Source organism: Microbacterium sp. AG790 (assembly GCF_003634765.1).
Lineage (GTDB): Bacteria > Actinomycetota > Actinomycetes > Actinomycetales > Microbacteriaceae > Microbacterium.
On sequence record NZ_RBWZ01000001.1, the window covers coordinates 1 to 55,609 of the forward strand.

Annotated in this window: 53 protein-coding genes; 35 read left to right on the top strand and 18 right to left on the bottom strand. The window is 70.4% G+C overall.

Annotated features, from left to right (window positions below; genetic code table 11):
- Positions 1-51 precede the first annotated feature (51 nt).
- Entirely contained in the window at positions 52-948 is an 897-nt protein-coding gene (locus DEU37_RS00005; RefSeq protein WP_147424835.1) for a hypothetical protein, read from the bottom strand.
- Positions 949-1,077: 129 nt separating this feature from the next.
- Here DEU37_RS00005 and DEU37_RS14950 point away from each other — a divergent pair, with 129 nt between their 5' ends.
- Entirely contained in the window at positions 1,078-1,875 is a 798-nt protein-coding gene (locus tag DEU37_RS14950; protein ID WP_259457071.1) for a G5 domain-containing protein, read from the top strand.
- A 113-nt stretch (positions 1,876-1,988) separates the two neighbouring features.
- Here DEU37_RS14950 and DEU37_RS00020 read toward each other — a convergent pair whose 3' ends face one another.
- The gene (locus tag DEU37_RS00020; RefSeq protein WP_121188696.1) at positions 1,989-2,297 is read right to left on the bottom strand and encodes a helix-turn-helix transcriptional regulator; all 309 of its coding nucleotides are present in this window, start codon (positions 2,295-2,297) and stop codon (positions 1,989-1,991) included.
- 289 nt (positions 2,298-2,586) lie between these two features.
- Here DEU37_RS00020 and DEU37_RS00025 point away from each other — a divergent pair, with 289 nt between their 5' ends.
- The gene (locus DEU37_RS00025; protein WP_121188697.1) at positions 2,587-3,897 is read left to right on the top strand and encodes an HNH endonuclease signature motif containing protein; all 1,311 of its coding nucleotides are present in this window, start codon (positions 2,587-2,589) and stop codon (positions 3,895-3,897) included.
- A 43-nt stretch (positions 3,898-3,940) separates the two neighbouring features.
- Here DEU37_RS00025 and DEU37_RS00030 read toward each other — a convergent pair whose 3' ends face one another.
- A complete protein-coding gene (locus tag DEU37_RS00030) occupies positions 3,941-4,345 on the bottom strand; it encodes a DUF4406 domain-containing protein (RefSeq protein ID WP_259457072.1) in 405 nt (134 codons plus the stop codon).
- Between the two features lie 46 nt (positions 4,346-4,391).
- Here DEU37_RS00030 and DEU37_RS00035 point away from each other — a divergent pair, with 46 nt between their 5' ends.
- Positions 4,392-5,147 carry a DeoR/GlpR family DNA-binding transcription regulator gene (locus DEU37_RS00035; protein ID WP_121188698.1) on the top strand — a complete coding sequence of 252 codons (756 nt, stop codon included), beginning with the start codon at positions 4,392-4,394 and terminating at the stop codon, positions 5,145-5,147.
- Between the two features lies 1 nt (position 5,148).
- Here DEU37_RS00035 and DEU37_RS00040 read toward each other — a convergent pair whose 3' ends face one another.
- Positions 5,149-6,249 carry a HAMP domain-containing sensor histidine kinase gene (locus tag DEU37_RS00040; RefSeq protein WP_259457073.1) on the bottom strand — a complete coding sequence of 367 codons (1,101 nt, stop codon included), beginning with the start codon at positions 6,247-6,249 and terminating at the stop codon, positions 5,149-5,151.
- Between the two features lie 229 nt (positions 6,250-6,478).
- Here DEU37_RS00040 and DEU37_RS00045 point away from each other — a divergent pair, with 229 nt between their 5' ends.
- Positions 6,479-7,201, top strand: coding sequence for a response regulator transcription factor (locus DEU37_RS00045; RefSeq protein ID WP_121188699.1), 723 nt, complete (start codon positions 6,479-6,481; stop codon positions 7,199-7,201).
- Entirely contained in the window at positions 7,198-8,409 is a 1,212-nt protein-coding gene (locus DEU37_RS00050) for a sensor histidine kinase (RefSeq protein WP_121188700.1), read from the top strand. The genes DEU37_RS00045 and DEU37_RS00050 overlap by 4 nt, the downstream gene beginning before the upstream one ends.
- On the opposite strand, the gene DEU37_RS00055 is transcribed toward DEU37_RS00050, so the two are convergent.
- On the bottom strand, positions 8,315-9,184 hold the full coding sequence (locus DEU37_RS00055) for a CPBP family intramembrane glutamic endopeptidase (RefSeq protein ID WP_121188701.1): 870 nt from the start codon (positions 9,182-9,184) through the stop codon (positions 8,315-8,317). The two genes, DEU37_RS00050 and DEU37_RS00055, sit on opposite strands and share 95 nt — an antisense overlap.
- 327 nt (positions 9,185-9,511) lie before the next feature.
- Here DEU37_RS00055 and DEU37_RS00060 point away from each other — a divergent pair, with 327 nt between their 5' ends.
- Both DEU37_RS00060 and DEU37_RS00065 read left to right on the top strand, forming a co-directional pair.
- Entirely contained in the window at positions 9,512-9,769 is a 258-nt protein-coding gene (locus DEU37_RS00060) for a hypothetical protein (RefSeq protein ID WP_121188702.1), read from the top strand.
- A 32-nt stretch (positions 9,770-9,801) separates the two neighbouring features.
- A complete protein-coding gene (locus DEU37_RS00065; protein WP_259457074.1) occupies positions 9,802-10,461 on the top strand; it encodes a response regulator transcription factor in 660 nt (219 codons plus the stop codon).
- 152 nt (positions 10,462-10,613) lie between these two features.
- Here DEU37_RS00065 and DEU37_RS00070 read toward each other — a convergent pair whose 3' ends face one another.
- Positions 10,614-11,093: a VanZ family protein gene (locus DEU37_RS00070; RefSeq protein WP_121188704.1), complete on the bottom strand. Its 480-nt coding sequence runs from the start codon at positions 11,091-11,093 to the stop codon at positions 10,614-10,616.
- Positions 11,094-11,229: 136 nt separating this feature from the next.
- On the opposite strand from DEU37_RS00070, the gene DEU37_RS00075 reads away from it, so the two are divergent.
- From DEU37_RS00075 to glmM, 5 genes are all read left to right on the top strand, one after another.
- Positions 11,230-12,927 (top strand): ATPase, encoded by a 1,698-nt coding sequence (locus tag DEU37_RS00075; RefSeq protein ID WP_259457075.1) that lies wholly within the window; start codon positions 11,230-11,232, stop codon positions 12,925-12,927.
- Positions 12,928-13,054: 127 nt separating this feature from the next.
- Positions 13,055-13,993, top strand: a complete 939-nt coding sequence (locus DEU37_RS00080; RefSeq protein ID WP_121188706.1) for a UTP--glucose-1-phosphate uridylyltransferase — start codon at positions 13,055-13,057, stop codon at positions 13,991-13,993.
- A gap of 391 nt (positions 13,994-14,384) precedes the next feature.
- On the top strand, positions 14,385-14,831 hold the full coding sequence (rplM, locus tag DEU37_RS00085; protein ID WP_005050409.1) for a 50S ribosomal protein L13: 447 nt from the start codon (positions 14,385-14,387) through the stop codon (positions 14,829-14,831).
- Between the two features lie 27 nt (positions 14,832-14,858).
- The gene (rpsI, locus tag DEU37_RS00090; protein ID WP_005050408.1) at positions 14,859-15,356 is read left to right on the top strand and encodes a 30S ribosomal protein S9; all 498 of its coding nucleotides are present in this window, start codon (positions 14,859-14,861) and stop codon (positions 15,354-15,356) included.
- Positions 15,357-15,362: 6 nt separating this feature from the next.
- Complete coding sequence (gene glmM, locus DEU37_RS00095) at positions 15,363-16,706, top strand: phosphoglucosamine mutase (RefSeq protein WP_121188707.1); 1,344 nt, start codon at positions 15,363-15,365, stop codon at positions 16,704-16,706.
- A gap of 231 nt (positions 16,707-16,937) precedes the next feature.
- Here the strand turns inward: glmM and DEU37_RS00100 are convergent, their stop codons facing one another.
- On the bottom strand, positions 16,938-17,879 hold the full coding sequence (locus DEU37_RS00100) for a Ppx/GppA phosphatase family protein (protein WP_121188708.1): 942 nt from the start codon (positions 17,877-17,879) through the stop codon (positions 16,938-16,940).
- 33 nt (positions 17,880-17,912) lie between these two features.
- Between DEU37_RS00100 and coaA the strand changes: the two genes are divergently transcribed.
- The 9 genes from coaA (at position 17,913) to DEU37_RS00145 (ending at position 25,877) form a co-directional block, all read left to right on the top strand.
- Complete coding sequence (coaA, locus tag DEU37_RS00105; RefSeq protein WP_121188709.1) at positions 17,913-18,857, top strand: type I pantothenate kinase; 945 nt, start codon at positions 17,913-17,915, stop codon at positions 18,855-18,857.
- Positions 18,858-18,927: 70 nt separating this feature from the next.
- The gene (glmS, locus tag DEU37_RS00110; protein WP_121188710.1) at positions 18,928-20,799 is read left to right on the top strand and encodes a glutamine--fructose-6-phosphate transaminase (isomerizing); all 1,872 of its coding nucleotides are present in this window, start codon (positions 18,928-18,930) and stop codon (positions 20,797-20,799) included.
- A gap of 217 nt (positions 20,800-21,016) precedes the next feature.
- Entirely contained in the window at positions 21,017-21,379 is a 363-nt protein-coding gene (locus DEU37_RS00115) for a holo-ACP synthase (RefSeq protein WP_121188768.1), read from the top strand.
- Entirely contained in the window at positions 21,376-22,500 is a 1,125-nt protein-coding gene (alr, locus tag DEU37_RS00120; RefSeq protein ID WP_121188711.1) for an alanine racemase, read from the top strand. Before DEU37_RS00115 ends, alr begins: the two co-directional genes overlap by 4 nt.
- A 93-nt stretch (positions 22,501-22,593) precedes the next feature.
- Positions 22,594-23,097, top strand: a complete 504-nt coding sequence (gene tsaE, locus DEU37_RS00125; protein ID WP_005050398.1) for a tRNA (adenosine(37)-N6)-threonylcarbamoyltransferase complex ATPase subunit type 1 TsaE — start codon at positions 22,594-22,596, stop codon at positions 23,095-23,097.
- Between the two features lie 38 nt (positions 23,098-23,135).
- Positions 23,136-23,828, top strand: coding sequence for a tRNA (adenosine(37)-N6)-threonylcarbamoyltransferase complex dimerization subunit type 1 TsaB (gene tsaB, locus DEU37_RS00130; RefSeq protein WP_259457076.1), 693 nt, complete (start codon positions 23,136-23,138; stop codon positions 23,826-23,828).
- Positions 23,825-24,322, top strand: coding sequence for a ribosomal protein S18-alanine N-acetyltransferase (rimI, locus tag DEU37_RS00135; RefSeq protein WP_121188713.1), 498 nt, complete (start codon positions 23,825-23,827; stop codon positions 24,320-24,322). The genes tsaB and rimI overlap by 4 nt, the downstream gene beginning before the upstream one ends.
- Positions 24,319-25,386: a tRNA (adenosine(37)-N6)-threonylcarbamoyltransferase complex transferase subunit TsaD gene (gene tsaD / locus DEU37_RS00140; protein WP_061682908.1), complete on the top strand. Its 1,068-nt coding sequence runs from the start codon at positions 24,319-24,321 to the stop codon at positions 25,384-25,386. Before rimI ends, tsaD begins: the two co-directional genes overlap by 4 nt.
- A complete protein-coding gene (locus tag DEU37_RS00145; protein WP_121188714.1) occupies positions 25,383-25,877 on the top strand; it encodes a hypothetical protein in 495 nt (164 codons plus the stop codon). The genes tsaD and DEU37_RS00145 overlap by 4 nt, the downstream gene beginning before the upstream one ends.
- A gap of 29 nt (positions 25,878-25,906) precedes the next feature.
- On the opposite strand, the gene DEU37_RS00150 is transcribed toward DEU37_RS00145, so the two are convergent.
- Both DEU37_RS00150 and DEU37_RS00155 read right to left on the bottom strand, forming a co-directional pair.
- The gene (locus DEU37_RS00150) at positions 25,907-27,100 is read right to left on the bottom strand and encodes a class I SAM-dependent methyltransferase (RefSeq protein ID WP_121188715.1); all 1,194 of its coding nucleotides are present in this window, start codon (positions 27,098-27,100) and stop codon (positions 25,907-25,909) included.
- A 23-nt stretch (positions 27,101-27,123) separates the two neighbouring features.
- A complete protein-coding gene (locus DEU37_RS00155; protein WP_259457077.1) occupies positions 27,124-28,236 on the bottom strand; it encodes a PHB depolymerase family esterase in 1,113 nt (370 codons plus the stop codon).
- Positions 28,237-28,655: 419 nt separating this feature from the next.
- Between DEU37_RS00155 and groES the strand changes: the two genes are divergently transcribed.
- The 3 genes from groES to DEU37_RS00170 all read left to right on the top strand — a co-directional run bounded on the left by groES (position 28,656) and on the right by DEU37_RS00170 (position 31,530).
- On the top strand, positions 28,656-28,952 hold the full coding sequence (gene groES, locus DEU37_RS00160; protein WP_005050391.1) for a co-chaperone GroES: 297 nt from the start codon (positions 28,656-28,658) through the stop codon (positions 28,950-28,952).
- 140 nt (positions 28,953-29,092) lie between these two features.
- Positions 29,093-30,025, top strand: coding sequence for an EamA family transporter RarD (gene rarD / locus DEU37_RS00165; RefSeq protein WP_121188716.1), 933 nt, complete (start codon positions 29,093-29,095; stop codon positions 30,023-30,025).
- Positions 30,026-30,195: 170 nt separating this feature from the next.
- Positions 30,196-31,530 carry an ABC transporter substrate-binding protein gene (locus DEU37_RS00170; RefSeq protein ID WP_121188717.1) on the top strand — a complete coding sequence of 445 codons (1,335 nt, stop codon included), beginning with the start codon at positions 30,196-30,198 and terminating at the stop codon, positions 31,528-31,530.
- A 279-nt stretch (positions 31,531-31,809) separates the two neighbouring features.
- Here the strand turns inward: DEU37_RS00170 and DEU37_RS00175 are convergent, their stop codons facing one another.
- Genes DEU37_RS00175 through DEU37_RS00190 form a run of 4 tightly spaced genes read right to left on the bottom strand, consistent with a single transcriptional unit; the run spans position 31,810 to position 35,944 of the window.
- A complete protein-coding gene (locus tag DEU37_RS00175; protein WP_005050387.1) occupies positions 31,810-32,595 on the bottom strand; it encodes an ABC transporter ATP-binding protein in 786 nt (261 codons plus the stop codon).
- Positions 32,592-33,605 (bottom strand): ABC transporter ATP-binding protein, encoded by a 1,014-nt coding sequence (locus DEU37_RS00180; protein ID WP_121188718.1) that lies wholly within the window; start codon positions 33,603-33,605, stop codon positions 32,592-32,594. The genes DEU37_RS00175 and DEU37_RS00180 overlap by 4 nt, the downstream gene beginning before the upstream one ends.
- Positions 33,598-34,593, bottom strand: a complete 996-nt coding sequence (locus tag DEU37_RS00185) for a branched-chain amino acid ABC transporter permease (protein ID WP_005050383.1) — start codon at positions 34,591-34,593, stop codon at positions 33,598-33,600. Before DEU37_RS00185 ends, DEU37_RS00180 begins: the two co-directional genes overlap by 8 nt.
- A 10-nt stretch (positions 34,594-34,603) precedes the next feature.
- Positions 34,604-35,944 carry a branched-chain amino acid ABC transporter permease gene (locus DEU37_RS00190; protein WP_121188719.1) on the bottom strand — a complete coding sequence of 447 codons (1,341 nt, stop codon included), beginning with the start codon at positions 35,942-35,944 and terminating at the stop codon, positions 34,604-34,606.
- A 360-nt stretch (positions 35,945-36,304) separates the two neighbouring features.
- On the opposite strand from DEU37_RS00190, the gene guaB reads away from it, so the two are divergent.
- From guaB to DEU37_RS00205, 3 genes are all read left to right on the top strand, one after another.
- A complete protein-coding gene (guaB, locus tag DEU37_RS00195; RefSeq protein ID WP_121188720.1) occupies positions 36,305-37,807 on the top strand; it encodes an IMP dehydrogenase in 1,503 nt (500 codons plus the stop codon).
- Between the two features lie 237 nt (positions 37,808-38,044).
- Positions 38,045-38,890 carry an endonuclease domain-containing protein gene (locus DEU37_RS00200; protein ID WP_121188721.1) on the top strand — a complete coding sequence of 282 codons (846 nt, stop codon included), beginning with the start codon at positions 38,045-38,047 and terminating at the stop codon, positions 38,888-38,890.
- A 245-nt stretch (positions 38,891-39,135) separates the two neighbouring features.
- Positions 39,136-40,824 (top strand): ABC-F family ATP-binding cassette domain-containing protein, encoded by a 1,689-nt coding sequence (locus tag DEU37_RS00205; protein ID WP_121188722.1) that lies wholly within the window; start codon positions 39,136-39,138, stop codon positions 40,822-40,824.
- Between the two features lie 33 nt (positions 40,825-40,857).
- Here DEU37_RS00205 and DEU37_RS00210 read toward each other — a convergent pair whose 3' ends face one another.
- On the bottom strand, positions 40,858-41,970 hold the full coding sequence (locus DEU37_RS00210; protein ID WP_121188723.1) for an FAD-dependent oxidoreductase: 1,113 nt from the start codon (positions 41,968-41,970) through the stop codon (positions 40,858-40,860).
- Positions 41,971-42,056: 86 nt separating this feature from the next.
- Between DEU37_RS00210 and DEU37_RS00215 the strand changes: the two genes are divergently transcribed.
- From DEU37_RS00215 to guaA, 4 genes are read left to right on the top strand one after another with little or no spacing between them, the layout of a single operon-like run.
- Complete coding sequence (locus tag DEU37_RS00215) at positions 42,057-43,178, top strand: GuaB3 family IMP dehydrogenase-related protein (protein WP_121188724.1); 1,122 nt, start codon at positions 42,057-42,059, stop codon at positions 43,176-43,178.
- Positions 43,175-43,999 (top strand): SURF1 family protein, encoded by an 825-nt coding sequence (locus DEU37_RS00220; RefSeq protein WP_121188725.1) that lies wholly within the window; start codon positions 43,175-43,177, stop codon positions 43,997-43,999. The genes DEU37_RS00215 and DEU37_RS00220 overlap by 4 nt, the downstream gene beginning before the upstream one ends.
- A gap of 10 nt (positions 44,000-44,009) precedes the next feature.
- Positions 44,010-44,480, top strand: coding sequence for a DUF3817 domain-containing protein (locus DEU37_RS00225; protein ID WP_005050375.1), 471 nt, complete (start codon positions 44,010-44,012; stop codon positions 44,478-44,480).
- Entirely contained in the window at positions 44,477-46,060 is a 1,584-nt protein-coding gene (gene guaA / locus DEU37_RS00230) for a glutamine-hydrolyzing GMP synthase (RefSeq protein ID WP_121188726.1), read from the top strand. The genes DEU37_RS00225 and guaA overlap by 4 nt, the downstream gene beginning before the upstream one ends.
- 295 nt (positions 46,061-46,355) lie before the next feature.
- Here the strand turns inward: guaA and DEU37_RS00235 are convergent, their stop codons facing one another.
- Complete coding sequence (locus DEU37_RS00235; RefSeq protein WP_121188727.1) at positions 46,356-47,282, bottom strand: Bax inhibitor-1/YccA family protein; 927 nt, start codon at positions 47,280-47,282, stop codon at positions 46,356-46,358.
- Between the two features lie 152 nt (positions 47,283-47,434).
- Between DEU37_RS00235 and DEU37_RS00240 the strand changes: the two genes are divergently transcribed.
- From DEU37_RS00240 to DEU37_RS00255, 4 genes are all read left to right on the top strand, one after another.
- Positions 47,435-48,427 carry a glycerophosphodiester phosphodiesterase family protein gene (locus DEU37_RS00240; protein ID WP_121188728.1) on the top strand — a complete coding sequence of 331 codons (993 nt, stop codon included), beginning with the start codon at positions 47,435-47,437 and terminating at the stop codon, positions 48,425-48,427.
- Between the two features lie 76 nt (positions 48,428-48,503).
- Positions 48,504-49,436: an ABC transporter ATP-binding protein gene (locus DEU37_RS00245; RefSeq protein ID WP_121188729.1), complete on the top strand. Its 933-nt coding sequence runs from the start codon at positions 48,504-48,506 to the stop codon at positions 49,434-49,436.
- Complete coding sequence (locus DEU37_RS00250) at positions 49,433-50,518, top strand: ABC transporter permease (protein WP_121188730.1); 1,086 nt, start codon at positions 49,433-49,435, stop codon at positions 50,516-50,518. The genes DEU37_RS00245 and DEU37_RS00250 overlap by 4 nt, the downstream gene beginning before the upstream one ends.
- Before the next feature lie 128 nt (positions 50,519-50,646).
- A complete protein-coding gene (locus tag DEU37_RS00255; RefSeq protein ID WP_121188731.1) occupies positions 50,647-53,769 on the top strand; it encodes a S8 family serine peptidase in 3,123 nt (1,040 codons plus the stop codon).
- Positions 53,770-53,852: 83 nt separating this feature from the next.
- Here the strand turns inward: DEU37_RS00255 and DEU37_RS00260 are convergent, their stop codons facing one another.
- The 3 genes from DEU37_RS00260 to DEU37_RS00270 form a co-directional block, all read right to left on the bottom strand.
- Entirely contained in the window at positions 53,853-54,269 is a 417-nt protein-coding gene (locus tag DEU37_RS00260) for a hypothetical protein (RefSeq protein ID WP_121188732.1), read from the bottom strand.
- Positions 54,270-54,409: 140 nt separating this feature from the next.
- On the bottom strand, positions 54,410-54,991 hold the full coding sequence (locus tag DEU37_RS00265) for a hypothetical protein (protein WP_121188733.1): 582 nt from the start codon (positions 54,989-54,991) through the stop codon (positions 54,410-54,412).
- The gene (locus DEU37_RS00270) at positions 54,988-55,569 is read right to left on the bottom strand and encodes a helix-turn-helix transcriptional regulator (protein WP_183043543.1); all 582 of its coding nucleotides are present in this window, start codon (positions 55,567-55,569) and stop codon (positions 54,988-54,990) included. Before DEU37_RS00270 ends, DEU37_RS00265 begins: the two co-directional genes overlap by 4 nt.
- Positions 55,570-55,609: the final 40 nt, after the last annotated feature.

Consider the following 55,609-nt stretch of genomic DNA (forward strand, 5'->3'; position numbering starts at 1 on the left):
GGAACTCCGGCGGGTGGGCAGCAGGCATCTCACGGACTCCTTCCGAGACGATCATCGCCTCAAAGTTGGTGTCCGGAAAACCGGGTCAGGCTCCCCGACGAGTGTGGACAGCGTGAGCCAAATCCAGGCCGCACTCGCTAACGCAAACCCGACGAAGCGCAGAAGAGCCCGAAACGCCCCCTGATCGAGATGCCGACCGTATTGCGCGAGGTATATGCCAGCCCAGCTGACGACCGACCTCATCGCCACAGTGACGCCGATGGCCACCGTAACCGACGAGTGATATCCGGCAAGCTCGAGTACGTAGCCGAGCGCGATCGACGGAGTCAGTGTGGTTACACAGACGCGGAGGATGAGCTGCAGCCGCGCGTGCCCCAACGATGGCACCGGGACTCGGTTGGTGCGTTGCAGGCGGCGCTGTGCAACGTATTGCGCCGCTTCGACTGATGCCTTCTGCTGGCGCGCGTCGGTGACCCACGATGTCCCGGCGCCGAAGGCAAAAGTGACCGTGAGCCCGAGGATCGAGATGATCGCCGCTGCATCGCCGGCGTAATCGAGCCGGGTGAAGGTTGACGGCATCGCGAGCGCCGCGAATGTGACGGCCACGAGGCACGCGACCACCGCGATGGTGGAGAATCTACGCTCGTTCTGAATATGGGTGTCCACGTCGATACGTCTTCTATCCATCAACGCGTATGTGAGGCCAAGCACGAGAACGCTGCTGGCGATGAACGCCAAAGTCGGGATGCTCGTCGCTCGAAAGCTCTGGCTGACGGTGAGGAAGTTCCTCAGCGCCCCTTCCAGGTCATGTGTCTGTAGAGCAGGCGCGAAAACGAGCATCGAGCCGGCTAATGCAAATAGGAGCCCGGCCGCGAGCACTCCCATTGCCTCGCGTAGTCGGGAGGTCGCGATTCCGGGGATATAGGAAAGTGCTGATTCGCGCTGCATCCTCGCACCCTATGGGGATGCTCGGACATCGCCAGCGGCGCTGAAAGAGGCGATCGATTATTCACGGTACCGCTCCCATTGCCGTGATCACGGGGTGGGAGTACGTTCTGATCGAGCTGGGGAGAGTCGATGACGAACGTGCAACCGGGGTGGTATCCCGACCCGAACAAGGCGAACACGGTCCGGTGGTGGGACGGCACGGCGTGGACCGCGCACGTCGCCGAGAAGACCGGGGCGGCGGGATCCGCAGGCCCCGTGGCGACCGCGGCGAAGGCTCCGCGGCGCGGCCTGTCGCGCCGCACGAGCATCATCGTGGGTGCAGCGGCGGTGCTGGGGATCGCGCTGGTCGGGGGAGCGGTCAACGCGGCCACGCTCGCCGCGCGCTCTGTGGCCGAACAGAACGGTCCGGTCGCGTTCGTCGCGACGACCGGGACGGCAACGGCATCCACCCCCACCCGCACGCCCACGCCGACGCACACGCCGGTCATCACCACCCGCGACGAGGCCGTCACCGAACCCGTGCCGTTCGAGCGCACGTCGGTGGATGACTCCACGATGCCGCAGGGGCAGACGGCCGTCACGACCGCGGGACAGAACGGCGAACGCACACGCACCTACCGCGTCACCCTCACCGACGGAAAGGAGACGAAGCGCGAACTCGTCTCCGACGCCGTGACCGTGCCGCCCGTCACCGAGGTCACCTCCGTCGGCACGTACGTGGAGCCGGCCGCCCCGCCGCCTCCCGCGGCGGCGCCCGGCGACTGCGACCCGAACTACGCCGACGCCTGCGTGCCCATCGCCAGCGACGTGGACTGCGCGGGCGGCAAGGGCAACGGCCCGGCCTACTTCGACGGGGTTGCCCGCGTCGTCGGACGTGACATCTACAAGCTCGACGGCGACGGAGACGGCTGGGCCTGCAACGGCTGACGCGTCGCGCCCCTCTGGGGTGGCGCCTCCGCAGGGCTCGCGGGTGGCGATGACAGACCTCGAGTGCGGCGCTGCGCTCCCGCGCTCAGGCGCCGGCGCGCGAGGGGCGCGTATCAGGGACGGAACCTCTCGCCCCAGTCGTGGAGTACCTCTCGCATGAACGCGTCGTTGAGCGTGTAGATGCGCTCTCGCCCCTGAAGGCCGACGCTGATCAGGCCGGCTTCCTCGAGCTGGCGGAGGTGCCGGCTGGTGGTCTGCCAGCTGTTGTCCATGCGTCCGGCGATCTTGCCGGAGGTCTGCGATCCGCCGTTCGCCCGCAGAGTCACGAGAATCGCGCGGCGCGTTCGGTGCGCCAGTGCGGCGAAGACCGCGTCGAGACGGTCGAGGTCGGCCAGGCCCGGGATCTGCTCAGGCGTCTGCATGTACCGCCACCGGCACGAACTCGTCGAAAACGAGGCCACGATCCACGGTTGCGGGCGTGTGAGGCTCGACGAGCGCCGCGAGCCTCGTCCAGATCAGGATCAGGTCGGGGTGTTCGTGCGCAGGGCCCATCACCCCGGGCATCCACTTCGCAAGCTCGATGTAGCGCAGCGGCGTGGACGTGGAGCGGAACAGCTGCGGTGCTGAGGTCGTGGCATCCGCGATCTGACGTGATCCGTTGCCTCACTCGCCATTCGAACAAATGTCCGAAGGTGTCGCTACACTTGAGGCATGGAAGAGATCACGCCGATGAGCGAAGACAGCGACCAGCTGTCGGCGCTCGCGGCTCTCGTCGCCGACACCGAGACGGTGCTGGCGGCGGTCTCGGCGGCGCAGGTGGCTGAGGTGAAGCTGCTGGCGCGAGCCGCTCAACTCGCCGAGCGTCAGGCTGCCACTCAGCGGGGTTCGGTGCGCGTGCACGACATGGCCCTGCGCTCGATCGCCGCCGAACTCGGGGGAGTGATGCGAGTGACCGACCGCACCGTGCAGCAGCGCATCGGCGAGGCGCGTGAGCTCGTCGAGAGCTACCCCGCCACCCTCGACGCCTGGGAGACCGGGCGCCTCACTCGCGCTCACGTACGGGTGATCATGGATGCCGGGGCGCCCGTCCCCGCCGATCGCCGGGCCGCGTTCGAGGCGGAGGCGATCCGGCTGTGCGCCGGCGACACGCCCAACCGCGTGCGTTCTGCGGTCGAGATCCTCGCCGAACGCTGCGCCGAGCGCTCGTTCACCGAACGCCACGCAGAAGCGAGCCGCGGCCGGCGCGTGCGCGTGGTGCCGGGTGCCCAGGGCATGTCCGACCTCATCGCGACGGTCCCGACCGTCATCGCGGAGGGCGTCATGGATCGTCTCACACAGCAGGCGACGGTCATCATCGATGCGCGCACCCCCGACGACGACGACCCGCGCACGACCGATCAGGTGCGTGCCGACGTGCTCAGCGACCTGCTCCTGACGGGCGCGCCGGCGCTCGATCCGACCGCCTTCGGCGACGCGCCGGGAACGCTCGGCGCCATCCGCGCCCAGGTGCAGGTCATCGTGCCCGCCCTCACCCTGCTCGGCGCCGACGACGGCCCGGTCGACCTGGTCGGGCGCGCACCCATCGACGCCGACACCGCGCGGTGCCTCGCTGCCGAGACCCACTCCCTCGCACGCGTGCTCACCGATCCCGTCGACGGAACCGTGATCGCGGTCGACCGGTACCGCACCGCAGGGCCGCAGCGGCGATTCCTGCGCGCCCGCGACCAGCACTGCCGTTTTCCCGGATGCCGCCGCGCGGCCATTCGCTGCGAGATCGACCACACCATCGACCACGCCCAGGGCGGACCGACCGCCCTCTGGAACCTCGCCCACCTGTGCCAGCGACATCATTCGATGAAGCAGTTCACCGCCTGGACGGTGCGACAACACCCCGGGGGAGTCCTGGAGTGGACCTCGCCGACCGGTCGCCTCTACCGCGAAGACGCACCCATCCCACCGGTCACGTTCGTCATGAGTCCGGCGCCACCGCCGGCGATGGCCGATTCCGCACCGCCATTCTGATCCGCGCGCGCCTGTCCGGCGCTCCCGGCGTGAGCCGGTCGCCTCAGGAGCGCGGCCCGGCCACCTCCGACGAACCCGACGCCGTCACGCCCGGCACATCCTCGAGGGCGTAATACACCGGCAGTCCGCGCGCCTCGGCGATCGCGACATCCTGATCCGCACCGCGCGACTCTCCCGGCAGACGCAGCACCGCGTCGCAGCGCTGCAACAGCCGCTCCGCCGTCGGATACATCACCTCCGCGGCCAGCGGATCGGTCGGGCCCGTCGCCCCCGCACTCTCGAGCACCGGAAGCGCCACCCACTCGCCGATCATGGGCACATGGCCGGCCTGGAACAGCGGCCACGCCGCCGTCTCCAGCCGCTTCAGGTTCTGCGCCATCAGCGCGGGGTCGCCATCGGTGCCAGACGCGTAGGGGCCGGCGATCAAGATCATCATGGAAGTACTCATGTCGGCTACACTACGACATAACGTGCAAAAACAAGAAAGAACGTGAATGCTCGCCGCCGCTCGCAAAGACCTCCTCCTCGACCGCCTCCGCCGAGATGGCCGCATCGTCGCCAAAGAGATCGCCGCCGAACTCGGCCTGTCCGAAGACAGCATCCGTCGCGACCTCCGCGACCTCGATGCCGCCGGCCTCGCCGTGCGCGTCTACGGCGGCGCCCTGCCCGCCTCACCCGCCGTCGTCGACTACGCCGCCCGCACCGCCGTCGCCCCCGACAGCAAACGCCGTGTCGCCGCCGTCGCGGCATCGCTCATCGAGCCCGGTGCCACCGTCATCCTCGACGGCGGCACGACGAGTCTCGCCCTCGTCGACGCGCTCTCGCGCACCCAACCCGGCACGATCATCACCCACAGCCCCACGATCGCCGCCGCCCTCCTCGACCACGCCGTCGACGTCTTCCTCGTCGGCGGACAGCTCTTCAAACACTCCGCCGTCGCCTGCGGAGCCGCTGCCGTCGAAGCCGCCGGCCGCATCAGCGCCGACCTCTTCTTCTTGGGCGTCACCGGCATCCATCCCACCGCCGGCCTCACCACCGGCGACGCCGACGAAGCCGCCATGAAACGCGCGCTCGCCGCCCGCGCCGCCGACACCTACGTGCTCGGCAGCGACGAGAAGATCGGCACCGCCTCTCGTTACGGCGTGCTCGCCCTCGACGCCGTCACCGCGGTCATCGCCGACGTCGCCGATGCCGACCCGACCGCGCGCGAGCTCACCGCCCAGGGCGTCACCCTGCTTCACACGCGCTGACTCAGACGGCGATCATCACGAGGCTCGCGATCGTGCCGACCGGATGATCCGGCCGCACCGACAGCGTCGCCTGATTCGCCCGCACCGCATGGCGGGGCGCGAACGCCGGGTCTCGCGTCGTCGGGCGGTGATCGTCGGCGCCCACGAGATGCGCCAGCTGGCGCCGTCGCTCGTCGTCGCTCGTGTGCACGCCGTCGTCGGCCACCGACACCGTCGTGCGGTGATGATCGCGATGCGCCCGCACCACGATCCTGCCCGCCGTCCGGCAGCGAACGATGGCGTACGACAGCAGGTCGGCGAGCACCTGACGCAGCTCCGTCTGTTCGAAGCGCGCGCTGCCGCAGCCCTCATCGATCACCTGCAGCGTCACGCCCCGCGCCGCCGCGACGCCGAAGAACACGCCGCACACATCCGACAGCGCAGCCGACACCTCGCTCGGGGGGATCGAGCGCGCGGTGTCTTCCCGTGCCGTTCGGAACAGGTCATCGACCATGTCGACCAGCTGCTCCGTCGCCCGGCTCAGCCGTCCGCCGATCTCGCCGGCTCGGCTGTGCGATTCCAGAAGCTCGGCATAGCCCGCCACCGTCGTCAGATGCCCGCGCAGACGGTGCGCCGCATCGCGGAGGAAGTCATCACGAATCCGTGACGCCTCGAACACGGTCGTCATGTCCCGCGCCACGATCACGGCGCCGCGCCGGGCCCCGCGCCGATCCCGGAACGGGCGAGCAGTGATCGACATCGCGCGCTGCTCCACCCCCTCGCCCACCCACGTCGTGTACGGAATCGGATTGCCTTTCGACGCCACCTCACGCAGGAGCTGCGGCCCCAGCGCGATGGGCGTGACCCGATCGGCGTGGAAGAAACGCAGGTCGCGGTACTCCGCGCCGGCGCTCAGCTTCTCGGGCAGACCGGCCCGTGCGAACGCCTCGCGCGCCGGATCGTTCAGGCTCAGGGGGATGCCGCGCTCATCGGTCACGATCACCGCTTCGCCGACCATTTCGTTCAGCGTCGACAGGACGAGCGGTCCGTCCTCGCAGGCACGGCGTGAACGGCGGCCCCAGCCGCGCGCCGCCGATCCGGTTCTCCTACTCGCCATGCTCATGGGTCCTCGTTCCGTGCCCGCCACGGTGTGCTGCCCCCTCGACGGTTCTAGCAGACGGCGTCGCCGGCGCCCGAGCGCATCGGTGGCCACGGTAGGTGGAACCACCGACCCGTTGTGCGCTCCGGTGCGTGAAGTTGCCGTCTTCATCGTCATTTGCGAACGGCGAGTCTGACAAGTGCGTGAAGATAGTCGTCGGCGGGGGGCCACTCGACAGGAGAACGCACATGCCATGCCCGTGCCCCCGATCGCTCCGCGCCCACCCGACCCCGCGATCGTGACAGGGCAGCTCCCCATCCTCGACGTCATGATCGTCGAGGATCAGCCCCTCTTCCGCGAGATGCTCGCCGTGCTGCTGGCCGACCAGAACGGTTTGCGGGTCTGCGCCGTCGCCTCAACGACCGAGAGCGCCCGCAACGTCGACGTGCGCACTCTCGACGTCGCCCTGGTCGACCTTCGCCTGCCCGACGGCGACGGCATCCGGCTCGGCAGGGAACTCCGGCTGCGTCGCCCGGGTCTCGGCATCCTCGTGCTCTCCGCCTCCGACTCGATCAGCACCCTCCTCGACGTCCCCGGCAGCGAGGCCGCCGGATGGGGCTTCCTCTCCAAGAACTCCTCGCTGTCGGCATCCGCGCTCGTCTACGCCATCCGCGCCGTCGCCGCGGGGCGCACCGTCATCGACCCGGCCATCCGGGCCCAGCGCGAGATCCGCCGCAACAGCCCGTTCACCCGGCTCAGCCGGCGACAGCGCGAAGTCGTCGCTCTCGTCGCCGACGGCTTGACCAACGCGGCGATCGCCGACCGACTGGGAATCTCTCCCCGCTCCGTCGACGCGCACCTCAACGCGGCCTACGGCCTGCTGGGCATCCCGGCCAGCCGTGAGCGCAACCCGCGCGTCGAAGCCGTACGCAGCTACCTGCAGCACACCACGTCGTCCTGGACCTCGGCGGGATGACCCGGTCGCGCCCCTCGCGCGACTCCCGCGCGGATGCCGGGACCGACCATCGGATCGTGCTGGTCGCGACCGCGGCCGCCACGCTCGCGGTCACGATCTACACCAGCCTGCAGGCGTGCCTGCTCAACGGCTGCACCGCCGCCCAAGGTGTCGGTGTCGAGGTCTGGGCCGCGGTGGGCGCGGCCGTCGTCGCGCCCGTCGTCATGCTCTCCGCCGTCCACGTCCTGCGGCCCGAGCGCTACCGCTACCTCGCGCGGTTCCTGTCCGTCGTGGCGATCGCGGTCGGCGCGGCGCTCACACTCGCAGCCGCTCGAGCGGCGCTCGCGGCGCTTCTCGCCCCGGATGCCGTCGCGCCGGCCCGCATCGGCGAGTACATCAGCGCCACGGTGGCGGCGGCGTGCGCAGTGGGCCTCGGCCTCGTGCAGGTGGACGTGGCCCGCCGCATTCGCCACGCCGAACGGGAGCAGTCGATCGCCCAGGCCCGGGCCGCCGGCCTGGTCGCCGAACTGCAGGAGGAGGAACTGCGCCTGCGCTACGAGCTCGCCGAGACGATCCACGGCAGCGTGCAGGGCACCTTCGTCGTCATGGAGGCGCGACTGCGGCATCTGGCACTGTCGACGCAGCACGCCGATGCGGGCATCGCCGGCGAGCTTCACGCCGTCGCGGCGCAACTCGAACGGCTGCGCGAGAACGAACTGCGTGCCCTCAGCGGACGGCTCTACCCCGTCGACCTCGAGCGCGGGCTTGCATCGGCCGTTCGCGCGCTCGTCGTGCGCCTTCCGCCGTCGGTGGCCGTCACGGCGCCCGATGATGCCGTCTTCGCCGCTTTCGAGGGTCGCCTCTCCCACGAAGCGCGCGTTCTCGTGGTGCGTGTCATCGAGGACGCCCTCTCCAACGCACTGCGCCACGGTTCCGCCGACCACGTCATCATCACGGCGCGCGAGAGCGGCAGCACCCTGCACGTCGTGGTCAGCAACAACGGCTCAGCGCCCCCGGCGACACCGTCGCTGTCGGGGCTGGCGCGCCTCCGGCGACGCGCGCAGGTCCTCGGGGGAGAGCTGGTGCTCGAGCCGCTCCACGGGGGACGTTCGCCCACGGGAGCCCGCTTGACGCTCACCCTCCCGACGCTGAGCCTGGAAGATGCCCGGAGGGCCGCGGCATCCGCCGGCGCCACAGCAGCACCGCGCACACCGCCCCCTGCACCATGACGACGGCGCTGATCGTCGACGCGATCACCCCCGCAGACTGATCCGCCGCGGTCAGCAGATCGAAGCCGGCGTGCCAGAGCACCACGGGCACGATGCTCCACCCTGCGCCGGCCGTCATCCACGACAACACGAACGATCCGAGCACGAGGGCCAGCATCCACCCGACGATGCCCGCGCCCATCGCCTGATACGTCGGATTGAAGAAGAACGCCGGAGCGTGCCACCCTATCCAGACCGCGGCGACCAGCACCGACGCCCAGAACACCGATACGCGCTCCGCGAGCACGGGAAGCAGCCATCCGCGCCACCCGGCCTCCTCGCCGAGGCCGAACGTCGCCGCCCACACCAGCGCGACCAGCGGCCAGGGCAGGCCCGGCAGTTTGCCGGTGGTGCCGAAGGCGGCCGGGGCGGGCCAGCCGCCGGCGGCGAACGCGGCGGTGAAGAAGGCGATCAGGTAGTACAGCGCCGGCATCCCCAGGGCGGCGAACCACCAGAAGCCGCGGAACCGCAGCCGCAGGATGCGTCGTGACCACCTCGCCACGGCCGCCGGCCCCGCCGCGAACCAGGTCGCCGCTACGGCTCCGACCGCCGGTCCCGCCGACGCGACGAAGAAGGTGGCCGGCACGGTGTCGAGCGTGCCCGACGGCCCCGTGCGTGCGTCGATGAGAAGCGGCAGCCACATCGCCCAGGTGACGGCGAAGGTGACGACCAGGAACACCGCCACGGTGCCGCGCCGCGCGGGCGCCGCGATCCCCGCCGGTGCGTACGCGCTCATGCCGTCGAGTCAACTCCGCCCCCCCGCTGCGCAGCCAGCGGGGGAGGCCGTGACAATCTGCCGACGCGGGAACGCTCCCACCGCGACGGGCCGACCCTTGGTCGTCTGTCGGTCTACGTGCTTTCACGTAAAACTCTCGTGAAATCGCGGATATCGGACGATGCGCTCTTTCGTGCTGCGACACAATGATGCTGCGCCCGGTCTTGGGGCCGGCGCGACCCATCCGTTTCTGGGAACGGAGCACTTTCTGCAGCGCTGCGCCTCCCCTCACAGGATGCGCTGGGCCTGCGGTGAGCGGGGTCGGATCCTGGGGAAAGAGGAGTGACGATGAGTCGAGCCGGCGACGCTCGGATTGTGGAGATCTACGTCAACGCCCACTGGCAGCCGGCGCCTTCCCGCCGTTACCTCGACCCGCCCACGGCCCGCCAGCTGCGCGCCGAGGGCATCACGATGGTGCGCGTCGCTCCCAGCTTCTGGAGCCGCATCACCGGCCGTGCTGCCGGGCTCGCCGGCCGTGACATCTCCGTCGCCCGGTACCTCGCGACCACCACACACCGCGGCGGCGACGCCACCACCCGGGTGTGATCGAACGGCCGCGCTGCGTGCGCGTCCTCGTCGTGGAAGGGCAACCCCTCCTTCGCGATCTGCTCGCACGCCTCATCGATCAGCAGCCGGGCATGCGTGCCGTCGCACTCTGCGACTCCGCTCGCACCGCCATCGAGGCGACCGAACGCGCGATCGACGTGGCCCTCATCGGTCCGCACGTCCTCGGCGTGGGCGGCGTCCCGCTCGGTGAAGCTCTGCGTGCCCGCTCGAGCCGGCTCGGCATCGTCGTGCTGGCGGCGCCCGAGTCGCGCGATCGTCTGCGTCACGCGCCGGCGCAAGAGGTTGCAGGTTGGGCCGTGCTCTCCAAGAACCTGTCGTTGACAGCCCCCGCTCTCGTCTACGCCCTCAGGTCGGTCGCCGCCGGGCGTAGCGTGCTCGACCCCGCCATCCGAGCGGAGAGCGTCGAATGGCGCGAGAGTCCCCTCTGCCGCCTCAGCGCTCGTCAGCGAGAGGTGCTCGCCCTCGTCGCCGAGGGACTCAGCAACACGGCGATCGCCGAGCGGCTCGGCCTCTCGCCGCGCTCGGTCGAAGCGCACTTGCGGGCGGCGTACGCCGTGCTCGGCGTGGGGTCCGACTCCGCGCGCAACGCCCGCGTGGATGCCGTGCGCGCGTATCTCGCACACGGGGGATCGGAGCCCGCGATCGCGGTGGGTGAGATTCCTCTCATCTAGCCCCACGAGGCGCCTCCGGTGGTCGATGATGGGCATGCCCCATCCCCATGCGGTGACGAACCCCAGATGTCATCGCGGGAAGGCGGTCGCCCTGCCCCTGCCGGGGGGCTGGCGCGGGGCGACCGCATCCCTCCTTCGGGCAGGCGGAGCGCTTACGTCGTCGGACGGTCCGTCCGCGACCGCGCGAGCGTCTCCGCGAAGACGGCGAGCACGATGCCCAGGCAGGCGCCGGCCGTGTTCGCGATGATGTCGAGCACACTCGGTGTCCGCGCGGACAGCGCGATGGCCTGTCCGGTCTCGATCGTGACGGTCGTGAGGAATGCGATGGGCATCACGAGCCAGCGGTCGTGCGCGAGGATGAGTGTCAGGAGGAACCCCAGCGGCACGAACAGCAGGATGTTCGCCCCGAACTCGATTCGCGAGTAGGTCAGCAGGGGGAAGACCCGCGTCACCGCCCGCAGCAGCGGCCCGGCGCCGGAGTCCACGGGCACCGGCCAGAACGCGATCAGCGCGAGGGTGACCGCGTACGCTGACAACCACGCCCGGGGGCTCCGTACCAACCGCGCCACCGTCGGGCGCCACCGCTGAGCGGGAGGCGTCGACAGGAGTGGATGCCCGTGCGCTCTCGCCATGGCAGCTTCCCTTCCTTCGGGTCGCCCCTTCGCGACGAAAATCCGCGCCGGATTATAAGCAAGAACCTCTCCCCTATATGTAGACGAATGGTTACACTGACTACTACTTGGGGGTAGGAATGGTGGGGTGCAGCTGATGGCCCGCAGGGGTCTGCGCGCAGTCAACGTCGTGCCAGCGTACTGGGACACGGCGGGCAGCGGTCGCTTTTTCACGCGCTGGAGCGCCGTCGCGTCGCTTTTGGTGTCGGCACTGCTGCTCATCCCCGTCGTCCAGGGCTCCCGTGACGGCTATGTGCAAGGCATCGCCGCGGCTGTGCTCAGTTGGGTCGTGCTCGCCCTTCCCGTTCTCGTCGTGGCCGCCGCCGAGCGTCGAATGCGTGATCACCGCTCGCGTGCCATCCTCGTCACCCTCACGCTCCTCATCGTCGCGATCGTGCGTCCGATGCTCAACGAGACGTTCGTCCGTGTCCTCTACGCCGGCCGCTCCGGCGGCGTGTGGGCAGCGCGCATCGGCACCAACGTCATCGTGGCGTTCGGGCTGTTCACCCTCGTCGCGATCATCACGACCCAGTATCAGCAGACGCGTGCAACCGCCGATCGTCTCGCGCACGCCCTGGGGCGCCTGGAAGCCGCGACGGAGCAGGTCGTCACCGATGATCGCGACGCTCGGCTCGTCATTCGTGGCATCGTCGCGGAGCTCCGCGCCGAACGTGACGCGATGCTGGCGCGGGTCATCGACTTCGACGCCGTGCGTGACTTCTCCGAACGCGTACGAGCCGCGAGCCACCGCCTGGAGGAGATGGCCGCGGCCAGTGCGCCGCTTCCCGCGCTGTGGGCGCCCCTTTCCCGCCCGCCGCGACACCGTCACGGGCTCGAGCGCCTTCAGCCGACGCCACTGCTGTGGGCCGGAGCGCTCTACCTGCTCATGAGCGCGCCGTACCTGCTGACGGTGGGAGACGTCTTCGACATCGTCATCGCGGGCGTCGCCATCTTCCTGCTCGATCTCGCTGCCGGCGCCGTGCTGCGCGCGTTGCCGGGCGATGTCCGCCGTGTCCGAGGAGTGATCTTCCTGCTCGTCTGGGTGCTGGCGGGCATCACCGCCGCGGTCGTGGGGCGTCTGCTGCTGCCCGACACCGGAGCGCTGATGATCATCCCTGTGTTCGCGATGCCGCTGGCGGCCATCGTCCTCTCCCTCGCGATCGACACGTATCGCTGGGCACGCACCGACGAGGTCGACGCCACCCGCGAACTCGCCCGTGCCGCGGGCGACTTCGCCGACCGCGTGCGCCAAGCCCAGGCGCCGTTGCACCACGCGGCATCCACCCTCCACGGGCGCGTGCAGGGGCGTTGCGTCATCTTCGCCGCCCGCGTCGACGAGAACCCGCCGACGGTGGACGACATCGCGCAGTTCCGTGTCGAAACCGACCGGGCGCTCGACGAGGTGCTCATGCCCGCGCGCACCTCGGAGATCGACACCGCAGGAGCATTGCGGCGAATGCTCGCGGGGTGGGAGCCGATCATGGCGTTGGAGACCCGCATCGACGACGCGGCGGCGTCGGCCGTTGACGCCGCCGACGCCGCCCCCATCGTCTCGGAGGTCGTCAACGAGGCCCTCGTCAACGCGGTCAAGCACTCCGGTGCGCGCGCCGCGCGGATCGACATCTCCGCGGATGCCGGGGGAGACCTTCACGTGCGCGTCGCGTCGGCCGGAGAGCTGCCTCGCGCCGTCATGCCCATGCGGCCTTTTGCGGGACGCACGCTTCTCTATCAGGACGGCAAAGAGGTCGTCCTCGAGTCGACCCTGCCGGCGGCCGCGATCGCCGCGCACGCCTGAGCCGGAACGTCATCGGGGCGTCGCTCGTGCGACACGGAGCGATGCTCTGCGGGCGCTATGATCGCCACACGCGCGCGTCGCTGCACGCCTCGGAGCAGACCCCCCTTCACGCCCCGCAGGAGATCGCATGTCCCTTCGCTACAAAGCCGTCATCCCCGCTGCGGGTCTCGGCACAAGGTTCCTTCCCGCCACCAAGGCGATGCCGAAAGAGATGCTGCCCGTCGTCGACAAACCGGCGATCCAGTACGTCGTCGAAGAGGCGGTCGCCGCCGGCATCCGCGATGTCCTGATCATCGTCGGACGCAACAAGAACAACATCGCCAATCACTTCGACTCGGTGCCCGAGCTCGAGACGGCACTGACGACGAAGGGCGACACCGCCAAGCTCGGCAAGGTCGCCCACTCCTCACAGCTCGCCGACATCCACATCACCCGCCAGGGTGAGCCGCGCGGGCTCGGCCACGCCGTGTCGCGAGCGGCGTCCTACGTCGGCGACTCCTCCTTCGTCGTGATGCTCGGCGACGACCTCATCGACGAGCGCGACCCGCTTCTTCCCACCATGCTCGCGGTGCACGAGCGCACCGGCGGCGCCGTCGTCGCGCTCATGGAGGTCGATCCCGAGCAGGTCCATCTCTACGGTGTCGCCACGGTCGGAGCGCGCAGCGATGACGGATCCGTCCGCATCCTGGATCTCGTCGAGAAGCCGGCCCGCGAGGATGCCCCCTCCAACCTCGCCGTCATCGGCCGCTACGTCCTGGGCCCCGAGGTGTTCGGAGTGCTCGCGCACACCCCGCCCGGCAAGGGCGGCGAGATCCAGCTGACCGATGCGCTCCGCGAGCTCGCGGCCGATCCGGACGGACCCGGCGTGTACGGTGTCGTCTTCGGCGGGCGCCGTTACGACACCGGTGACCGTGTCGACTACATCAAGGCGATCCTGCAGCTCGCCTGCGACCGCGACGACCTCGGTCCCGAGCTGCGCCCGTGGCTCAAGCAGTTCGCCGCGGGCCTGGACTCCGTGACCGATTCTCCGGCGCAGCCTGCGGTGGAGACGGCATCCGACCGGTAGTCTGGTGACCGACAACACAGCAACAGTGGGCCTCGACTGCAGCGCCTGTCCCCCCAACCCCCGGTAGTGTCCCCACACGACCGGTTGGCGGTCGCCGACCCCCCGCGTGCGGCCGCCGCGACCGAGGAGTCGGAGTATCCCTTCGACTCCTCGGTCGCCCTTTTTCACGGCACATTGTGAACCACCCCGTCCGCGTCCTCTCGGCCGGTTTGGCTGTGATGAGCGCGTAGCGTAGACTCTCCCTTTGGTGCTCGTGCTGCCTGCGGCCGACGCCACGAACGTGAGCCCTCCACTGGCGTGTTCACCTGCCCGTATCTCGTATGCGCGCAGCGAACCACCCCGGAGCGGGATTCACGAACCTCTCCGTTCGAATCAAGAAAGCAGCACTACTGTGACGCGCACCTACACCCCCAAGGCCGGTGAAGTGACCCGCGAGTGGGTCGTCATCGACGCGACCGACGTCGTTCTCGGACGCCTCGCCTCGCACGCCGCCGCCATCCTCCGCGGCAAGCACAAGCCCACCTTCGCGAACCACATGGACACCGGTGATTTCGTCATCGTCGTCAACGCCGAGAAGGTCGCCCTCACGGGTCAGAAGCTCCAGAAGAAGATGGCCTACCGCCACTCGGGCTACCCGGGTGGGCTCACGGCCACCTCCTACGCCGAGCTCCTCGAGAAGAACCCGGTCCGCGCCGTCGAGAAGGCGATCCGCGGCATGCTCCCCAAGAACAGCCTGGGTCGCCAGCAGCTGTCGAAGCTGAAGGTCTACGTGGGCGCCGAGCACCCGCACGCGGCCCAGCAGCCCACCCCGTACACCTTCGGCCAGGTCGCTCAGTAAGCGCGCCGAGAGACATAAGGACAACTCATGGCGAAGATCGCTGACTCCATCGAAGAGAACACCCTCGACAACGCGGAGAGCTACACCACCGAGAGCGCTCCGGTCGAGGCCGCTGCCGCGCCCCGTCCGGTGCTGTCGGTTCCCGGTGCCGCCGTCGGCCGCCGCAAGCAGGCCATCGCGCGCGTCCGCCTCATCCCGGGCTCCGGCACCATCACGGTGAACGGCCGCACGCTCGAGGACTACTTCCCCAACAAGCTGCACCAGCAGCTCATCAACGACCCGTTCACGGTGCTCGACCTGGCCGGCGGCTACGACGTCATCGCGCGCATCTCCGGTGGTGGCCCCTCGGGTCAGGCCGGTGCGCTGCGCCTCGGCATCGCCCGCGCGCTGAACGAGATCGACGCCGAGAACAACCGCCCGACCCTCAAGAAGGCCGGCTTCCTCTCGCGCGACGCCCGCGTCAAGGAGCGCAAGAAGGCCGGTCTCAAGAAGGCCCGCAAGGCTCCGCAGTACTCGAAGCGCTAAAGCTTCATGGCGCTGTTCGGGACGGACGGTGTGCGGGGCCTGGCCAATGGCCCCCTCACCGCCGACCTCGCGCTCACCCTGGCCCAGGCGACTGCCGTCGTCCTGGGCCAGGGCCGTATCGCCGAGGCGCGAAAGGCCGCGGGCAAGCGGCTCACCGCCGTCATCGCCCGTGACCCCCGCGTGTCGGGACACTTCCTGTCGGCTGCGGTCGAAGCGGGTCTGGCGTCCTCCGGCGTCGATGTGCTCGACGCGGGCACCCTGCCGACGCCCGCGGCGGCCTACCTCATCGGTGACATCGACGCCGACTTCGGCGTCATGATCTCGGCATCCCACAATCCGGCGCCCGACAACGGCATCAAGATCTTCGCCCGCGGCGGCGTCAAGCTCCCCGACGAGGTCGAGCGACGCATCGAAGAGGCGATGACGGGGGAGAAGCTGCGTCCCACCGGCGGCGACGTCGGTCGCGTGGTCCGCTTCTCGGATGCCGAGGACCGCTACGCGATCCACCTGCTCGCCTCCCTGCCCCATCGCCTCGACGGGCTGCACGTCGTGCTCGACTGCGCGCACGGCGCGGCATCCGGCGTCTCTCCGGAGACCTTCCGCAACGCGGGAGCGAAGGTCACCGTCATCGGCGCCGACCCCGACGGCATCAACATCAACGACGGCTACGGATCGACGCACCTCGAGAAGCTGTCTGCGGAGGTCGTGCGCACCGGCGCCGACGTCGGCATCGCCCACGACGGCGACGCCGACCGGTGCCTGGCGGTGGATGCCGAGGGGCGCGTGATCGACGGCGACCAGATCATGGCGATTCTCGCGGTCGCGATGAAGCGCGACGGCCGGCTCAAGAACGACACGCTCGTCGCGACCGTCATGAGCAACCTCGGGCTGCACCGCGCGATGGCCGCGCAGGGCATCGCCGTGGAGCAGACCGCGGTCGGCGACCGCTACGTGCTGGAGCGGATGAACGAGGGCGGCTACTCGCTCGGCGGCGAGCAGAGCGGTCACGTCATCATGAGCCGCTACGCGACGACCGGCGACGGCGTGCTGACCGGGCTGCACCTGTGTGCCGAGGTGGCGCGCACCGGACGCTCGCTCGCCGAGCTCGCGTCGGTGATGACGATCTTCCCGCAGGTGCTGATCAACGTGCGCGGCGTCGAGCGCTCCCGCGCGACCGACGCCGATGTCCTCGCCGGAGTGCAGGTCGCCGAAGCGGCTCTCGGTGACAGCGGGCGGGTTCTGCTGCGCCCGTCGGGAACCGAGCCGATGGTGCGGGTCATGGTCGAGGCGGCGTCGCACGACGACGCGCAGCGCATCGCCGAGGAGCTTGCCGACATCGTCCGCGGTTGATGCGGAGTTCGGTACAGATTACGTGCCGGTAAAAGGTCGCCGGCGCCGTAGCGCGCCGCTCGCGCGGAGCCCTAGCCTGAGCCTGCACTCACCGCCCACCCCGAGCCCTGACCCGACAGGATCGGGGCTCCACGGGTATGACGACTGGGGTGCGCGGCCCCTCCGTCAGCGTCCCCCCGCACCCCCCGACGGAGGGGCTGCTCCCTTCTCGGCGGGCAGCGGCGGCGGTGCTCAGGCCGGCTCCTGCCAGCTCAGCGACTCGATGTAGCGCAGCAGCACGCCTTCGCGCAGCGCCCAGGGGCTCACCTCGAGCTCGTCGACATCGAGTGCCGTCATCGCCGTGTGCAGCACGACGGCGGCGGCGACGATCTGGAAGGTGCGGTCGGCCGTGATGCCCGGCAGTTCTTGGCGGGCGGATGCCGGGATGCGCGCCAACCGCGGAATCCACGAGCCGAGCGCACCGCGCGGCAGCAGCATCCGCTCGCTCCCGCTCCAGCCCGGCACGGGGTAGCCGGCGAGCTTCGCCAGCGACCGGATCGCCTTCGACGAGCCCACGACGTGGTTCGGCCGAGGCTGACCGGCCATGCGCGCGGCGACGGGCGCGAGCACACCGCGCGCGTGCTCGCGCAACACCTCCACGGCCTCCTCGCCGGGCGGGTCGTGGGGGAGGAACTCGACGGTGGTCCGTCCCGCGCCGAGCGGCACCGACGCGGCGACGTCGGGGAGCTCGTCCGCGCCGGCGGCGATCTCCAGCGATCCGCCGCCGATGTCGAACAGCAGAATCTGCCCCGCCGACCACCCGAACCAGCGGCGCACCGCGAGGAACGTGAACCGCGCCTCCGACTCGCCGCCGAGCACCTGCAGCTCCTGGCCGAGCGCGGCCTCGATGCGCGCGATCACGTCGGCGCCGTTCGCGGCCTCGCGCACCGCGCTGGTCGCCGTCGCCAGCAGCTCGACGACGTTCTCCGCCTGGGCGACGGCACGGGCCTGGGCGACGGCATCCACGAGCGCCTGAACGCCCGCCTCGCTGATCGCGCCGTCGGGTTCGAGATAGCGCATGAGACGCAGCACCGTGCGCTGGCTCGTCGTGGCCTGGGGACGTCCGCCGGGGTGGACATCGGCGACGAGCAGGTGGACGGTGTTCGAGCCGATGTCGAGGACTCCGAGACGCATGGGTTCAGAGTATCCACAGATAGAGTGGGCCCGATGTCCACCGAAGACGAGACGGCTATCGACTCGCTGTACCGCGAGATCGGGCGCGCAGAATGGGCACGCCTGGCTGCCGGCATCCCCGCCCCTCTCACCGAGACCGAGGTCGTGCAGCTGCGCGGCATCGGCGATCGGCTCGACCTCGCCGAGGTGCGCGAGGTCTATCTGCCGCTGAGCCGGCTGCTGAGCACCTACGCCGAGAACACCAAGCGGCTCGGCGCCGAGACGGCCGCCTTTCTCGGCGAACCCGACTCGACGACGCCGTTCGTCGTCGCCGTCGCCGGTTCGGTCGCGGTCGGAAAATCCACCATCGCGCGGTTGCTGCGAGAGCTGATGAGCCGGTGGCCGGGAACGCCGCGCGTGGAGCTCGTCACCACCGACGGCTTCCTCTACACGAACGCCGAGCTCGAGCGCCGCGGCCTCATGGAGCGCAAGGGCTTTCCGGAGTCGTACGACCGTCGCGCGCTGGTCAGCTTTCTCACCGAGGTCAAATCCGGCGCCGCGGAGGTGCGTGCCCCGTTCTACTCGCACGTGCGCTACGACATCGTCCCCGATGCGCACGTCACCGTCCGCCGCCCCGACGTCGTCATCGTGGAGGGGCTCAACGTGCTCTCGCCGCCGCCGACGCCCAACGACGTCGCCGTCAGCGACCTCTTCGACTTCTCGATCTATGTGGATGCCGACGAAGCCGACATCGCCCAGTGGTACGTCGACCGGTTCCTGGCCCTGCGCCGCGGCGCGTTCAGCAACCCGAGCTCGTTCTTCAAGGTCTTCGCCGAGCTCTCCGACGAGGAGGCCGTCACGACGGCCCTCGGCTACTGGAACGAGATCAACCTGCCCAATCTCCGCGAGAACGTCGCCCCCACGCGCCACCGCGCCCATCTCGTGCTGAAGAAGGCGGCGGCGCACGCGGTGGAGTCGGTGCGCCTGCGCAAACTCTGACGGGGACGTCCGCCGATTTCACGGCGTTTGTGAGGGCTCCGCGCAAATGGGCGCACCTAGCATGGAGCCCATGTGTGGAATCGTCGGATACGTGGGCCCTCGCGACAGCCAGGCCATCCTTCTCGCCGGGCTCGCCCGCCTGGAATACCGCGGCTACGACTCCGCCGGCATCGCCGTCATCGACGGTGCGGGGGAGCTGGACATGCGCAAGCGCGCCGGCAAGTTGCAGGTGCTGCGCGACGACCTCACCGCCCACCCGATGCCCGACGGCACCACCGGCATCGGTCACACGCGCTGGGCCACGCACGGCGGTCCGACCGACGCGAACGCGCACCCGCACCTTGCCGACGATGACAAGCTCGCCGTCATCCACAACGGCATCATCGAGAACTTCTCCGAGCTGAAGGCCGAGCTGCTCAGCGAGGGCTACACGTTCCGCTCCGAGACCGACACCGAGGTCGCCGCGGTGCTCCTCGGCCGCGAGTATCAGGCCTCCGGCGACCTCGTCGCCGCGTTCCGCACCGTCGTCTCGCGCCTGGACGGCGCTTTCACGCTCCTCGCGATGCATCGCGACCAGCCCGGGCTCGTCGTCGGCGCCCGCCGCAACTCGCCGCTCGTGATCGGTCTCGGTGAGGGGGAGAACTTCCTCGGGTCCGACGTCGCCGCCTTCGTCGAGCACACGCGCAACGCGCTCGCGATCGGCCAGGACGAGATCGTCGCGATCACGCCCGCCGGCGTCGAGGTCACCGACTTCTCCGGCGCCCCCGTCGAGGTCGAGCCGTTCGAGGTCGTCTGGGACGCCTCGGCGGCCGAGAAGGGCGGCTGGTCCTCGTTCATGGCCAAGGAGGTCTCCGAGGAGCCCGACGCGGTCGCGAACACCATCCGCGGGCGCCTGCGCGCCGCCGGGCCCACGGGGGCGGAGATGACGGTGGCCATTCCCGAGCTCGACGGGCTGGACGAGCTGTTCACCGGCATCCGTCGCATCGTCGTCATCGCCTGCGGCACCGCCGCCTACGCCGGTCAGACCGGCAAGTACGCGCTCGAGCAGTGGACCCGCATCCCCGTCGATGTGGAACTCGCGCACGAGTTCCGCTACCGCGACCCGGTCATCGGCGAGGACACGCTGGTCGTCTCGATCAGCCAGTCGGGCGAGACCATGGACACCCTGATGGCCGTCAAGTACGCCCGCGAGCAGGGCGCCAAGACGCTGTCGATCTGCAACACGCAGGGCGCGACGATTCCCCGCGAGTCGGATGCCGTGATCTACACGCACGCCGGACCCGAGGTGGCAGTGGCCTCCACGAAGGCCTTCGTCGCCCAGATCACCGCGCTGTACCTGCTGGCCCTGCACGTCGCGCGCCTGCGCGGCACGATCTCCGTGGCCGAGCAGGCGACGCACGTTCGCGAGCTCGAGGCGGTCCCCGCCAAGATCCAGCGGGTGCTCGACGAGGAGCAGACGCACATCGAGCAGTTCTCGCACTGGATGGCCGACACCCAGTCGGTGCTCTTCCTGGGTCGTCACGTCGGCTACCCGATCGCCCTGGAGGGTGCTCTCAAGCTCAAGGAGATCAGCTACATCCACGCGGAGGGCTTCGCCGCCGGCGAGCTCAAGCACGGTCCCATCGCGCTGATCGAACCCGGTCAGCCGGTGTTCGTCATCGTGCCCTCTCCCCGCGAGTCGGCCGAGCTGCACAAGAAGGTCGTCTCCAACATCCAGGAGATCCGCGCCCGCGGCGCGCGCGTCATCGCCGTCGCCGAAGAGGGCGATGCCGCCGTGCTGCCGTTCGCCGACGAGGTGTTGCGCATCCCGCTGGCCGGCCCCCTGTTCGAGCCGCTGCTCGCGGTCGTGCCGCTGCACATCTTCGCCATGGGCCTCGCAACCGCGAAGGGCCTGGACGTCGACCAGCCGCGCAACCTCGCGAAGTCCGTCACCGTCGAGTAGCCCCGCGCCGCCCACGGCGGGCCGCGCCGCGAGACGCATCTTGCGTGCCGAGAAACCGCTCCGTGCCGGGTTTCTCGGAACGGGGATGGTTTCTCGCGTGGGGGATCGCGGGCAGGCGGGCCACGGTGATCGGAGTGGGGCGCCGGTAGGCTGACGGGGGCGCGGGCGACGCGGCGTCGACCACGCCGTCGTCGAGCAGAACAGGGGGGTGGATGCCGTGATCATCGGAATCGGCGTCGATCTCGTCGACATTCCGCGCTTCGAGCGTTCGCTGCAGCGCACGCCTCGGCTGATCGAGCGTCTGTTCGCGCCGGCGGAGCGCGGCCTCAGGCCGCACTCCTTGGCCGCCCGCTACGCCGCCAAGGAGGCGCTGATCAAGGCGCTCGGCGGCTCGGACGGCGTGCACTGGACCGACATCGAGGTGGCGAGCGAGCCGTCGGGCCGGCCCGTCTTCGCGCTCACCGGCGAGACGGCGGCGACCGTCGCCGCGCGCGGCATCGGCGCCCTGCACCTGTCCCTCAGTCATGACGCGGGCCTGGCGACCGCGTACGTCATCGCCGAATCGCAGGAGAGCGCATGAGCAGACTTCCCGAAGGCGTGCTGCGCGAAGCCGTCATCGACACCTCCGCGATCACGGCGAACGTGCGGCATCTGCGACAGCTGACGGCATCCGAGATCATCGCCGTCGTCAAGGCCGACGGCTACGGTCACGGCGCCGTGCGTTCGGCCCGCGCGGCGCTCGAGGGGGGTGCCCGCCGCATCGGCGTCTCCGACATCGACGAGGCGCTGGCCCTGCGCCGCGCGGGCATCGACGCCCCCATCGTCGCCTGGCTCCACGCGCCCGGCGCCCGCTTCGCCGAGGCCGCCGCCCGCGGCATCGAGCTCGGCGTCTCCCGCCTCGATCAGCTGCAGGCCGCCGCGGCGGCGGCGTCGGCCGATCGCCCCGTGGGCGTGCACCTGAAGATCGAGACGGGCCTCGGCCGCAACGGGCTCGCCCCCGCCGACTACGCTGTCGCCTTCGCCGAGGCCGCCCGTCTGGAGCGCATCGGGCGCCTGCGGGTCGTGGGCATCTTCAGCCATCTGTCCAACACGTCCGCCGCCGATGACCGCGCGGCGATCGAGTGCTTCACCGACGGCCTCGCCCTCGCGGCATCCCACGGCCTCGCCCCGCAGCTGCGGCACATCGCCGCTTCGCACGCGGCCATCGCCCTGCCCGAATCGCGCTTCGGGTGCGTGCGTCTCGGCATCGCGACCTACGGCCTGTCGCCGTTCGCCGACCGCTCCTCGGCCGATCTGGGCCTGCGACCGGCGATGACGCTTCGCGCCGCCGTCGCCGCGGTCCGGCGCGTGCCGGCCGGCCAGGGCGTCTCCTACGGCTACGGCTACCGCACGACGCAGGCGACCACGCTCGCGCTGATCCCCGCGGGCTACGCCGACGGTGTGCCGCGCGCAGCATCCGGGGGCGCCGCCGTCCGCATCGGCGGGGAGGTCTTCCCCGTCGCCGGTCGCATCGCGATGGACCAGTTCGTCGTCGACGTGGGCGAGCATCCGGTTGCGGTGGGCGACGAGGCCGTCCTGTTCGGCGACCCGACGCTGGGGGCGCCGCCGGTGGAGGTGTGGGCGGATGCCGCGGGCACCATCAACTACGAGATCGTCACCCGCATCGGTGCGCGTGTGCCGCGGCGCGAGGGCGCGGCGTGAGTTCACCGGTGCGCGCTGCGCACCCCGCCCGCGGGAATCCGCGACCCGTCCGCGGCGTTGCAGCGGGCGGAGAGAAGACGAAACGGTGATCGCATGAGCGGATTGGATGAGTTCGTCGGGCAGCGCGAGATCGCCTCGCCCGCAGAGATGGAAGAGCTCGGCCGGGCTTTCGGCCGCGCGCTGGGCGCCGGTGATCTCGTCGTGCTCACGGGGCCCCTCGGCGCGGGCAAGACGACGTTGACGCGCGGCATCGCCGCCGAACTCGGGGTGCGCGGCCGCGTGCAGAGCCCGACCTTCGTCATCGCCCGCACCCACCCCTCGCTCGCCGACGGTCCCGCCCTCGTGCACGTCGACGCCTACCGGCTCGGAACCGACGGAGAGCTCGACGACCTCGACATCGATTTCGCCCATGCGGTCGTCGTCGCCGAGTGGGCGGCGCCGTTCGCGGATGCCGTCGCCGACCGCTGGTGGGAGGTCGAGATCGACCGGGGCTGGAGCGGCACCGGTGTCGACAACGCCTGCGGCACCGCCGGCCCCCACATGGCCGCGATGGAGGACGCCGCACCGCGGCGCGTCCGCATCACCCGGCACGGGTGAGCGCTCCGGCGGGCGCTGAGCGCGATTACCCTGGAAACGTGATCCTCGGCATCGACACCTCGCTCGGCACCGCCGTCGGCATCGTCGATCCCGACGGCGCGGTTCGCGCCGACCGCACCAGCGACAACCCGCTCGGTCACGCCGAAGTGATCGGCGACCTCCTGCGCGACGCGCTCGCCGACGCCGCCCGCGGTCCGATCGGACAGACCGGGGCGCCAGAGCCGGTCGCCCTCACGCACGTCGCGGCCGGGATGGGCCCGGGCCCCTTCACGGGGCTGCGCGTGGGCATCGCGGCGGCACGCGCCTTCGCCCTCGCCCGGAGCCTCCCCGTCGTCGCGGTGCCCAGTCATGACGCGGCGGCCCTCGCGGTCCTCCTCGACGATGCGCTGGCCGATCCGTACGCCGACTCGCGCCGGTTCGCCGTCGTGACCGATGCCCGGCGGCGTGAGGTCGCGTACTCGGTGTACGAGGGCATGGATGCCGACGGCCTCCCGATCCGTGCGACGGGACCCGCCCTCGCCCTGCGCACCGACATCGACGCGGTGCTGTCCGCGCAGGAGGCGGAGCGCGTCGATGTGACCGCGATCAGCGCGGCCATGCTCGCGGTCGTCGCGGCGCGTGCCGTCGCCGCCGGACGCGAACTCACCGGTGCGGAGCCGCTGTACCTGCGTGCTCCCGACGTGACGCTGCCGAAGAGCATCACCCGTCCGGGTGCCGGGGGCCGCGCATGACGCTGCGCACGGCCACGGTCTCCGACCTCGCCGACATCATGGACCTCGAGCGCACGTCGTTTCCGACCGACGCGTGGAGCGAGCCCATGATGCGCGAGGAGCTCCTCTCGCCGCACGCGCACTACCTCGTCGACGTCGAGGCGGGTCGCCTGCTCGGATACGGCGGGGTCCGCGCCGTCGCCCGCGCCGCAGACGCCGACATCCAGACGATCACGGTCGCCGCCTCCGCCCGGGGGCGGGGCCGCGGGCGGACGCTGCTGCGGGCACTCCTCGAGGCGGCGCGGCACCGCGGGGCGCGCGAAGTGTTCCTCGAGGTGCGTGCCGACAATCCGACCGCGTCCGCGCTGTACGTCTCGGAGGGATTCCTCGAGATCGCGCGTCGCCCCCGCTACTACCAGCCCGATGACGTGGATGCCGTCGTCATGAAGCTCGATCTCGTCGCCTGGGTCGCCGGCCACGGCGCGCAGACGCAGACCGGGGGAGTGTGCTCATGACCGCCAGCGAACCGCTCGTGCTCGGCATCGAGACCAGCTGCGACGAGACCGGCATCGGCATCGTCCGAGGCCGCACCCTCCTCAGCAACACCATCTCCAGCTCCATGGACGAGCACGCCCGCTTCGGCGGCGTCGTGCCCGAAGTCGCCGCCCGCGCGCACCTGGAGGCGCTGCAGCCGGCGATCGCCGCCGCCGTGGCCGAGGCCGGCATCGCCCTCGCCGACGTGGATGCCGTCGCCGTCACGAGCGGGCCGGGGCTCGCCGGTGCGCTCATGGTCGGCATCGGCGCCGCCAAGGCGCTTGCGGTCGGTCTCGACAAGCCGCTGTACGCCGTCAACCATCTCGTCGGACACATCGCCGCCGACCTGCTCACCGGCGAGGACGTCGAGTACCCGACGGTCGCGCTGCTGGTCAGCGGCGGACACACTTCGCTGCTGCTCGTGCGTGACCTCGTCAGCGACGTGGAGCTTCTCGGCGAGACCCTCGATGACGCCGCCGGAGAGGCCTTCGACAAGATCGCGCGCATCCTCGGGCTGCCCTACCCCGGCGGGCCGGAGATCGACCGCGCCGCCGCCGGCGGCGACCCGTCGGCCATCCGCTTCCCGCGCGGGCTGTCCCGCGCGTCCGACATGGCGGCGCACCGCTACGATTTCTCCTTCTCCGGCCTGAAGACAGCCGTCGCTCGCTGGGTCGAGCAGGCCGACGCGTCGGGGCAGCAGGTCGCCGTGGCGGATGTCGCGGCATCCTTCCGCGAAGCGGTCGTCGATGTGCTCGTCACGAAGGCGCTCGACGCCTGCGCGCACCACGGCGTGCCGCGGCTGCTGCTCGGCGGCGGCGTCATCGCCAATCGTCGCCTGCGCGAGGTCGCGCTCGCGCGCGCGGCCGAGGCGGGTGTCGCCGTGCGCATCCCGCCGCTGAGTCTGTGCACCGACAACGGGGCCATGATCGCCGCGCTCGCGTCCGAGCTCATCGCGAGCGGACGCCAGCCCTCGACCCTCGCGTTCGGCGCGGATTCGACGTTGCCGGTGACGCAGATCCAGGTCGCCGGGGAGGCCGTGGGATGAGTGATGACCGCCCCGGCCCCGCGCCCGACGTGCCCGACGTGCCCCTCCCGCGTGTCGAGACGCGGCTGGAAGCACCGTCGACCGACGTCGCCCCCGCCGACAGCGCTGCCCTCCCCGGGGCGCACCGCGGCGGCTTCCAGCGCGAGTTCACCGAGCCGGTACCCGTGGCGGCGCCGGTGAATGCGGATGCCGCGGCCGCTGCGTCGTGGACGCCCGAACCCGACGTGCGCTGGGCGCCGGCGCCGCCGGTGCTGCCCCGCAGCGCCCCGTGGGCCCTCACGTTCGCCGTCGTCGGACTGATCGTGTCGCTCGTGGTCGGCTGGGGCTTTCTCATCGGCATCGTGGGAGCGGTCTTCGCCGTCGTCGCACTGCGCCGCCCGTGGGAGAGCCGCGCCGTCGCGGTCTGGGCGCTGTGCCTGAGCCTGCTGTCGCTCGCCTACAGCGCCGGCTGGCTGTGGTGGGCGTCGACCCAGGGGCCGCTCTTCGGCTGAGCAGGCGCGCCGCGCCGACGTGATGCGCGTCAGCCGGTGACGCGCTCGGCGAGCAGGGCGATGCGCGAGGTTCCCCCACGCGTGAGGATGAGCGTCGCGGTGCGCGGACCCTTCAGCTTCAGTTGGGTGCGGAAGGTCGCGGGGTCGACATCGACGCCGCGCTTCTTGATCTCCAGCGTGCCGATCTCCCGCTCCCGGAGCGCCTGCCGGAGCGCCTTCAGATCGGTGGGCAGCTCCTCGAGGACGCGGAAGGACTGCACGAAGGGGCTCGTGATCTCGGCATCGGAGGTCAGGTAGGCGATGCCGGGGGCGAGCATTCCGGCGTCGAGGCGGCGGGCCACCTCGCCGATCAGGCGTGCGCGGATGACGGCGCCCTCCGGCTCGTGGACGAAAGCGCCCAAGGGTCGGACCTCGGCATCCTCGGCGTCGGAGGACGCCGTCAGTTCGGCCGCGCGGTCGGAGCGGACGACGAGCGCCGAGCGGCGCACACCGGCGCGGGCGAGCTTTCCGGTCCAGACGACGAGCTCGATGGTCGACCCGTCGACGCTGATCCACTGCGCCTCCGCAGTCTCGGGGATCCGCGCCCGGTCGAACGCCGGTCCAAGCTTGATGCCCGCGGGCATCCGCTCCGCCAGAGCGAAGACCCACTCCAGCGACGGCGACCAGTCGCCGGCGGCGACCCGCGCGGTCTCGGTGTGGCCGGCCGTGCGACGCGCCGGATCGAGCCACACCGCGTCGACGCCGTCGAGTGCGACGTCCTCGGCACGGGCATGGCGCACCGTCGCGGTGTCGCCGAACGCGGCGAGGTTGTACGCGGCGAGGGCCGCCGTGGTCTCGTCGGCGTCGACGGCCAGCACGTCGAGGCCGATCCCGGCGAACGCGAGCGCATCGCCGCCGATCCCGCAGCCGAGGTCGGCGACGCCGTGCACGCCGGCGTCGCGGAACCGGCCCGCGTGGCGCGCGCCCACCGACAGGCGCGTGGCCTGTTCGAGGCCCGCGCGCGTGAAGAGCATCCGGTCGGCGAAGTCGCCGAACTTCGCGCGTGCGCGCGTCCGCAGCCGCGCCTGGCCCACGGCGGCGGAGACGAGGTCGGGCGACAGACCCTGCGCCCGCAATCGCGACACGGTGCGGGCAACCTCATCGGAGGAGTCGATCGCGCCGAGCTCATCGACCAGCCGCAGCCCTTCGGGGGTGAGCAGGGCGGTGAGCTCGGCGCGTTCCATCCGGCCAGCCTATGCGGGGCGGCTCAGCACCCGCTCACCTTCGTCCATCGCGTCGCCGACGTCTGCTGCAGGCTTGTCACCGTCGCATCCCCCTGCCCGAGGTAGTCGAGACTGCCCACCGCGTAGTAGGGGTTGTAGGGGTTGACGCCGTAGCTGGTCGCCCGGCCCGCCGCCGCGTGGGCGGCATTGCTCGCCGTGACGCACGTCGCGCCGGGTGCGGTCGGCGTCGGGGTGGGGCTCGGTGTCGGGCTAGCAGTAGGTGTCGGGCTCGGGCTCGGGCTCGCCGAGCGGTCGACGCGCCGGTTGTGCGCGAAGAAGAAGCCCGTCACGTACGCGGGGTAGTCGATGCTGTTCGTCGACACGTACGAGCCGCCCGGTCCGCCCCCGGCCGGCCAGTTGTGCCCGAGGCCGGTGTTCTGGATGAGCGAGACGCGCGGGCCCGCGGCATCCGCGTAGAGCATGCCCGACCCCGCCGTGTTGGTGCCGGCCAGCCCTGCCAGCGAGAACGTCGACGTCGCCCCGGCGCCGTAGATGCCCGCCATGATCTGAGCGTTGAGGGTGTTGTAGCCCGTCGCCACCGTCGTGTCGTTGGATCCGTAGATCACCGAGGTGAGCTGGCTCGACAACGACGCGGATGCCGAGCCGGCGAAGCTCCGGCAGGTCGCCGTGCCCTGGGCCTGCGAGACGGCGACGCTGCCGATCTGTCCCGACGTGGTGCCGACGGTGGGTCCGGCGTTGATGCCGATGCCCGCGAACACGTCGGGGGCGAGGCACCCCATCACCATGGTCTCGCCGCCGCCGGAGGACAGGCCCGAGAGGTACACCTGCGTCGGATCGATGCCGAGTGACGTACGGCCGGTGAGCGCCGACACCAGCGCGAGCAGGTTGTCGTCGTGGCGTGCGGGGGAGGTGCGCGAGTGGTTGCTGTCGTAGTAGTCCCAGCAGCCGAGCACCACACCGCCGCCGGGAGCGTCGGGGAGGGCGACGACCATGCCGTACTCCTCCGCCGTCGCGGCCCAGTTTCCGGCGGTCTTCAGCGTCGACGCCGTCTGCACGCACCCGTGCAGGCTGACCATCAGTGCGCGGCCGGTGCCCAGCGTCGCGGCGCGGGCCGGGGTGTACAGCCGCACGCTCATGCCGGCGATCGATTCGGTCGTCCACGACCCTGTCGCCGCCGCGGCGGGGCGACGGCCGGTGCGGCCAGGAGGGCGCCGACGGCGAGGGCTGCCGCGGTCAGGGCGGCGGTGAGCGCGCGTCGGCGCCGAGACCGGCCGGCCAGAGGGCGGAGATGTGTCGTGAGGTCGCGGATGGTCATCGGTCGACTCCGATCCCGCTCCCGCCATCGTCCGAGCACCGTTGCTCGGTCGTCCCGGTCGAGGAGCGCAGGTCCGATGTTAGGTGAAAGACGATTCACATGACAGGTGTCCCTCTGTGTCGCAGAGCTGGCACTCGCGTTGCACGAGTGCCAGCCGCGCTCTAGACTTCTGTTAGCACTCCACCCCTGTGGGTGCTAACGAGTCTTGAAGCATCACGCCCAGCAAGAAAGAGGTAGACCGTGTCGGTTTCCATCAAGCCGCTCGAGGACCGCATCGTCATCAAGCAGGTCGAGGCTGAGCAGGTCACGTCCAGTGGCCTCGTCATCCCTGACACCGCCAAGGAGAAGCCCCAGGAGGGCGAGGTCGTGGCCGTGGGCCCCGGCCGCATCGACGACAACGGCAACCGTGTGCCGCTCGACGTCGCCGTCGGCGACCGCGTCATCTACAGCAAGTACGGCGGCACCGAGGTGAAGTTCGGCGGCGACGAGTTCCTCGTCCTGTCGGCCCGCGACGTTCTGGCGGTCGTCGTCCGCTGACGATCGCATTCGACGATGGCCCCCGGGATATCCCGGGGGCCATCGTCGTTAACCGGATTGGCGGAACAGCGACCAGCAATGGCAGGATGCCGCGGCATCCGTCGCCCCACGCATGTCACGACCGTCGTAGGCTTTGTCTCATGACACCCGCCGAGTCCGCCCGCGACGAACGGCGCGGTGGGATCTACGCCTTCGCGGCGTACTTCCTCTGGGGCTTCATGCCCCTCTACTTCCTGCTGCTGGCTCCCATCGGGCCGTGGGAGATCGTCGTCTGGCGCATCCTCTTCTCCCTCGCCTTCTGCGCGATCCTGCTCACCGTCACCCGCACGTGGGGCAAGCTCTTCGCGATCCTGCGCGATCGGCGGCTCGTGTTCTGGACGATCGTCGCGGGCCTGCTGATCTACGTGAACTGGCAGGTGTTCCTCATCGGAATCCTGACCGGTCACGTCATCGAGGGTAGCCTCGGCTACTTCATCAACCCGATCGTGACCGTGCTGCTGGGTGTGATCGTGCTGAAGGAGCGCCTCCGGCTGGCACAGTGGATCGCGATCGGCTTCGCGGGCCTGGCCGTGATCGTCATCATCGTGGCCTACGGATCCTTCCCCTGGATCGCACTGACCCTGGCGGCGAGCTTCGGCACCTACGGACTCGTGAAGAAGCAGATCGGTCCTCGGGTCGACGCCATCAGCGGCCTCACTCTCGAATCGCTGTGGCTGACCCCCATCGCCCTGATCCAGCTCGTCGTGGTCGCCACCACCACCGGCCTCGTCTTCGGTACCCAGGGCGTCGGGCACACCGTGCTGGTCACCCTCGCGGGCGTCGTCACCGCTGTTCCGCTGCTGCTGTTCGCCGCGGGTGCGCGCCGGGCGCCGCTCACCGTGATCGGCCTGCTGCAGTTCGTCGCCCCGATCTTGCAGTTCATCACCGGGGCGTGGATCCTGCACGAGCCGATGCCGCTCGAACGCTGGATCGGGTTCGCGCTCGTGTGGGTCGCGCTGGTCGTGCTGAGCGTCGATTCCGTGGTGTCGTCGCGGCGGTCCCGGAGCATCTCCGACGTCGCCGATCTGGTCTGAGACCGTCCCGGCGGTGCTCCCGCGCGCACGGCGAGGTTCATAACGATTGCGTCGCGGTGCTTTCCTTCGATGCGTGCGCGAAACATCCTGGTGACACAGCAGGTTTAGCGTTCAAGCCAGACCGCGGAGCCCGTGCGCCGCACGATGTCATCGAAGAAAGGGAAGAACCCATGGTTCATCGCAACAAGGCGATCATCGCCGCGTTTGCGCTCGCGGGCGCCGCGTCGCTCGCCCTCGCAGGGTGTTCGAGCTCGGGCGGGGGCGCTGCCACGACGGCTCCGAGCGCCACGTCCACGGGCTCGGCCGACCCGGCCGCCGCGTGCGCGCCCGGCACGCCCTCGACCGGACCGTTCACGCTCGCGACGATCCTGCCGCAGACCGGTTCGCTGGCGTACCTCAACCCGCCCGCCGAGGCCGGCTACGGCCTGGCCGTCGAAGACATCGACGCCGCCGGCGGCGTGCTCGGTCAGCCCATCAAGGTCGCCCCGATCACCGACTCCGGCGCCTCGTCCGACCTGTCGGTCTCCACCGCCTCCGCCGCGCAGATCGCCTCCTCCGACGCGCAGGTCGTGCTCGGTGCCGAGTCCTCGAGCGTCAGCCTCAACTTCGTCGACACCATCGTCTCGAAGTGCAAGGTGCAGATCTCGCCCGCCAACACCGCGACCGAGCTGTCCGGTTACTCCAGCTACTACTTCCGCACCGCTCCGCCGGACACGGTGCAGGGCTCGGCGCTGGGCAACCTCGTCATCGGTGACGGCGTCCAGAAGGTCGCTTTCATCGTCTTCAACGACGCCTACGGCACCGGCCTGCGCGATGTCGTCGAAGAGACCGTCACCAAGGCGGGCGGCGAAGTCGTCTACGGCGCCAAGGGCAAGGGCCAGGAGTTCGCTCCCGGTCAGAAGACGTTCTCGTCCGAGGTGTCGGCTGCTCTGGCTGCCAAGCCCGACGCGATCGTGATCCTCGCTTTCGACGAGACCAAGCAGATCGTCCCCGAGCTCAAGGCTCAGGGCTTCGACCTGTCGAAGACCTACCTCGTCGACGGCAACACGGCCGATTACAGCAAGGACTTCGAGGCGGGCACGCTCAACGGCGCCCAGGGCACCATTCCCGGCGCCCAGCCCGACCCCGAGTTCAAGCAGCGCCTCGTGGACTTCTACAAGAAGAGCGCGAACGCCGACCTGAAGGACTTCTCCTACGCTCCCGAGTCCTACGACGCCATCGTGCTCGCCGCGCTGGCTGCCGAGAAGGGCAAGGGCACCGACGGTCCGACGATCCAGGCGAACCTCGCCGCGGTCTCGGGCACCACCAACGGTGAAAAGTGCTCCGACTACGCCTCGTGCCTCGCGCTCATCAAGAGCGGCAAGGACATCACGTACACGGGCAAGGCGGGCATCGGTCCCTTCAACTCCCAGAACGACCCGTCGAGCGCCTACATCGGCATCTACAAGTTCGACGCGAACAACACTCCCGTCTTCCAGAAGTCCATCCAGGGCTCCGTGAACTGACACCCGCACGAAACAAGGGGCGGATGCCGCGGCATCCGCCCCTTCTTTCGTGCCGTCGCGCGCTTGCGCGCCGCTTGAGCCCGTAACCTCGCCCTCAACGGATGCGGATAGGGACAACGGATGCGGATGCCGCGCCGCCCCCGCATCCGCATCCGTTGCGCTCCTCCGCATCAGCTCTCGACCCGCGGGTCGGGCTGCCGCGCGCTGCGCACCCACGCGCAGCGCACCCACGCAGAAGGGCCCCGCCGTGACGGCGAGGCCCTTCTTTCCCTTGAGCGGTCAGTCCGAGTGCGACGCCTCGACATCCGCGGCGAGCGTGCCGAGGTACAGCTCGATGACCTTCGGGTCCTTCGCGAGTTCGCGCCCCGCGCCCTCGTAGGCGTTGCGGCCTTGGTCGAGGACGTACGCGCGGTCGCAGATCTGCAGGCAGCGGCGGGCGTTCTGCTCCACCATGATGATGGTCACGCCGGTCTTGTTGATCTCCCGCGTGCGGATGAACGTCTCGTCCTGCCGAACGGGCGACAGGCCGGCGCTCGGCTCGTCCAGCAGCAGCACCTTCGGCTTCATCATGAGGGCACGCGCCATGGCGACCGACTGGCGCTCGCCGCCGGAGAGCGAGCCGGCACGCTGCTTGCGACGCTCGCCCAGCACGGGGAACAGCTCCCAGATCTCGGCGACGCGGCTCTGGAACTCCTTGGGCCGCAGGAACATGCCCATCTGCATGTTCTCCTCGATCGTCAGGGAGGGAAACACGTTGTTCGTCTGCGGGACGAAGCCGATTCCGGCCTGCACGAGCTGGTTGGCCTTCTGGTTGGTGATGTCCTCGCCCTCCAGCGTGACGGCGCCGGAGCGGACGTTCACGAGTCCGAAGAGAGCCTTCAGCAGCGTCGACTTGCCGGCACCGTTGGGACCGATGATCCCGACGAGCTCACCGGGAAACGCCTCCAGCGTGCAGTCGTTGAGGATGTTGACGCCCGGCAGGTACCCGGCGACGAGGCTGTCGGCTTTGACGACGGGCGTCGCCGTCGGCGCCTCGGGCGCCGCAGCGGCGGATGGCATGCTCATTTGTGGTCGTCCTCCTGCTCGGCCTCGGCTTCGACCTCGGCCTCGATCTGGGTGATGAGGCCCGTGTTGACGGCGGCATCGTCGCCGAGATCGGTGTCGTGATACGCGCCCAGGTAGGCGTCGATCACGGCCGGGTTCTTCATGACGCGCTCCGGATCGCCCTCGGCGACCACCTCGCCCTGGGCCATGACGACGACCCAGTCGGAGATGTGGCGCACCATGTGCATGTCGTGCTCGACGAACAGCACCGTCGTCCCGTCGTTGCGCAGCGCCTGGATGTGCTCGAGCAGGCTCTGCGTCAGCGCGGGGTTGACGCCGGCCATGGGCTCGTCGAGCATGATCATCTTCGGATCGCTCATGAGGGCCCGCGCCATCTCGAGGAGCTTCTTCTGCCCGCCCGAGAGGCTTCCGGCCATGTCGTCGCGCTTGGTGTCGAGCTTGAAGCGCTGCAGCAGCTCCTCGGCCTTGGCGATGTTGGCCTTCTCGGCGCCGCCCCACAGCGGCTTGATGAGGCCGACCGCCAGGTTCTCGCCGGGGTTGTCCTTCGCGCCGATCAGCATGTTGTCCAGCACCGTCATGCGCGACAGCGCCTTCGTCAGCTGGAACGTGCGCACCATGCCGGCGCGGGCCACCTTGGATGCCGCGGTGTTGCCGAGCGTGCGCCCGTCGAACGACCACTTGGCAGCCTCGGCGGACGAGGGCCCCCCGAAGAGCTTCTTCGCCGACGACGGCTTGTCGAAGCCGGTGATCAGGTTGAAGAACGTCGTCTTGCCGGCGCCGTTCGGACCGATCAGCGCGGTGATCGCGCCGCGCTGCACCTCGAGGTGATCGACGTTGACGGCTGTCATCCCGCCGAAGCGGCGCACGATGTTGTCGACCACGAGGATGGGGTCGGGCTTGGCCGAGCCGGGGGTCTCCGCGACGTTCAGCAGCGTGGAGCGGATGGCCTGCGTGATCGCACCGGGCTCCTGCGAGACCGGAACGGCGCGGTCGGCGGTCTGGTCAGGCATTGAAGCTCAACTCCTTCTTATTGCCGAGGATGCCCTGTGGTCGGAAGATCACCAGCAGCATGAGGGCGACGCCGATCAGCACCCACGACAGCCACTGTGTCTGCTGCGTGTTCAGGATCGAGGACGGAATGTACTCGCCGGCGATCTGCACGATGGCGATGCGCACGACGAAGAAGATGATCGAGCCCAGCAGGGGGCCGAAGATCGTGGCGGCGCCGCCCAGCAGCATGATCGTCCACAGGTTGAACGTCAGCGGACGCCCGAAGCCGTCGGGCTGGACCGATGCCGGCAGCACCACCAGGATGCCGGCGATGCCGCCGAGCACGCCGCCGATGATGAGCGCCTGCATCTTGTAGGAGTACGAGCTCTTGCCGAGGCTGCGCACCGCATCCTCGTCCTCGCGGATGCCCTTGAGCACCCGGCCCCAGGGGCTGCGCATCGCGAGCCAGGTGAACAGCAGCGCGATGGCGACGAGGCCCCACGCCACCAGGCGCGTCCACCAGTCGTTGCCCGAACCCGGGTCGGTGTTGGGGTAGGAGAACCACAGGATCTGCGTGGTTCCCGGAGGCAGGATCGACAGGCTCGTGAACGCCCCGCGGTATTCGGGTCCGACAAGGCCCGTCGATCCGCCGGTCACATCGGCGAGGGCGGACAGGCGTCCGACCATGCGCACGATCTCCGCCGCACAGATCGTGACGATCGCGAGGTAGTCGCCGCGCAGGCGCAGGGTCGGGATGCCGAGCACGAACGCGAACACGACGCAGGCCACGATCGCGACGAGAACGCCGAGCCAGAAGCCGCCGCCGTTGATGACGGTGATCGCGAACCCGTAGGCGCCGAGGAGCATGAAGCCCGCCTGCCCCATGTTCATGAGGCCCGTGTATCCGAAGTGGATGTTCAGGCCGATCGCCGCGATGACGTACGCGGCGGTGATCGGTGCGATCGCGGTCTCGGTGAGCTGCTGCAGCAGCGTGATCCAGAAGTCCATGGCCCTCTCCTTAGCCGACTCGCTCGGCGCGGCCGAAGATGCCCTGCGGCCGGAACAGCAGGATGACGATGAGCAGTGCGAGCGCCGTGGCGTACTTCAGATCGCCCGGCAGCCAGATGTTCGTGAGTTCGACGATGAGGCCGATGACCATCGCGCCGGCGAACGCGCCGAACGCGGTGCCGAGCCCGCCGAGGGTGACGGCGGCGAACAGCAGCAGCAGCAGTTGGCCGCCGGTCTCCCAGCCGATGCCGTTGAGCACGAGGCCGAGCAGCACGCCGGCGAGACCCGCGAGGCCCGAGGCGAGGATCCAGACGCCGCGGATGACCTTGTCGACGTCGATGCCGGATGCCGAGGCCAGCGCGGGGTTGTCGGAGACCGCGCGGGTGGCGCGACCGAAGCGCGTGTACATCAGGCCGAGCCCGACGGCCGCGATCGCGACGATCGCGATCCCCATCGCGACGTAGGACTGGATGGTCAAGGTGACGCCGAAGATGGTCACGGTGGTCGGGTTCGACTTGTCGATGCGTACCGTTCCCGCGCCGATCCACAGCTGCACGACGTACTGCAGGGCGATCGACAGACCGATCGACACGATCATCATCTGGGTCAGACTCAGCCGGCGTCGGCGCAGCGGCTTCCACAGCCCGGCATCCTGGACCCATCCCAGTGCCGCCATGACGACGACGGCGAGGCCGCCACCGAGCCAGAGGTTGCCGGTGAGCGAGGTGAGGAACCAGGCGAGCACGCCGCCGATGGTGACGAGCTCGCCGTGGGCGAAGTTGCTGAGGCCCGTCGTGCCGAAGATGAGCGACAGCCCGAGCGAGGCGAGGGCCAGGAGCAGGCCGAGACGGATGCCCTGCACCGCCTGCTGCCAGAACCTCGGCCAGTCGAACGCGCTCGCGCTGGCGGCGGCGCCGTCGGGGCTGTTGGAGAGCTTGAAGATCGCGGAGACGTCGGAGTGCAGCGTCACGCTGACCTCGCGGGAGTCGGCGCCGTCGAGGTACTGGCCCTGGGCGAGGGTCGCGGCATCCACCTTCACGGTGTAGGTGCCGTCCTTCGTCACGGCGAACACCCACCGCCCGGCGCTGTCGGTCGTCGTGGTCGGGCTGGTGCCGACGCCGGGACCCGAGATCGTCAATCCCACGCCGACCGCCGGAGAACCGTCGCTCTGGCGGATCGTGCCCTGCACGCACGCGGTCGACGCGTCGGCCGAGCACGAGGGCGAGGCGGCCGCGGCGGGTTGCGCCGGCAGGAGCACCGCCAGCAGCGTGATCGCGGCGAACACAAGGGAGACGAGGAGGGCGACGCGTCGTCGCGGATGGACCTCGAGTCTCGCTGAGCACACGAGCATGGCACTCCACTCTGAAATCGACGGCGGCCATCCGGACGGTCGCTCGTTGGTGGGTCGAGGCTACGACCCGGATGTGTCGCGCGTGTTTCGCACAAGAACGTCGTTTCTCCGTCGTTGGAGCCCCGTCGGGGTGCGCATCGTCGCGTGGAGAAACGCTCCCTCAGATGCCGCCCCGCGTCAAGAGGCGAAACGTTCACGTGCACGTATCGAGATGTGGCGTGCACGGCGGAACCGGATGAGCCGGGAGTATCGGCGGAATGCGCGCAGGCCGCCGCGACTTACAATCGGTACACCCGCCTTTCGCGCGCGCGAGACACACGCGAGCCGCGCGCGACGCACATGCCAGACACAGGAGAGCACGTGGAGCACAACGACCCGTTCGGTTTCGTCGGATTGACCTATGACGACGTGCTGCTGCTGCCCGGGCACACCGACGTCATCCCCTCCGAGGCCGACACGTCGTCGCGTGTCACCCGCCGCATCACGGTCGCGACCCCGCTGCTGTCGGCGGCGATGGACACCGTCAGCGAGGCGCGGATGGCCATCGCGATGGCCCGCGAGGGCGGACTCGGCATCCTGCACCGCAACCTCGCCATCGCCGAGCAGGCCGCCATGGTCGACCAGGTCAAGCGCAGCGAGTCGGGCATGATCACCGACCCGATCACGACGACCCCCGACGCGACGATCGAAGAGGTCGACACCCTGTGCGGCCAGTACCGCATCTCGGGTCTCCCCGTCATCGACGACGAGGGGCGCCTCCTCGGCATCATCACCAACCGCGACATGCGCTTCGTCTCGGGCTTCGAGCGCCAGACGACGAAGGTCCGCGACGTCATGACGAGCGAGGGCCTCGTGACCGGGCGCGTCGGCATCGGCGCCAACGAGGTCATCGCCCTGTTCGCGCAGCACCGCGTCGAGAAGCTCCCGCTCATCGACGACGACGGCAAGCTCGCCGGTCTCATCACGATCAAGGACTTCGACAAGAGCGAGAAGTACCCCCTCGCCACGAAGGACGACCAGGGGCGTCTGCGCGTCGGTGCGGCGATCGGCTTCTTCGGCGACGCCTGGGAGCGCGCCGAGGCCCTCCGCGACGCGGGTGTCGACGTCATCGTCGTCGACACCGCCAACGGGCAGTCCCAGGGCGTCATCGACATGGTCCGTCGCCTGAAGGCCGACGAGTCGTTCGCGCACATCGACGTCATCGGCGGCAACGTCGCCACCCGCGAGGGTGCGCAGGCGCTCATCGACGCCGGGGTGGATGCCGTCAAGGTCGGCGTCGGCCCGGGCTCGATCTGCACGACGCGCATCGTCGCGGGCGTGGGCGTTCCCCAGGTGACCGCGATCTGGGAGGCCTACCAGGCCGCGCGCGAGGCCGGCATCCCCGTCATCGCCGACGGCGGCCTGCAGTACTCCGGCGACATCGCGAAGGCTCTCGTCGCCGGCGCAGACACCGTCATGCTGGGATCGCTCCTGGCCGGCACCGACGAGTCGCCGGGCGAGATCGTCTTCCAGGGCGGCAAGCAGTTCAAGCTCTACCGCGGCATGGGCTCGCTCGGGGCGATGCAGACGCGCGGCAAGAAGACCTCGTACTCGAAGGACCGCTACTTCCAGGCCGACATCCCCAGCGACGACAAGCTGATCCCCGAGGGCATCGAGGGCCAGGTCGCGTACCGCGGTCCCGTCTCGGCGGTGGCCTACCAGCTCGTCGGCGGCCTGCGCCAGTCGATGTTCTACGTCGGTGCGCGCACGATCGAGGAACTCAAGGCTCGCGGCAAGTTCGTCCGCATCACGGCGGCCGGGCTCAAGGAGAGCCACCCCCACGACGTGCAGATCGTCGTCGAGGCCCCCAACTACAAGAAGTAACCGGGGTCGCCGCGGCCCGCGGCATCCGTCTCCGCGGCATGCGTGTCCGCGGCATCCGTGCCGTGACGAACTCCGCAGATTCGCACGAACTCCGCATCGATCCGGGTGATCGGGTGCGGAGTTCGTCACTTTTTGCGGAGTTCGTGAACTCCTCCCCAGCCGCCGTCGTGAGGCATGTCCCCGCAGATGGAGGCCTAGGCGCCCGGGCCGGCCCCGAGAGGCGGTCAGGATGCCGGTATGCAGCTCGTGCCTGTCTCGGACCGTCTTCACGGCATGGCGGTGCACCGTCAGCAGCTGCGGGGCGAGGGCTACAGTGCCGAGCAGCTCCGCGCGGCGGTGCGGTCGGGAGCGGTCGAGCTCTATCGTCGCGCGTGGTTCGTCGGGCGCGACGCGGCCGACGACCTGCGCGAGGCGGCGCGGTGGGGCGGGCGGGTGACCTGCACCACGTTCGCGCGCCGGCGAGGGTGGTGGATGCCCGAGGGCGTGGAGGAGGAGGTGCACCTGCACTTTCCGCCCGGATCGACGGGACCCCGCGCCCCCTGGGGCGGTGTCGCGCACTGGGCGCAGCCGATCGCGCCGCTCGGACGCTCGCTCGTGGCGACCGTCGAGGACGCGCTCGCACACATCGCCGTCTGCCTACCGCCGGAGCAGGCGCTCGTGCTCTGGGAGTCGGCCGCCGGTCTCGAACGCCTGGCGCCGGAGGCGCTCCGCGCGATCCGCTGGCCGTCGCGTGCGGCGGCGCTCGCCGCGGAGGTCACGGGGCTGGCCGACTCTGGTCTCGAGGTGCTGGTGTGTCGTCCCCTGCGCCGGCTGCGCGTTCGCGTGCGTCAACAGGTCTATCTGGCGGGAAGGCCCGTCGACGTCCTCGTCGGCGAGTGGCTCGTGATCCAGATCGACGGCTGGGCGCACCACTCATCGTCCACGCAGCGGTCCAAGGACATCTCGCACGATGCCGAACTGCGGCTGCGCGGCTACACCGTGCTGCGATTCTCCTACGCGCAGGTCGTGCACGATGCCGCCGGCGTCGAGCGCGCGATCCGCCGGGCGCTCGCCGCGGGACTGCACGACGTGCCCGCTCGCTGACGCACCCGCGACATCACGTCGCCCGCGGCATCCGTGCCCGCGGCGTCCCCGCCACCACGAACTCCGCAGATTCTTACGAAATCCGCATCCATCCGCGCGATCGGGTGCGGAGTTGGCGAGATCCTGCGGAGTTCGTGGGCCGGGCTCGCGCCGGACCCGGTGTGCGCGGTTCGCGCGAAGGGGCGCAGACCGGTTAGGCTGGTCGGCTCTGCGCCCGCACCGCGGCGGGGGCGGAAGGACCTGCTGTGGGCTACATCGACATCGCCGCCGTCTCGTTCGTGCTGCCCGACGGGCGGCCCCTGCTCGACGAGGTCACGTTCCGGGTCGCCGACGGCAAGACGACAGCGCTCATCGGTCCGAACGGGGCCGGCAAGACCACGCTCCTGCGTCTCATCCGCGGTGAGCTCGCCCCGCATTCCGGCGTCGTCACGATCGACGGCGGGCTCGGCGTCATGGATCAGTTCGTCGGCCACGGCACGGCGGAGCAGTCCATCCACGACCTGCTCGTCTCGGTGGCCCCGGCGCGCGTCGGTGCCGCCGCACGCGAGCTCGAGGATGCCGAGGCCGCCATCATCGACCGCGACGATCTCGACACGCAGATGCGCTACGCGAGCGCGCTGGCGGACTACGCCGAAGCGGGCGGCTACGAGTACGAGACCGTCTGGGACACCTGCACGATCGCGGCTCTCGGCATCCCCTTCGCCCGTGCCCGCTTCCGCGCGCTGACCAGCCTCTCGGGCGGCGAGCAGAAGCGTCTCGCGCTCGAAGCGCTGCTGCGCGGCCCGGACGAGGTGCTGCTGCTCGACGAGCCCGACAACTATCTCGACGTGCCCGGCAAACGCTGGCTCGAGGAGCGTCTGCGCGAGACCCCGAAGACCGTGCTGCTCGTCTCCCACGACCGCGAGTTGCTCGCCCGCGCCGCAGACCGCATCGTGACGCTCGAGCCGGGCGGCGCCGGCAGCAGCGCCTGGGTGCACGGCGGCGGCTTCGACGGCTACCACGCCGCGCGCGAAGACCGGATGGCCCGACTCGACGAGCTGCGCCGCCGCTGGGACGAGCAGCACCTCAAACTGCAGCGGTTCGTCGCGGACATGAAGGCGAAGGCGGCCGCCAGCGACGAGTTCGCCTCGCGTTACCGCGCCGCCCAGACGCGGCTCCGACGCTTCGAAGACGCCGGTCCGCCCGAGGAACGTCCCCCCGCGCAGAACCTCGACCTGCGCCTGCGCGGCGCGCGCACCGGCAAGCGCGCCGTCGTCGCGGAACGCCTGGAGCTGACCGGCCTGATGAAGCCGTTCGATCTGGAGGTCTGGTTCGGCGATCGCATCGCCGTGCTGGGCTCGAACGGATCGGGCAAGTCGCACTTCCTGCGACTGCTGGCCCGGGGCGGCACAGACCCCGACGCCCTCCTCGGGCACGTCACCGAGATCGGCGCCGCGCTCGAGCCGGTCGCCCACAGCGGGCGCGCCGTGCTCGGCGCCCGTGTGCGGCCCGGGTGGTTCGCCCAGACGCACCGCCACCCCGAGTACGCCGGACGTTCTCTGCTCGACATCCTCCATCGCGGCGACGACCGCAGAGCCGGGATGCCGAGGGATGCCGCAAGCTCCGCGCTCGACCGCTACGGCCTGGTCCGTCAGGCCGAGCAGAGCTTCGACAGCCTGTCGGGCGGGCAGCAGGCGCGCTTCCAGGTGCTGCTGCTGGAGCTGTCGGGCGCGACGCTGCTGCTGCTGGATGAGCCGACCGACAACCTCGACCTCGTCTCGGCGGAGGCCCTCGAAGAAGCCCTCGGACGATTCGAGGGCACGGTGCTGGCGGTCACGCACGACCGCTGGTTCGCGCGCTCCTTCGACCGCTTTCTGGTCTTCGGCGCCGACGGCCGGGTCGTGGAGTCCGATGAGCCGGTCTGGGACGAGGCGCGGGTGGCGCGGGCGCGATAGCGCCGCACCCGAGCTCCGCACCCGCGCGGCCGGTCACCCGCGCGGCAGGCGGAACGGCTCCGCGGCGCGGGCGTCGGCATCGAGCACCAGATCGGCGAGGGTGGCGCCCACGCCCGGGGCGAACTTGAAGCCCTGCCCCGAGAACCCGGCGCCCACCACGAGCGGTCCGACCCGGTCGAGCACGAACGCCTCGGTCGGCGTCGTCGTGTAGGTGCAGGAGATCGGGACGGCCGTGTCGGCGTCGAGGCCGGGAAACCACTCCCGCACGTAGTCGCGCAGCTCACGCTGGAGCACCGGGAGGTGCGGGCGCCGGTCGGGATCGATCTCGTCGCCGATGCCGTGGAAGCCGACCTTCACGCCCTCGCCCGGTGTCGGCATGCCGTAGACGTTCGCCGGCTGCGAGCCCGGAGCGACGAAGTGGTTGAACGATGGCCAGGGGCCTGCGATGGTCGCCGTGAAATGCGCCGGGGTCTCCTCCGTCACCCGCAGCGGCGGCAGAGGGATGCCGAGGTCCGCGAGCAGTCCGGAGGTCCAGGCGCCGACGGTCACGACGACCGCGTCGGCGCGAAGCGTCTCGGCATCCGTCACCACGCGCGCACCGTCGGCATCAGCTGCGACCGCACGCACACGCGTGTTCCACCGCACCTCGCCGCCCCCGCCGGCGATGCGACGCCCGAGCTCGCGCAGGGTCGCCGCCGCCCGGGCGACGCCGGCGTCGGGGGAGAACAGGACGGTCTCCTCGAAGCGCATCCCCGGCCAGCGCCGGCCGGCCGCGGCGCCGTCGAGGACCTCCGCCGGGATGCCGCGGGCACCCAGCTCGCCCGCGATCGCCGGGAGGTCGAGCGTCGTCGCGCTCCCGAGCGCGACGCCCGAGCCGTGGGAGACGAGGCCATGCAACCGCAGCAGAGGTTCGCCCTCCACCTCGCCGAGCGCATCCCAGCCTTCGCGCGCGCGGACCAGCAGGTCGAGGTAGTGGGCGTCGCCGTACGCATTGTTGAAGTTGCGGGTCTCGCCGTGCGAGGCGCCCTCGTGGTGGCCGCGGGCGAACCGCTCCAGCACGATCGGGCGCTCGCCGCGGCGCACGAGCTGCCACGCCGTCGCGAGCCCCATGACCCCGCCGCCCACGACGATGATGCGTTCCGACATGGCATCCCTTCTCCCGATGCTCCCATCCTGCCGTGTGGGCGTCGCGGGGGGAGGGCGGACACCGCGAGTAGGCTGAGGGGGTGACCATGGAGATCGAGCTCGGCCGCGCCAAGCGCGCCCGCCGTGCCTACGCGTTCGACGACATCGCGGTCGTGCCTTCGCGGCGCACCCGCAACCCCGAAGACGTGTCGACCGCCTGGTCGATCGATGCCTTCGGCTTCGAGATCCCGGTGCTGGGCGCGCCGATGGACTCCGTCATGAGTCCGCGCACCGCCATCATGCTCGGCCAGCTCGGCGGGCTGGGCGTGCTCGACCTCGAGGGCGTGTGGACCCGCTACGACGACCCCGAGCCGCTGCTCGCCGAGATCGCGTCGCTGCCGGCATCCGAGGCGACGCGCCGCATGCAGGAGCTGTACACCGAGCCGATCAAGCCCGAGCTGGTGCGCGACCGCCTCGCCGAGATCCGCGAGGCGGGCGTGACGGTCGCCGGATCGCTCACCCCGCAGCGCACGCAGGAGCTGTACGAGACCGTCGTCGCCGCCGGTGTCGACCTCTTCGTCATCCGCGGGACCACGGTGTCGGCCGAGCACGTCTCCAGCGTCGATGCGCCCCTGAATCTCAAGAAGTTCATCTACGACCTTGACGTGCCCGTCATCGTCGGCGGCGCGTCCACCTACACCGCGGCACTGCACCTCATGCGCACCGGAGCGGCCGGTGTGCTCGTCGGCTTCGGCGGGGGAGCGGCCTCGACCACCCGCGCGACCCTCGGCATCCACGCGCCGATGGCGACGGCCGTCGCCGATGTCGCCGGCGCGCGCCGCGACTACCTCGACGAGTCGGGCGGCCGCTACGTGCACGTCATCGCCGACGGCGGTGTCGGCACGTCGGGCGACATCGTCAAGGCGCTGGCGATGGGCGCGGATGCCGTCATGCTCGGCGTCGCGCTCGCGCGCGCGACCGACGCGCCCGGCCGGGGCTACCACTGGGGTCCCGAGGCGCACCACCCGAAGCTCCCGCGCGGCAAGCGCGTCGAGGTCGGACAGGTCGCCCCGCTGGAGGAGATCCTCTACGGCCCCGCTCCCGTCGCCGACGGCACCGCGAACCTCATCGGCGCGCTGAAGAAGTCGATGGCCACGACCGGCTACTCCGACCTCAAGGAGTTCCAGCGCGTCGAGGTCGTCGTCGCGCCCTACATGGCAGGTCGATGACCGCGGAGCCGTTCCCGCCCACGCTGCGCGAAGTCATGCTGCGCCCCTGGTGGCTCGGCATGCTCGTGTTCGCCCTCGTCGTCGCGGCGGTGTTCGCCTGGCTCGGCCAGTGGCAGCTGGGCCGCGCCATCGACACCTCGCCGCAGGCGCCCGGCGCCACCGAACAGGTGCGCCCGATCGCCGACGTGACCGCTCCCGGCGCCTACCTGCCCGAGCCGCTCGTCGGCCAGCGGGTGGAGGTGTCGGGCTCGTTCGTCGCCGACGACTTCCTCGTGGTCTCGTCGCGGTACAACGACGCCCAGCAGGGGTACTGGGTCACCGGGCAGTTCCGCACCGACGCGGCGACCCCCACCTCCCTGGCGGTCGCGGTCGGCTGGAGCGCCGACCGTGCGGTCGCGGATGCCGCGGCATCCACCCTCAACGCCGACCCGGGCGGCGCGCTCACCCTCACGGGGCGGCTCATCGCCGACGAGGGGCCCGTCGCGCCCCCGCGCGGGGCCGCGGCCACCGAGATGACGCGGATGTCGCCGGCCGCGCTGCTGAGCTGGTGGCACGACACCGACGAGCTTTCGGTGTACCGTTCCTACCTCGTCGCCGACGCCGGCGAACCCCTCGTCGGCGGGCTCGTCGCGATCGACTCTCCCGCGCCGGCGGAGGGCTCCAGCGTCAACTGGCTGAACATCTTCTACGCCGTCGAATGGGCCATCTTCGCGGGCTTCGCGTTCTACATGTGGTACCGGCTCGCACGCGACGCGTGGGAGAAGGAGGTCGAGGCGCTGGAGGAGGCGCAGGCCGCCGGAGCGGCCGCCCACGCCGACTAGACTTGACGGCATGCCTCAGCCCAAACTCGCCAGTTTTCCGGCGATCCGCGGGGCGCTCAGGTTCTACCAGATCGCCTCGGTGATCACGGGTGTGATGCTCCTGTCGCTGTGCGCCGAGATGATCGTCAAGTACGCGTTCGGCTACGAGCTGTTCGCGGGCGGCTCCGGGGGAGCGCTGTGGCTCCATCCCGTCGCCCTCGACGGGGGCGCTGACCTCACCGGCGGAGCGATCAACCTCTCCACCGGCATCCTCATCGCGCACGGCTGGTTCTACGTCGTCTATCTCTTCGCGTGCTTCCGCGTCTGGAGCCTCATGCGCTGGGGCTTCGTGCGCTTCATCGTGCTCGCGCTCGGCGGCATCGTGCCGCTGCTGTCGTTCTTCATGGAGGCGCGCGTCGCGCGCGAGGTGCGGGCCTACCTCGCCCAGCGCGAAGCCGACGAGTCCTCCGCCCCGATCCCCGCCACGGAAGGCAGCCGGTGACCACCCAGACCGAGACCGCTCAGCGTCCCGTCCTCGTCGTCGACTTCGGAGCCCAGTACGCGCAGCTCATCGCGCGTCGGGTGCGCGAGGCGGGTGTGTACAGCGAGCTCGTGCCGCACACCGTCACCGCGGCCGAGGTCGAGGCCAAGAACCCCGTCGCGATCATCCTCTCCGGCGGTCCGTCGTCGGTCTACGAGCCCGGGGCGCCTTCCCTCGACCCCGACGTGCTGCAGCTCGGCGTGCCGACGCTCGGCATCTGCTACGGCTTCCAGGTGATGGCTCAGCAGCTCGGCGGCGAGGTCGCCAACACGGGCCTGCGCGAGTACGGAGCGACGGATGCCGTCATCGTGAACGACGGCGGCGTGCTCCTCGGCGGTCAGCCGGCCGAGCAGAACGTCTGGATGAGCCACGGCGACCAGGTTGCCACGGCGCCGGCCGGCTTCGAGGTGCTCGCCTCGACGGCAGCGACACCGGTGGCGGCGTTCGGCAACGCCGAGAAGTGCTTCTACGGTGTGCAGTGGCACCCCGAGGTCAAGCACTCCGACTACGGCCAGGACGTCCTGACCAACTTCCTCCACAAGGCGGCGGGGCTTGCCGCCGACTGGAACAGCGGCAACGTCATCGCCGAGCAGATCGATCGCATCCGCGCGCAGGTCGGCTCCGGCCGCGTGCTGTCCGCGCTGTCGGGCGGGGTCGACTCGGCCGTGTCGACGGCGCTCGTGCACAAGGCCGTCGGCGACCAGCTCGTCGCCGTGTTCGTCGATCACGGCCTGCTGCGCAAGGGTGAGCGTGAGCAGGTCGAGAACGACTACGTCGCCTCCACGGGCGTGCGACTGATCACCGTCGATGCGCGCGAGACGTTCCTGAACGCGCTGGCCGGTGTCAGCGACCCCGAGCAGAAGCGCAAGATCATCGGCCGCGAGTTCATCCGCGCCTTCGAGAAGGTGCAGGCAGACCTGGTCGCCGAAGCGGCGGCTGAGGGCGAGCCCATCCGCTTCCTCGTGCAGGGCACCCTCTACCCCGACGTGGTCGAGTCCGGCGGCGGAGCCGGCACCGCGAACATCAAGAGCCACCACAACGTCGGCGGCCTGCCGGAGGACCTGCAGTTCGAGCTCGTCGAGCCGTTGCGTACCCTCTTCAAGGACGAGGTGCGTGCCATCGGCCGCGAGCTCGGGCTTCCCGAAGCGATCGTGGGACGTCAGCCCTTTCCGGGGCCCGGCCTCGGCATCCGCATCGTGGGCGAGGTCACCGCTGACCGTCTCGAGATCCTGCGTGACGCCGACGCCATCGCCCGTGAGGAGCTGACCAAGGCGGGCCTGGACGGCGAGATCTGGCAGTGCCCGGTCGTGCTCCTGGCCGACGTGCGCTCGGTGGGCGTGCAGGGCGACGGCCGCACCTACGGGCACCCGATCGTGCTGCGCCCCGTCTCCAGCGAAGACGCCATGACCGCCGACTGGACGCGCCTGCCCTACGACGTGCTGTCCAAGATCAGCAACCGCATCACCAACGAGGTCCGCGAGGTCAACCGGGTCGTGCTCGACGTCACGTCGAAGCCCCCGGGGACCATCGAGTGGGAGTGATCTGACCGGATGCCGGGATCGCGGGGGTTGCCCCGGGTCCCGGCATCCGTCGTTGCGGGGGGCGTCGCCGGCCCATGACGCCGGGGCGCGATGTTCCGTATTCAGTCTCGGCGGAGTTTCTGCGACACCGCTCCCGGGTGGTGGCGCGGCCGACACCGGGATGCCGCCGCGCGCAGACTGAGTACGCAACGGCCGGGGGCGGGGTCGGGAAGCCGGGCCCGTGGGGATGCCGAGGCATGCGAAAGGCCCGCCCGGCGGGAGCCGGACGGGCCTTCGTGCGCGGATGCGTCGCGCGCTAGTTGTTGCCGCGGAGGATCGCGATCATGCGGAGGATCTCGACGTAGAGCCAGACGACCGTGACCATGATGCCGAAGCCGCCGAGCCAGCCGAACTCGCGGGGAGCGCCGTTGCGCACGCCCTGCTGGATCTGATCGAAGTCGAGCACCAGCGAGTAGGCGGCCATGATGACCACCAGCACGCCGATGATCAGGCCGAGCGGGATGCCGGCGATCTTGACGTTGCTGTAGAGGCCGAACGCGCCGCCGGTGCCGGCTGCGCCGAACATCATGAGCACGACGTTCAGCAGGCCGAAGACCAGGTAGCCGATCATCGCGACCATGAAGATCTTCGTGGCGCGGGCGCTCGCGCGCACCTTGCCGCTCGCGAACAGCGCCAGCGTGACGCCCACGACCGACAGCGTGGCGAGGGTCGCCTGCATGACGATGCCGGGCCAGATGAACTCGAAGTAGGCGGAGATGCCGCCGACGAACAGGCCCTCGAAGGCCGCGTAGCCGAAGATCAGCGCGGGGCGGATCTTCTTGCGCGACGTGAACGAGACGACCATCGCCAGCACGAAGCCGCCGAGCATGCCGATGATCCACGGCACGATCGTGATCTGCGAGGAACGTGCGACGTCGGTGGGCGAGAAGGCGCCGCCCAGCGTCCACACCCAGCCGATGACGGCCGTGACGAGGAGGATCGCGAACAGGCCCACCGTCTTGGCGACGGTGTCCTCGACGGTCATGCGGCCGGTCTGGTGCGACGCGGCGGCGGGGGCGGCGAAAGCGCCCTCGAGCTGGGCGTTCACCGCGGCATCCGTCACCTGGTGCGACGTCGCGGCGTAGGCGGTCGAGGCGCCGGGCTGCGGCGCGGCGGGCGGCGTGAGGCCGGGGCGCTGCTCTTGGAAGGCGGGGTTGTTGAAGGCGAAGTTGCCGGAGGCCATGGTCTCTTTCCACTCCCTAGGGTGCACCGGTCGGGTGCACAGCGAGGTGCTGTGGATAACAGGCTATCGGACGGTCGGGCCGCATCGTCGGGCGCCGGCTGTGTCGCTGCTGTGAAGCCGCTCAGACGAGCCTCGATCGGTAGCCTGGGGCCATGCCTCGTGCCCGCCCGTTGGTGATCGGTCACCGTGGTGCCCCCGGATACCGCCCCGAGCACACCCGCTCCTCCTACGAGCTGGCGCTGGCGATGGGAGTGGATGCCGTCGAACCGGATGTCGTCTTCACGAAGGACGCGGTGGCCGTCGTCCGGCATGAGAACGAGATCTCGGGGACGACCGACGTCGCAGACCGCCCCGAGTTCGCGGACCGCCGCACGACGAAGCCGGTCGACGGTGTGCCGCAGACGGGCTGGTTCACGGAGGACTTCACCTGGGCGGAGCTGTCGACGCTGCGCTGTCGCGAACGGCTGCCGCACCTGCGTCCCGGCAGCGCGGCCTTCGACGACACGGAGCCGCCGCTGCGCCTGCGCGACCTGCTCGATCTCGTCGCGGCGGCCTCACGTCAGCAGGGGCGCGACATCGGCGTCGTCCTGGAGATCAAGCACGCCACCTCGTTCGGCGCCCTCGGCTTCGCCGTGGCCGACCTGATCGCCGCGGAGCTGCGCGCCGCGGGGTGGGCGGAGGGAGCGCGCTCGCTGTTCGTCGAATCGTTCGAGCTCGCCGTGTTGCGCGAACTGCGTGCGCGCGGCATCCCCGCAACGTACGTCTACCTCGTCGAGGCCGACGGCGCGCCGTTCGATCTCGTCGCGGCCCACGGCGCGGCGGCGACCCCGTATCGCGCGCAGGTCAGCGCCGACGGGCTGGCGCGGCTGGCGGACGAGGTGGACGGCATCAGCGTCGACAAAGCGATGCTCCTGAGTCCGTCGGCGCGGGGGGCCGAACTGGTCGCCGACGCCCACGCGGAGGGGCTCGCGGTGTTCACGTGGACGTGTCGTCCCGAGAACGCGTTCGTGGCGCCCGCGTTTCGCCGCGGAGATGACGATGCCGCGTTCGGCGACTACGCCGCCGAGTGGGGCGTGATCCGGGATGCCGGCCTCGACGGCGTCTTCGTCGATCACGCCGATCTCGGGGTGGCGTTCTTCCGCTGACCGGCCCTCACCACGGCCGCTGAGTGTTCACCGTGCGCTTCGCAGCCCCGGCACAGCTCTCGCATAGGGTGAGGGCATGACCCTCCCCGGCATCGTCGTCACCGGAGTGCGCCGCTCGTTCGGACACGTGCATGCCGTGCGCGATGTCTCATTGGAGGCGCGGGCGGGCGCCGTCACCGGCCTCGTCGGCCCGAACGGCTCGGGCAAGACCACGCTCATGCTCATGCTGGCCTCGCTCCTCGCCCCCGACGCGGGCACCATCCGCATCGGCGGCGTCGACCCCCTCGCCGAGCCCGCCGCCGCCCGCGCGCTGCTCGGCTGGATGCCCGACGCCCTCGGCGCATGGCCGACCCTCACCGCCCGCGAGACGCTCGTCATGACCGGCCGCCTCTACGGCTTGGATGCCGAGGCCGCCCGGGCGGGCGCCGCACGGCTGCTCGACGAGGTGGGGCTCGGGATGCTGTCGGACGCGCCGGCGCGCGTGCTGTCGCGGGGGCAGAAGCAGCGCCTCGGCCTCGCGCGCGCCCTCGTGCACGATCCCCGCGTGCTGCTGCTGGATGAGCCGGCCTCGGGCCTGGATCCGCAGGCGCGCATCGACCTGCGCGTGCTGGTGCGCCGCCTCGCCGCACAGGGGCGCACCATCCTCATCTCCAGCCACATCCTCTCCGAGCTCGAGGAAGTCGTCGATGAGGCGGTGTTCCTCGTCGACGGCGCCACGGTGAGCAGTGAGCGGGTCGCGGCGGCGGCGACACGCCTGCGGACGTGGCGCATCCGCCTCGCCGACCGTGATGCGACGGCGGCGGTGCTGCCGGTCGCCCAGACACTGGGCCTGGACGCCGCCCTCGTCCCGATCGATCGGCGCGACCTGCTGGTCTCGTTCGCGAGCGATGACGACGCGGCATCCGCTCTCGCCGCCCTCATCCGGGCCGGCCTGCCGGTGGCGGAGTTCGCGGCGGCGACGGGACTTCTGGAACACACGTTCCTCGACCTCGGGGGAGAACGCTCATGAACGCCGCGCGTCTGTGGACGATCGCCCGCCTCGAGCTGCTCCAGCGGGTGCGCACCGTGTCGTGGTACGTGCTGCTCGGCGTGTTCGCGCTGCTGCTCGTCGGTGTCACCGCTCTGGCCTACCTGGCCTACGGCGGCTGGGGGCAGAGCGGCCCCGGCATCTACTCCGTCGTCGTCTGCGTCACGCTGCTGCTCGTGCTGCTGGTCTCACCCACCCTCAGTGGCAACAGCATCAACGGCGACCGGGATGCCGCGACACTCGCACCCGTGCAGGTGACGCTCGTGACGACGGGCGAGATCCTCCTCGGCAAGTTCGTCGCCGGCTGGATCACCGGACTGGCCTTCGCCGCCGTGGCGGCGCCGTTCCTGGTGATCGCCACCTTCGCGGGCGGCGTCGATCCGCTCACCGTGGTCATCTCGCTCGTCGTGCTCGTGGTCGAGACCGGTGTCGTCGCCGCGATCGGCGTGGCGCTGTCGGGCCTGCTCGCGCGTCCGCTGTTCTCGGTCGCCACGACCTACCTCGTCGTCGCGGCGCTCACCGTCGGAACGCCGCTGGGTTTCGGGCTGATCGGCGCCGCGGTCTCCAGCGAAGGCACCTCGATCACCCGCTCCTACGAATCCGGTCCCGATGGGGCGCCGCTGTGCCAGGACGGTGCCCGCTTCTGCGGCGATGCGCCGGAGAAGTTCGTCTGCGGCGAGTGGCAGACCGGCACCTACCGGGTGCCGCGCTTCGACTACGTATGGTGGCTGCTGTCGGCCAACCCCTTCGTGATCCTCGGCGACGCCACGCCCACCCGGTTCAGCGAGTACGGCTACCCCGACGATCTCTTCGGCTCGCTGAAGCTGTCGGTTCGTTCGGCGCAGCTGCCTCCGTCGCTCGAACAACGGTGGGACGACTGCGCGCCGGGAGTGCACCTCGACTCGACGCAGCCCACCCCGCGCGAGATCATCGACGAGACCGTCCCGAGCTGGTTCGTGGGCCTCGCCGTCCAGGTGCTGCTGGCGGGCCTGCTGCTGTGGGGTGCGTGGGCCCGCACCCGCACGCCGGCGCGTTCGCTGCCCCCGGGAACACGCATCGCATAGACCTTCGGATGAACTCGGATGAGGATCCTCTCATCCGCCTTTCGCCTCGTGCAGGGGATGCATAGCCTCCATACAGCCATGTCCTACCCCGATGTGGCACACCCCCCTGCACGAAAGGCGGTCTTCCCTTGCAACCACCACGGCAACGACGCATCCTCGCCACGGCAGGTGCGATAGCACTGCTGCTTCCCTCCACGGCCGCGTTCGCCGCGAATCCCGACGACCTCGACCCGTCGTCACGGTTCCTCGCCGCGGCATCCGCCGGAAAGATCTCGACGGCGTTCACGTCGGCGGCCATCGACGCCGACGGACTCGTGAGCGTCGTGGTCGAGATGACGGGCGACCCCGTCGCCGTCGTCGAAGCCGAGCAGGGCCGCGAGCTCAGTGAGGGCGAGCGGGGAGACGTGAAGAGCCGTCTCAAGGATGCGCAGGAGCCGGTGACCTCGGCGATCGAGGACAAGGGCGGCTCGGTGCAGGCCGAGATGCAGTCGGCCTACAACGGTGTGCAGGCGAAGGTGCCGGCTGCCGAGCTCGACACGATCGCCGCGCTGCCGAACGTCGTCGCCATCCATCCCGTGCGCAAGTACACCGTCGACAACGCCGTCTCGGTTCCCTTCCTCGGCGTCCCCCAGGTGTGGGAGAGCACCGGTTACACGGGGCAGAACGTCAAGGTCGCCATCATCGACACCGGCATCGACTACACCCACGCCACCTTCGGCGGACCGGGCACCGTGGCGGCGTTCGATGCCGCGAAGGCGAGTTCCGCCCAGCCCGCCGACCCGACGATGTACGGCCCCGACGCTCCGCGCGTCAAGGGCGGCATCGATCTCGTCGGCGACGACTACAACGCCGACCCGAACAGCGCCTCCTACCAGCCGGTCCCGCACCCCGACGACAACCCGCTCGACTGCAACGGCCACGGCTCGCACGTCGCCGGCACCGCGGGCGGTTCGGGTGTGCTCGCCGACGGCACCACCTACCGCGGTCCGTACGACTCGACGACGCCGTCGAACCCGTTCCGCGTCGGCCCGGGCGTCGCCCCGCAGGTCGACCTGTACGCCGTGCGGGTCTTCGGGTGCGAAGGTTCGACCGATGTGGTCGTGCCCGCCCTGGACTGGGCCGTCGATCACGGCATGGACGTCGTGAACATGTCGCTCGGCTCGTCGTTCGGACGCGCTGACGACCCGGATGCCGTGGCCGCCGCCAACGCGGTCGGTGCCGGCGTCGTCGTGGTCGCCTCGTCCGGCAACGCGGGCCACAACCCGTACCTCACCGGCTCGCCGGGAACCGGCGACGGTGTGATCTCCGTGTCGGCCGTCGACAGCGCCGAGGGGTTCCCGGGCGCGACGATCACGGTCGGCGGCACCCCCGTCGAGGCGATCAACGCGAACGGCGCCTCCCTCGACGGGATCGGCGATCTGACGGTCGTGCGCCTCACCGGCGACAACGCGCTCGGATGCTCGCCGGCGGCGTTCACTGCCGCGGGAGTCGTGCCCGGCGGCAACCAGATCGCGGTCGTCGACCGCGGGTCGTGCGCCCGCGTCGCCAAGGCCATCTACGGCCAGCAGGCGGGAGCGGCGGCGGTGGTCATGGTGAACAACACCGATGACCTGCCCCCGTTCGAAGGCGTCGTGACGGCCAACGCCGACACCGGTGAGCCGTTCAACCTGACGATCCCGTTCCTCGGCGTGCGCTCCTCGAGCGGCCCCGCGTTCGCCGCCGGCGCCACGGCGAGCCTCGTTCCCACGCAGATCGCCAACCCGGGCTTCCGCGGCTACGCGTCGTTCAGCTCGTCGGGTCCGCGCTCGGGAGACAGTGCCATCAGCCCGGACGTCGCCGCCCCCGGCGTGTCGATCTCGTCGGCCGCGGTGGGCTCGGGCAACGGTGCGGCGATCCTGTCGGGCACCTCGATGGCCGCTCCGCACGTGGCGGGTGTGGCGGCGCTGTCCGCCGAGGCGCACCCATCGTGGACGGCTCCGCAGATCGCGGCATCCGTGGTGTCCACTGCCGACCCCGACAAGGTCGCCGGCCAGAGCCTGACGCTCGGCGGCGTGGGTCTCGTCGACGCTGCGCAGGCGGTGGCGACGACGGTGACCGCGACGGGCGACGCGTTCCGCACCGAGAGCGGCTGGGCGCGCGAGTCGGCGCTCAGCTTCGGCTTCCAGGAGTCGGCGCTCGGCTTCGGTGGCGTGAAGACCGTGACGGTGCGCAACGACGGGCCGACCGCGGTGCGCTACGACGTGTCGACGACCCCGTCGGCGCAGTCGAAGAAGGCGCGCATCCTGCTCTCGAACCGTTCCATCACCGTGCCGGCGGGTGGCTCGGCGAAGGTGCTGCTCATCGTCGCCGCCGCGGCGAAGGACGTGCCGAGCTCGGTGGGCGCCGACGACCAGTTCGCGTTCTCCGAGATCTCCGGTGACATCGTGCTCACGTCGTCCGACTCCACGCTGCGCGTGCCCTACCTGCTCGTGCCGCGCGCCGACAGCACGGTGCGCGCGACGATGAACGGCCCGTGGTTCAGCGGCAAGCAGAAGGTCGCCGACGGCACCAAGAAGCTGACGCTGCGCAACCTCGCCGGCGCCCTGCCGGCCGGTGCCGACGTGTACACGTGGGGTCTGTCCGACCCGCAGGACGCCAGCAAGACGTTGGCCGACACCGGGTACGACATCCGTGCGGTCGGGGTGCAGTCCTTCCCCGACGGCGACGACACGCTGATGGTGTTCGCGATGAACATGCACCACCGCTGGTCGAACGCGGCCGCGAACGAGTACGACATTGTGATCGACAGCGATCGCGACGGCACCCCCGACTGGATCGTCCTGTCAGCCGACTCGGGCGGGGTCCGCAACGGCGACACCAACGGCCTGTCCGAGGTGTTCATCGTCAACGCCAAGACGAAGGAGACGGCCGCGGCGGGCTTCCTCACGCAGGCGCCGACCGACAGCAGCACACTGCTGATGCCGGTGCGGGCGAGCGATCTGGGCATCACCGGGGCGTTCTCGTACACGGCCCAGACCTTCGCGTCCAACGACGCGTCGGACGCGGTGGACGGGTGGGCGACGTATGACCCGACCGCGCCGGCGATCACCAACGGTCAGTTCGTCACGGTGCCGCAGCGCGGTTCGGCGAGCGTCGAGGTCGGCTTCAACGCGAAGCAGATCGAGGCGCAGAAGCCGCTCGGCTCGATGGTGGTCGTGATGGACAACGCGTCCGGCGCCGATGAGGCGCTGCTGCTGCCGCTGAAGAAGTAGCCCCGGCGAGACGGAGGAGGGGGTGGATGCCGCGGCATCCACCCCCTCCTCCTGTGTTTGCGCTGTCGCGCGGGCGGCGCGGGTCAGGCGCCGCAGAGCTTCGGTTCGGCGCCCTGACCGAACCGGTAGTCGTAGGTCTTGCCGTCGACCGAGACGACGACGCGCATGCCGTCGATCTGCGCCTGCGTGTAGCTCTGGCCTGGCGACGGGCACCCGAGCGAGCCGTCGTTGAACGTCACCGCCTCGGAGGATACGAGCTGCGGGGTGCCCGTCACGCCCCGCTTCGTGAGGTCGGCGACGAGGGCGTCCCACCGGCTCTGGGGTACGGCGATCGCCGGTCCGCTCGGGCCGATGGGGCCAGGCGTCGTCGTCTGCAGCGGCGGGCGGGTGGATGGGGAGACGCCCGACATTTCGGGTGCGGGATCGGTGCTGCCGGAGCTGCACGAGGTGAGCGCGAGCGCCGCCAGGGCGATCGCAGTCAGGATCGGGGTTCTGCGCATGGGGGCCTCCTCGCGCCGACGGATGCGGTGTGCCGGATGAAGCGAGGGTAGGCCCCGTGCCTGCGAATGCGCGGGGAGAACGGGGACTCGGCTGGCTCGAGTGGCTCGGCGGGCTCGGGTAGCGGCGGCGGCAGCCGACATCAACGGAAGTCGGGGAGGTCGGGAGCTCGGGGGTGGCGAGGCCCCTGCTCCAGCAGCGCCTCCACGATGGCGTACACATTCGGGGGTAAGCCATCTCCGGGGAAGTACTGTTCCACGATCTCTTCCGCCGCATCGGCACTCGCGACACCGGTAGCGGAGAGGAGGACGGCGACATCGTCGGCATCACGCCGCGGCCGTGCCGCGAGCGCGACCAGCTTCATGGCGAGCAGCATGCGGGGGTCGCCCGCCTGAAGAACGACGCCGTTCTCGTCGTGGAGCGTAACCCACTCGGGACCGCGCCCGAACTGATGGGGAAGGAAGATGGCGGCCCCCTCGTCAAGCCACCCATCCGGCCACCCGCGCGCTGCGCCCACCTTGGCGGCGATCGCCCTGAACTGCTCGGGCGGGGTCACGATCGCATCGATATCGCGGGTCGCCGGTCGGTCGGCATCTACCGTGAGCGCGATGGCGACCCCGCCGACGAGTTGGATCGTGGCGGGTTGGTCAGCGTTCTCGAGGACGCGGATGATGTCGCGGAGGCCTTCGATCAGGTCTACGCGGTTGAGACCCTTCGCGCTCATGCGCTCTGCAGCTCGTTCTTCTCGATCAGCACGCCACGTCGCAAGAACGGCTCGGCGACGGCGCTGATGTCTACCGGAAAGGGCAACGGGAGTGCCGCGCGACGCGGCTCCCACGGTTCGTCCGCCGACCCCTGACGATCGATGACCCACTGAGGGACGGGTGCGCCCGCTTCGGAGAGTCGAAACTCGACGAGTGCGGCGATGGCGTCATCCCACCTCGTCTCGGTGCGCACCGGTTCCTCCACCGCGAGAAGCACTCTGGTTACGCCGTCGACGCTGGCCAGATCGTCCGCCAACTGGATGAACTCACGGTACGAAAGCCGATCATCGCCGGCCGCTTCGGCCCGTGCGACCGCATCACTCGTGGCCGCCGCAGAGGTGCGTCCGCGCACGAAAACGGGGACGAACGTGAGTCCGAGCGCATCCGCGATTCGCTGGGCCGTCGCCGTCGTGGGGTCGCGGCGTGCATTCTCGATGGCCGAAAGATTGGTGAGCCCGATCCCGGACCTGTCGGCCACGGTGCGAAGGCTGAGTCGCTCCCGGCGCCGTGCGCGGCGGAGGGAATCCACGATCGTCACGACGGCCACCCTCCACTTATCGACTTAGATAAGTCTACAT

Excerpts from the sequence above, each read along its gene's own strand:
- DEU37_RS00005 (WP_147424835.1), bottom strand. The coding sequence starts at position 948 with ATGCAGCGCGAATCAGCACTTTCCTATATCCCCGGAATCGCGACCTCC.
- DEU37_RS14950 (WP_259457071.1), top strand. The coding sequence starts at position 1,078 with ATGACGAACGTGCAACCGGGGTGGTATCCCGACCCGAACAAGGCGAAC.
- DEU37_RS00020 (WP_121188696.1), bottom strand. The coding sequence starts at position 2,297 with ATGCAGACGCCTGAGCAGATCCCGGGCCTGGCCGACCTCGACCGTCTC.
- DEU37_RS00025 (WP_121188697.1), top strand. The coding sequence starts at position 2,587 with ATGGAAGAGATCACGCCGATGAGCGAAGACAGCGACCAGCTGTCGGCG.
- DEU37_RS00030 (WP_259457072.1), bottom strand. The coding sequence starts at position 4,345 with ATGAGTACTTCCATGATGATCTTGATCGCCGGCCCCTACGCGTCTGGC.
- DEU37_RS00035 (WP_121188698.1), top strand. The coding sequence starts at position 4,392 with ATGCTCGCCGCCGCTCGCAAAGACCTCCTCCTCGACCGCCTCCGCCGA.
- DEU37_RS00040 (WP_259457073.1), bottom strand. The coding sequence starts at position 6,249 with ATGAGCATGGCGAGTAGGAGAACCGGATCGGCGGCGCGCGGCTGGGGC.
- DEU37_RS00045 (WP_121188699.1), top strand. The coding sequence starts at position 6,479 with ATGCCCGTGCCCCCGATCGCTCCGCGCCCACCCGACCCCGCGATCGTG.
- DEU37_RS00050 (WP_121188700.1), top strand. The coding sequence starts at position 7,198 with ATGACCCGGTCGCGCCCCTCGCGCGACTCCCGCGCGGATGCCGGGACC.
- DEU37_RS00055 (WP_121188701.1), bottom strand. The coding sequence starts at position 9,184 with ATGAGCGCGTACGCACCGGCGGGGATCGCGGCGCCCGCGCGGCGCGGC.
- DEU37_RS00060 (WP_121188702.1), top strand. The coding sequence starts at position 9,512 with ATGAGTCGAGCCGGCGACGCTCGGATTGTGGAGATCTACGTCAACGCC.
- DEU37_RS00070 (WP_121188704.1), bottom strand. The coding sequence starts at position 11,093 with ATGGCGAGAGCGCACGGGCATCCACTCCTGTCGACGCCTCCCGCTCAG.
- DEU37_RS00075 (WP_259457075.1), top strand. The coding sequence starts at position 11,230 with ATGGCCCGCAGGGGTCTGCGCGCAGTCAACGTCGTGCCAGCGTACTGG.
- DEU37_RS00080 (WP_121188706.1), top strand. The coding sequence starts at position 13,055 with ATGTCCCTTCGCTACAAAGCCGTCATCCCCGCTGCGGGTCTCGGCACA.
- rpsI (WP_005050408.1), top strand. The coding sequence starts at position 14,859 with ATGGCGAAGATCGCTGACTCCATCGAAGAGAACACCCTCGACAACGCG.
- glmM (WP_121188707.1), top strand. The coding sequence starts at position 15,363 with ATGGCGCTGTTCGGGACGGACGGTGTGCGGGGCCTGGCCAATGGCCCC.
- DEU37_RS00100 (WP_121188708.1), bottom strand. The coding sequence starts at position 17,879 with ATGCGTCTCGGAGTCCTCGACATCGGCTCGAACACCGTCCACCTGCTC.
- coaA (WP_121188709.1), top strand. The coding sequence starts at position 17,913 with ATGTCCACCGAAGACGAGACGGCTATCGACTCGCTGTACCGCGAGATC.
- glmS (WP_121188710.1), top strand. The coding sequence starts at position 18,928 with ATGTGTGGAATCGTCGGATACGTGGGCCCTCGCGACAGCCAGGCCATC.
- alr (WP_121188711.1), top strand. The coding sequence starts at position 21,376 with ATGAGCAGACTTCCCGAAGGCGTGCTGCGCGAAGCCGTCATCGACACC.
- tsaE (WP_005050398.1), top strand. The coding sequence starts at position 22,594 with ATGAGCGGATTGGATGAGTTCGTCGGGCAGCGCGAGATCGCCTCGCCC.
- rimI (WP_121188713.1), top strand. The coding sequence starts at position 23,825 with ATGACGCTGCGCACGGCCACGGTCTCCGACCTCGCCGACATCATGGAC.
- tsaD (WP_061682908.1), top strand. The coding sequence starts at position 24,319 with ATGACCGCCAGCGAACCGCTCGTGCTCGGCATCGAGACCAGCTGCGAC.
- DEU37_RS00145 (WP_121188714.1), top strand. The coding sequence starts at position 25,383 with ATGAGTGATGACCGCCCCGGCCCCGCGCCCGACGTGCCCGACGTGCCC.
- DEU37_RS00150 (WP_121188715.1), bottom strand. The coding sequence starts at position 27,100 with ATGGAACGCGCCGAGCTCACCGCCCTGCTCACCCCCGAAGGGCTGCGG.
- DEU37_RS00155 (WP_259457077.1), bottom strand. The coding sequence starts at position 28,236 with ATGAGCGTGCGGCTGTACACCCCGGCCCGCGCCGCGACGCTGGGCACC.
- rarD (WP_121188716.1), top strand. The coding sequence starts at position 29,093 with ATGACACCCGCCGAGTCCGCCCGCGACGAACGGCGCGGTGGGATCTAC.
- DEU37_RS00170 (WP_121188717.1), top strand. The coding sequence starts at position 30,196 with ATGGTTCATCGCAACAAGGCGATCATCGCCGCGTTTGCGCTCGCGGGC.
- DEU37_RS00175 (WP_005050387.1), bottom strand. The coding sequence starts at position 32,595 with ATGAGCATGCCATCCGCCGCTGCGGCGCCCGAGGCGCCGACGGCGACG.
- DEU37_RS00180 (WP_121188718.1), bottom strand. The coding sequence starts at position 33,605 with ATGCCTGACCAGACCGCCGACCGCGCCGTTCCGGTCTCGCAGGAGCCC.
- DEU37_RS00185 (WP_005050383.1), bottom strand. The coding sequence starts at position 34,593 with ATGGACTTCTGGATCACGCTGCTGCAGCAGCTCACCGAGACCGCGATC.
- DEU37_RS00190 (WP_121188719.1), bottom strand. The coding sequence starts at position 35,944 with ATGCTCGTGTGCTCAGCGAGACTCGAGGTCCATCCGCGACGACGCGTC.
- DEU37_RS00200 (WP_121188721.1), top strand. The coding sequence starts at position 38,045 with ATGCAGCTCGTGCCTGTCTCGGACCGTCTTCACGGCATGGCGGTGCAC.
- DEU37_RS00210 (WP_121188723.1), bottom strand. The coding sequence starts at position 41,970 with ATGTCGGAACGCATCATCGTCGTGGGCGGCGGGGTCATGGGGCTCGCG.
- DEU37_RS00215 (WP_121188724.1), top strand. The coding sequence starts at position 42,057 with ATGGAGATCGAGCTCGGCCGCGCCAAGCGCGCCCGCCGTGCCTACGCG.
- DEU37_RS00220 (WP_121188725.1), top strand. The coding sequence starts at position 43,175 with ATGACCGCGGAGCCGTTCCCGCCCACGCTGCGCGAAGTCATGCTGCGC.
- DEU37_RS00225 (WP_005050375.1), top strand. The coding sequence starts at position 44,010 with ATGCCTCAGCCCAAACTCGCCAGTTTTCCGGCGATCCGCGGGGCGCTC.
- DEU37_RS00235 (WP_121188727.1), bottom strand. The coding sequence starts at position 47,282 with ATGGCCTCCGGCAACTTCGCCTTCAACAACCCCGCCTTCCAAGAGCAG.
- DEU37_RS00240 (WP_121188728.1), top strand. The coding sequence starts at position 47,435 with ATGCCTCGTGCCCGCCCGTTGGTGATCGGTCACCGTGGTGCCCCCGGA.
- DEU37_RS00245 (WP_121188729.1), top strand. The coding sequence starts at position 48,504 with ATGACCCTCCCCGGCATCGTCGTCACCGGAGTGCGCCGCTCGTTCGGA.
- DEU37_RS00250 (WP_121188730.1), top strand. The coding sequence starts at position 49,433 with ATGAACGCCGCGCGTCTGTGGACGATCGCCCGCCTCGAGCTGCTCCAG.
- DEU37_RS00260 (WP_121188732.1), bottom strand. The coding sequence starts at position 54,269 with ATGCGCAGAACCCCGATCCTGACTGCGATCGCCCTGGCGGCGCTCGCG.
- DEU37_RS00265 (WP_121188733.1), bottom strand. The coding sequence starts at position 54,991 with ATGAGCGCGAAGGGTCTCAACCGCGTAGACCTGATCGAAGGCCTCCGC.